This is a genomic window from Campylobacter portucalensis (assembly GCF_009690845.1).
Taxonomy (GTDB): Bacteria; Campylobacterota; Campylobacteria; order Campylobacterales; family Campylobacteraceae; genus Campylobacter_B; species Campylobacter_B portucalensis.
The window spans coordinates 1-57,671 of the sequence record NZ_VWSJ01000006.1 but is presented as its reverse complement, the minus strand read 5'-3'; the positions used below and the strand labels follow the sequence as shown (position 1 = coordinate 57,671).

The following is a 57,671-nucleotide window of genomic DNA, read 5'->3' as shown; positions in this document are numbered from 1 at the left end:
ATATCTAAATACTCTTTAAATGAGCCTTGATAAAAACTAAGCCAAAGTCCAAATCTATCGCTTAAAGACAATCTTTCATTAACACCATCCATCATATGAATTTCACCATTTTTAACAACTATATTTTCATTATCGCTAAAATTTTCTTTTACTAAATGCCTTCTATTTGATGTAACATATAAAAGCACGTTACTTGGAACTTTTTCAATACTTCCCTCCATCAATGGTTTTAAATATTTATAGCTATCATCGCCATTTTCAAAACTCAAATCATCAAGATAAATGATAAATTTATAAGATTTTTGATATCTAATTTCATCTAAAATTTGAACTAAATTTATCAAATCATCTTTTAAAAACTCTATAACTCTTAAATTTTGATCAAAAAATTTACAAAAAACAGCCTTGCAAAGACTGCTTTTACCACAACCTCTCTCACCCCATAATAAAGTATGAAATGCAAGCTTATCTTCTAAGAAATTTTTTGTATTTTCTAAAAGAGAGTTTTTTTGAAAATCAATTCCAATAAGAGAGTTGATATCCACAAAATCAATCTCATCAACACCTCTTAAACCGCCTAGATATGATCTATAAATGGCTGCTTTTGTAGTTTTAAAATCCATTTTTTGCCTTTGTTCTTAGATAACTTAAAATTTCATTTAAAATATCATCATCATCTTTACTTCTTGATTTTAGAGATATTTTTGAGTTATCATTTTTTATTAAAGTTATATTGTTTTCATAATTAGAAATGCTTTTAAAATCAAGATTTAAGGCTAAAATTTTTATTATCATCAATTCCAAAAACTGCTTAGTATAAATATCAATCTTGCCAAACCTATCCTCCATCTCTGATCTAATTTCATAAATTTCACTAATATATTTTGTTTTACTTAAGCGACGATACAACTCAAGTCTAAGCCTATCTTCTTTTATGTAATCACTATTTAAAAATGCTGTTATATTTAATTTTAAATCAATCTTATTCAAATCTTTTGATTTTTTATTTAAAAGTGCATTTATCTCATCTTCAAGCATTCTTAAATAAAGCGAATATCCAATCCCTTCAATATGCCCACTTTGTGCCTCTCCTATTAAATTTCCGCCTCCTCTAATCTCTAAATCATGATAAGCTAACACTCCACCACTTCCTAAAAACGAATTACTCTCCAAAGCAACTAACCTTTTTAAAGCATCTTCGCTTAATAAATTTTTATCTTGTATTAAAAAGTAGCAGTATCCTTGCTTATCACTTCTACCGACACGACCGCGAAGTTGATGGAGATCTGCAATACCAAATTTATTTGCATCATTTACTATTATTGTGTTTGCATTTGGCATATGAATACCACTTTCAACTATACTTGTGCAAAGCATTAAATCATACTCTTTGTTTAAAAATTTTATAATCTCATCCTCTGCTAATTTTTGCTCAATTTTAGAATGAAGAGTTAAAATTTTAAGATTTGGTAAAATTTCTAAAAGCTTAGTTTTTATACCATTTATGCTAGCTATGTGATTATGCACATAAAAAATTTGCCCTCCTCTTCTTAACTCTCTTAAAATCGCTTCTTTTATGATAATATCATCATTTTCTTTAACTATAGTTCTAATATCTTGTCTATCAAGTGGCGGTGTTTTTATAGATGAGTAGCTTTTTATTGAACTAAGTGCCATATTTAAACTTCTTGGAATGGGCGTTGCACTCATACTTAGAATATGAGAATTACTTGAAATCTCTTTTAATTTTTCTTTTTGCTTAACTCCAAATTTATGCTCCTCATCAATAATAATAAGACCCAAATTTTGACTCTCCAACCCTAAAAGCGCGTGAGTACCTACACAAACTAAAGGTGTTTTCTGAAAAAGAGCTTCTTTTAAGGCTTTTTTATTTGCTGCACTACTAAATCTATCATATCGAAAAATAGGTATATTAAATTCTTTAAATCTATCTTGTAGTGTTTTATAGTGCTGGGAGCTAAGAAGGGTTGTTGGCACAAAAAATAATACTTGATAACCTGCTTTAACCGCTAAAAATATAGCATTCATAGCAACTTCTGTTTTACCAAATCCAACATCGCCACTTATTAATCTATCCATAACTTTACCGCTTTTAAGATCATTTAAAATCTCATCAATAGCAATTTGTTGATCTTTTGTATAGTAAAAACCTGCACTGCTTATAAATTTAGCGTATTCATCGGTATTTGGCGATATAATCTTACCTTTTATCAACTCTCTTTTGGCTGCTAATTCTATAATTTTTGAAGCTATAACAAAAAGTTTTTGTCTTACTTTTTCTTTAAGTTTTGCAAAATTAGCCTTTCCTAAGCGATCAAGTATAGGCACTCCTAAACTTGCAATATATCTATCTATCATATTTAAATTTTCAACAGGAAGCAAGACTTTATCATCATTTTGATAAATAATAGTTACAAATTCCCTTAAAGCACCCATAATTTTTGCTTTTTGAAGCCCTATAAATTTACCAACACCATAATCACTATGAACAACATAATCACCAATTTTTAACTCATCAATAACAATACTGGCTTTTTTTGATCGTTTTTTTGAAATCGGTTTATTTAAAGAGATTATGGCTGAGTCTTTGCTTATTAAATTTACAATCAAAGGGCTGATTTTGAGAGATAAATTTACATCTTCTTTTAAATCAAAACTATCAAATAAAGCCTCATTTCTAGCTAAAATTGTGATTTTTTTATCCTTATGAAACTCTAAAAATTCTCCACTAAAACTAATATTTAAATCTTTAAAATTTTTAGCTTGTGGTAAGATTTCTAGCTTTTTATCTAAAATTAAATCATCAATTTCATGAAGTAAAATAGCACTAAAATTATCTAAATAATAAATAAAATCATCAATCGCCCAAAAACCAAGAGTTTTTATATCGTTGATTAGAGAATTTGATTTAAAATTATTTACTAAATTTTGAGTTTTATCGTATTCGTCTTTTTGCAAAAAAGCCATAAAAGGTGTTATTTCAACACTCAACAACTCATCTTTTTGACTAAGTTGCGTATCAACATCAAATTTTTTAATGCTCTCAACCTCATCAAGATCCAAAAGCACTCTAAAAGGATATCTAGCACCAACTGGAAAAATATCAATCACTTCTCCCCTGATACTTGCTTCTGCATTAGCTTCAACAATATCAACTAACTCATAGCCAAATCTAACCAACTCATCTTTTAGCTCATTTATATTAATCTTATCGCCTAAATTTATACTTTTATTTTGAAGATGTTTTTTTGATGGAAGCTTATTTAAAATAGTTTTAAAAGGGGTGATTATTAATTTTTTTAAGGCTTTGCTTTTATAAAATTTACTAAGTTCAAAACTTAAAGACATAATTTCATCATTAAAAGATCTTAAATCATCCCCATAAACTGCTCTAAAATCAGGCAAAACAAATGTTTCATACCCTATAAATTTAGCAACCTCACTACAAATCATAGCTTCTTTTGTATTTTCACAAATTAAAATATCTTTATGATTGTTTAAAAAATATTCATAAACTCTATCTTGCATTAAAACTCCATTATTTAGACACTAAATTTTTTAATATAGACTATAAATCTTCATATTTACTTCAACTCTTTATTTAAAAATTCCTCAACCAACATAAAAGAGCCAAACAAAAGATAATTTTCATCCTTAGATATTTGAGTAAAATTTGAGTATTTTAGACCTAAATTTTCACAAACTTTAGGCAAAAATTTAGTAGCGAGTTCTCTATTATTACTTTGATAATCATAAATACACACTTCTTTTACAATAGGCTTTAAAATTTCTAAAACGCTCTTATAATCTTTATCTAAAAATGAGTTGTAAATTAATTTAAATTTATTTGGATATAGTGATTGCAATATAGCTTTCGCACCTAAAGGATTGTGTCCGACATCAACTATTAAATTCGATAAAACTCTCTCTAAACGACCCTTTAAATTTAAAGCCCCTAAAATATTTAAATTTGGTTTTAATTTTAAAAACTTAGTCGCAGCAAAACTCAAACTTAAATTTGAAATTTGAAATTTTGCAAGTTTAAAATTATTGGCATATTTTAAAATCTCTCTCTTATCAAATTCATCTAAAATCTCGCTAGATAAATGGATTTTAGCATTTTTTTTGATAGCTATTTTCTTAGCAATATCAATAGAAATTTCACTCATATCATCATTTAAAATTGCAAATTTATCCATACTAATTAATTTTGTGTAACTAATTTTTTCTAAACTATCACCTAAAATTTCAGTATGATCTAACCCTATTGGAGTAAAAAGTGATAATCTTTTTTCAAACAGATTAGTAGCATCAAATTCACCACCCATCCCCGCTTCAAAAATGACAAAATCGCATTTTTCAAATAAAATTGCCGCTAAAAATGTGGCGTATTCAAAATAGCTTAATGTGTTTTTAAACTCATCATTTAATAAATTTTGTAAAATTTGATGAGCATTTTCCAACTCATCATCACTTATAATTTGACCATTTTTATAAAATCTCTCATTAAATTTAAAAATATGAGGGCTTGTATAATGACCAACCAAATAGCCCAAACTCTCACAAATTTGAGCTAAAAATCTTCCCGTTGAGCCTTTACCATTCGTGCCGACTATATGGATGATTGGTGGTAAATTTAAGCTATTTTTAATGCTTTTAAAAGCTCTTGGCATTCTATCATAATCAATTTTTTTATAAAAAATTGGTTTGTTTTTTAAATACTCATTTAAATTCACTAGATTTTAAACTCTCTATTCCAAGTACAGCTATAAATTCATCAAATGCTTGTGTGGATGCATTTTTTATAGCCTCATATCGCTCTTGATCGCTTATAATAGAGCTAGTGTCTCTGGCATTTTTCAAAAGTCTTGTAACTCTAAAATCATGATCGCCACTGCCACTAAATCTTACAACTCTACCATCTTTCAATCTAGCTTCAAAAGCTAAAACTAAATTTACTCTATAACTTGTAGCGTAGCCATATTGATCATAAGTCAAAGGAGAAAAACTAAGATGATTTATGCTTGCAATTATAAAATTATTAGCATTTTTTTTATCAGATAACTCTTTATGAAGCCTATAAATAATACCATCTTTTACAGCATCTTTTATAGCAACTGTATTTTGTGGATCTATTTTATTCATAAAAACATCCACAAAAATTTTATCTTCAAGGATGTTGTCGCTTATCCTTCCAATAGGAGCATATCCACAACCAACAATCAAAAAAGATAAAATTCCCAAAATAAACTTTTTCATCATACCTACTTTACAACTAAATTTACTAATTTTTCTTTAATGTAAATTTCTTTTATTATAGTTTTGTTTTCAATCCATTTTGCAACACTTTTTTTAGCTAAATTTAAAATCTCGCTATCATCTAAATTCGTTTGAATTTCAATCTCAGATCTTCTTTTACCATTTATAGTAACTGCTAAATTTAAGGTATCTTTTACAAAAACTTCGCTTCTAACATCAATTTTTCCAAAATTTTTTCTATTGAATAAATTATGGCTTAACTCATTTGCAAGGTGCGGAATAATTGGTTCTAATAGATTAAGTATAATCCAAAATCCCTCTGTCCAAACTTCTTGATTTTCTTGTAAATTTAATGCATTTAAAGACTCCATACAAGCAGCTATTAGGGTATTAAATGCAAAAGTTTTTGTATATACTTCATTTGCTTTTTGAAGAGCTTCATAAACTTTCAATCTTGCATATTTTTCTTCTTTATTTAAATTTTCATGTTTAATTAATGGAATAGTATCTGTTTTAATACAGCTTTTGCTTCTGTCATTTAATCTATTTAAAAATTTATACGCTCCTTCAACTGCACTATCATTCCATTCAAGCTCTTTTTGAGGTGGTGCAGCAAACAAAATAAAAAGTCTAGCCGTATCAGCACCGTATTTTTTTATAATCTCATCTGGATCAACGGTATTTCCTTTACTTTTACTCATTTTAGAGCCATCTTTTAATACCATTCCTTGAGTTAAAAGATTTGAAAATGGCTCATCATCTTTTAAATATCCTAAATCTCTTAAAGCTTTTTGAAAAAATCTTGCATATAAAAGATGTAAAATTGCGTGCTCGATACCACCAATATACTCATCAACACTCATCCAATAATCTACACTTTTTTCATCAAAAGCTCTATCTTGCCACGTCTTTTCATCGCTTGCAAATCTAGCAAAATACCAACTGCTTTCAAAAAAAGTGTCTAAAGTATCACTCTCTCTTTTTGCATGAGAACCACATTTTGGGCAGGTGCAGGTCTTCCAATCAAGATTTTTATCAAGAGGATTTCCCTCTCCTGTTATCTCAACATCATCAGGTAAAGTTACTGGTAAATTTTCAATTCTTTCTGGCACAAGACCGCATTTTTGACAATGAATCATAGGAATAGGTGCTCCCCAATATCTTTGACGACTAACGCCCCAATCTCGTAGTTTAAAATTCACAACTCTCTTACCAATACCATCTTTTTCAAATTTAGAAATTATATTATCTCTAGCTTCATAGCTTGAAATTTCACTAAAATCGCCAGAGTTGATTAAAATCCCATCATCAATAAAAGCTCCATTTTTAAAATCCCACTGAGAATTTTTTGGCTTAATTACTTGTTTAATATCAAGATTAAATTTACTTGCAAATTCAAAATCCCTCTCATCATGAGCAGGAACCGCCATAACAGCACCGCTTCCATACTCAGCTAATACAAAATTTGCCATCCAAACAGGAATTTTTTCATTTGTTAAAGGATGTATAACATAAAGTCCCAAAAATACGCCATCTTTTTCTTTGATTTGTCTCTCTCTTGGACTTTGATTGAGTATAAATTTTATTTTCTCTTCAACATCTTTGCTTAAAACGCCTTTTTCTATAAGTTTTTTAACTACATTATGTTCTGGTGCTAAAGCTGTATAACTAACTCCATAAATGGTATCAGGTCTAGTTGTAAAGACTTTAAAATGCGAAATTCCATCTAATAATTCTTTGCTCTTTTCATCAAATTTAAAACTAAACTCAAGACCACTGCTTTTACCAATCCAATTTTCTTGCATAGTCAAAACTTGAGATGGCCATTTACCTTTTAAATTTTCTAAATCTTTTAACAATTCATCGCCATAATGAGTGATTTTTAAATAATATCCTGGCATATCTCTTTGAACAACTTCATGACCACAACGCCAACACTTACCATCTTCAACCTGCTCATTTGCTAAAACAGTTTGATCATTTTCACACCAATTAACAATAGAATTTTTTCTATAGATCAAGCCTTTTTCATACATTTTTATAAAAAATTCTTGTTCCCATTTTGTATATAGTGGATCAGATGTAGCAAGTAGTCGTTTTTTAGAAAAACTAAGACCTAAGCTATCTAGCTCTTTTATCATATAATCAATATTTTCGTAAGTCCAAATTCTAGGATGAATTTTATGCTTTATTGCAGCATTTTCAGCTGGCATTCCAAAGCTATCAAATCCTATTGGATGCAAAACATTAAAACCTTGTTGCCTATAATATCTTGCAATTGCATCACCTATAGAGTAATTTCTAACATGCCCCATATGAATTCTACCACTTGGATATGGAAACATACTTAAAATATACTTTTTTGGTAAATTATAATTATCTTTAGGCTCAAATTCACCATTTTCTTGCCAAATTTTTTGCCACTTTTTTTCTATATTTTTAGCATCATAAGCCATAATATCTCCTAAAATTCATCTCTATCTTTAACTGCTTCAACAACTGTTATAATCATTGAAAAAAGATTTGCAAGTCCTGCACCTATCACTAAAGCATAAATTACTTCTTTATTATGCCCTACCACATAAAGTATAAAAGCTGGAATCAAGTGCAAATCAGCAACCAAAGAGCTAGCAAAAAGCTCTGCTGATAGTATATTTCTAACACCGATTTTAAGTAGTGTTGAGATTAAATTTACGCTAGCAGCCACAAAAAGTGCTATCCCACTGTGCATATATAAATATCCTGCAATAGTAGTTAAACTCATTAAAGTAAAAAAGATATGTACAACTCGTCCCCAATTCATAACTCTCCTTTAAACAATACCCTTTTCATACATTGCACGCATTTTTTCTTTATCTTTTTTTCTTTTTAATTTTTCAGCTAATAGTGCCCTATAATCAACCACATTAAATTTTAAAATAATAAGAGTTTGTGCTGCTATAAATACAGAGCTAAATGTCCCAACAATAACACCAACCATCATGATAAATGAAAAATCTTTTATCATATCTCCACCAAATAAATAAAGCACAACTACGCTTATTAAGGTTGTAAAAGATGTAAGTATGGTTCTTGAAAGTGTTTTTGAAACAGATTCATTAATGACTTTTGAAATTTCATTTTCCTTGCTCTCTTGCACGCCTTCTCTTATTCTATCAAATACAATAATTGTATCATTTAATGAGTATCCTATAACAGTTAAAATTGCAGCCAAAGTGTCTAAATTTACATTGATTCCAAGCAGTGCAATAATGCCAATTGTTATCAAAACGTCATGTATTTCAGAAATAATTGCAGCCAGTGCAAATCGCCACTCAAATCTAAAAGCTATATAGATTAAAATTAGCACAAAAGAAACAACAATAGCCATTAATCCACTCTGTCTTAGCTCATTCCCTACTTTTGGTCCTACAATATCAACTCTTCTTACCTCAAATTTACCAGTGCTTTGAAGCATTTTTGCTATATTAGCACCAGGATCTTGCCCTAAAGAATCACTACTGCCAGCGTATCTTATAGTTATCTCTTCATCGCTTCCAAATTCAGTAACACTCACACCTTTTAAATGCTCTACTTCTTCAAGCAAAGTTCTAATATTTTCAATAGGGGCTTTTTCTTCATATTTTATTTGTATTAAAGTGCCACCAGAAAAGTCAATGCCATATTTAACTCCATTTGTGCATAATAAAACAACAGAGGCGATCATTAAAAATATAGAAATACCTAAAAAAATATATCTAACGCCCATAAAATTATAAATTTTATCTTTATCAAATATCTGCATATCAACTCCTCTTTATCTTATAGCCAAACCAAAATAATATATTTTTGCTTTTTTCAATTCTATCAGCCAATGCATCAAACATACCATGTGTTCCTAATATGGCTGTTATCATAGACGCAATTATCCCTATACTCATCGTAACAGCAAAGCCTTTAACAGGACCAGTGCCATAAGCATAAAGTGCTGCTGATGTTATTAAAGTGGTTAAATTTGAGTCAATTATAGCACTCATAGCATTTTCATAGCCTTTTTGTATGCTAACTTTTACACTATTTCCAGCTCGCAGCATCTCTCTAATTCTCTCATTTATAATTACATTTGCATCAACGGCCATACCTACAGTTAAAACTATACCAGCCATTCCAGGAAGAGTAAGAGTTGCTCCAAAAAGTGCCATTATAGCAATCAAAAATAAAATATTTACAACTAAAGCTATATTTGCTAAAATTCCTGCCATACCATAATAAACAATCATAAACAACACTACAAGAACACTAGCACCGATTAAAGCAATACTGCTTTGCCTAATGCTTTCAGCTCCCAAACTTGGACCTATACTTCTTTTCTCCAAAAGCTTAACAGGTGCAAGCAAAGCGCCACTTCTCAAAGCAATAGCAACATCCCTTGCCTCTTCTAATGTAAATCCACCACTTATTTGACCACTTCCACCGCCTATTCTTTCATTAATTCTAGGAGCAGAATATACCTTATCATCCAAAACAATAGCCAATCTTTTTCCAACATTTTTACCAGTAAAATCTCCAAAAATAGCCGCACCTTCTGAATTTAGAGTAAAATTTATTATTGGTTGATTTGTGTGTTGATCAAAAGCAACCTTTGCATCAACTAACATAGATCCATCTAGGACAGGAATTTTTTTAACCAAATACTTTACACTAGAATTTTTTGCATCTTCTAATATCAAATCACCATATTTTTTAGCCTCTTCTTTACTCATAGAATTTACTCTATCTTGCCTTTCATCATCAAGAGCCATAAGCTCCAAATGTGCAGAAGTCGCTATCAAATCCATCGCCCTTTGTTCATCTGCTTTTGTCTTAACTCCAGGAATTTCAACTAAAATATCTTCTTTTCCTTGTCTCGCAACTGTTGGCTCACTTAAACCAAATTGATCAAGCCTATTTCTAATAGTTTCAACAGCTTGATCTATAGCATATTGTTTTGTAGAAATAATCTCGGCATCTGTTAAATAAACACTATATTTAAGACTGTTTTTTTCTATTTTTAAACCATCGATTTTACTCAAAATGGCATCAACTTTTTGTATCTCTTCAGGCACTAAAACTTCAAATTCAAAATAACTATCTTCAATTACAAATTTATCAATAAAAATTTCATCTTTATTTAAAGAATAACTAACACTTGAAGCAATTGATTTTATTTTTGATTTTATAGCCTCATCCACCTCTACGCCCAAAAGCATATGAAGCCCACCTTGCAAATCAAGACCTAAATTTACCTTATGCCCCTTTTCAAGTTGTAAAAAAGACGGAATAGAAAAAACTAAAGAAAATACAAAAGTTATAATTAAAATTATTAATTTATAGCCTATATTTGCGTTACGCATTTTCTATCTTTTCTAATTTTCTAGCTACATGATTTCTAGAAAGTTCAACAATTATATCATCATTAAGCTTAACTGTGATAAAATCATCTCCTGGTTTTATAACCGTGCATTTAAAACCGCCAGCTGTTAAAATTTTATCACCTTTTGCTAATTCATTTAGCATTTTGGCGTGTGCTTTTGCCTGTTTTTGTTGCGGTCTAATAACCAAAAAATAAAAAATAAGAAAAAAAATAACAAGAGGAAACAATGTCCCAAAAATACTGTTACTACCCATATACATCCTTTACAAAAAAAATAATAAGTCGTTATTCTACCATAAATGAGATTATAAAATGCTTTTTTATAGCAATTTTAATATCAAATTTTATATTTTTATCAATTTTTGATAATTTATGGTTAAATTTCATCTCACCGTTTTTAACGATATTTGGCTTTTTAAAGCTTTTTAAATTTAATAAAATTAAATTTTTCTATACTGGATTTTTTATTGGAATTTTATGGTTTTATTGGGTTAGTTTTAGCTTAAGGTTTTATGATTTAAGCTATTTAATTCCTATTGAAATTTTATTTTTTGGACTTATTTACGGACTTATTTTTTTAGTTTGCGGGTGGTTTAAAAATTTATATTTTAGGGCTTTTATGCTCTTATCTGTGAGCTATTTTTATCCTTTTAATTTTAATTGGTTAAATTTAGAAGCCACTTTGGTGATAGGAATTTTTGAGCCAAATTTAAGAGGGCTTGGCTTTATATTTGCATTCATAATAGCTTATTATTCATTAAATAAATTTAAATTTATATCGATATTTTTACTTATTTTTGCTCTTCAATTCAAACAAAATGTTCCAAATTTATTACCACTTAAAATTTATTTAGCAAATACAAACATTAATCAAGAAATTAAGTGGAAAAATGAGTATAGAAACGATCAAATAAAGCAAGTTTTAAATTTAATAAACAAAGCCATAATGGATGGTTATGAGTTTATAATCTTGCCCGAAAATGCTATCGTATCGTATGTAAATTTAGAATTAAATTTGATGCAGTATTTAAAAGAAAAATCTCATAATATAGGAATTTTAACAGGAGGTTTAGCTTATGAAAATGATTTTATTTATAATTCAGCTTTTTTGTTTAAAGATGGAGATATGAAGAGGTTTGATAAATTTATTCTAGTGCCTTTTGGTGAAGAAATTCCTCTGCCAACATTTATAAAAAATTTTGTAAATAAAATATTTTTTAAAGGAGCTAGCGATATTAAAAGTGCAAAAAATTTAAGTACATATGAAATCAATGGCTTTAAAATCACAAACGCTATTTGTTATGAAGTAACTAGGCCTGAAATTTATGCCAATAATCCTGATTTTGTAATAGCTATTTCAAATAATGGCTGGTTTATGCCATCAACTGAGCCAAATTTACAAAGACTTTTAATAAAATACTACGCCACAAAGCACGCCACGACAATTTATCACAGTGTAAATGGTAGCAAAAGCGAGATAATAACTCCTAAAAAAATGTGGATAAAGGAATTTATAATGCAGATTAAAAGCAAATCATAAATTTATTTATAATACATTAATCCTAAAGAAATACAATATAATAAATTTTTATGAATTTTATCTTGCAATTAAGGAGAAATAAAATGAGTTTTTTTACAAAAGGCAAAAAGGGATTTGCAACCAAGATTATTGTGGTTTTTATTATGACTCTACTTTTACAAATTCCAATTTTTTTCGTACGAGATATCATACAAGATAGAGGTAGAAATTATAGCGAAGCTTCAAGAAATATTGGAAATGACTGGGGTAAATATCAAGTCCTTACAGGTCCTTATTTAGCTGTATCAAAAGAAATTAAGATAAAAGATGAAGTAAAAAATGAAACTATTTTAATCTTGCCTGATCAATTAAATATAAATATAAATTTAAAAAGCGAAAATAAAAGTTATGGAATTTATAGCACTTTAGTTTATTTAGCAAATGGTAAATTAAAAGGTAGCTTTGATATCAATAAAATTCCAAAAGATTATAAAGATATCTATCTTGGCGTTGGACTTAGAGATACAAAAGCACTAGTTAGTATAAATAAATTAAAAATTAAAAATTTAGAAAGTATAAAAATCGAACCAGGAACAAAATCAAACGGAATAATACATAATGGCTTTTCAACTCAAAACCTAAAATCTATTTTTAGTGATAAAATAAACAATCAACAATTACTAGAAGATGATAAAATAGATTTTGATATAGAGCTAGATTTTAGAGGACATGGCGGTATACTTATCCATCCATTTGGCGAACAAAATGATATAAACATCAAATCTAACTGGTCTTCACCTTCATATAAAGGAATTTTACCTGTTAGTAAAAAAAATATTGATAATGGATTTGATGCAAATTGGAAAATTAGTAGCTTAGTTAGAAATTATCCTCAAGTTATTGAAACAAATAAAATGAGCGGAAATTTCGATAGTGCAGATGATTATTTTTATGATACAAATTACGACGAAAGAGCTGTTAATGTAAAGCTATTAGATAGCGTAAATTACTACACTCAAATTAATAGAGCAACAAATTATGGGATGCTTTTTATAATTCTTAGTTTAATGGTTGTTTATATATTTGATTTAGCTAAAAATAAAAAAACTCACTACTTGCAATACGGAATAATTGGCTTTTCGCTTGTGCTTTTTTATCTACTTTTACTATCTCTTTCAGAATATATAGGATTTACCAATGCTTACATAGTTTCAACTTTAGCAATCGCAATACCAAATGGGCTTTATATGTGGTCAATCTCCAATAGCAAAAAAATTGGAATTAGTATAGGGATATTTTTAGGTGCAATTTATGCAATGCTATTTTCTATACTAAAAATGGAAAAATATGCCCTACTTTGCGGCACCATTTTGATTATGTTTATACTTTATCTAACCATGTATTTAACTAAAAATGATAATAGATCAGAAGATGAAGTAAAAAATATAGATAACTCTTAAACTTATTTTAGAATTTAACTCTCGAAATTTAGAGAGTTAAATATGTAAATTACATAAATTTTTAGTCTAAATAGATTTGTCTTGTAGTAAATTTATATAAATTTTTGTCGTATTTATTGATATCTAAACTCACTATTTTTACTTATCTACTCTTTGAAAAATATCGATATTAATGTGGCATAAAATATCTTTTTACCTTAAATTTAACCTTTACTTATAATAATTAAAAATTTATAATTATTAGCGATTGAAGTTAAATTTAAAACCATCTAAAAATCTTGAGAAAATTTCAATTTAAGTGTAAATTTGCATCATATTTTAATCAAATTTACTAATAAATTGCAACAGATTAAGCAATATATCAAATTTAAATTTGCAGTGTAAATTTAAAAATAGATGTGCAAGATTAAGTTTTAATCTTGCAATTTTAATAATTTATTTATTACTAACTTCAGAAGCAACTGCTGTGTATAAAACATCAGCTGAGCTATTTATAGCAGTTTCAACAGAGTCTTGTATAACTCCTATTATAAAACCAACTGCGATAACTTCCATAGCTGTACTATTTGGTATATTAAATAAAGATGTTGCAAGAGGAATAAGCATCAAAGACCCACCTGCAACGCCCCCTGCTCCACACGCACCAAGAGCCGACACAAAACATAAAAGAAGTGCAGTTCCAAAACTTACCTCAATCCCAAGCGTAAATACAGCACACATTGTTAATATTGAGATCACAACAGCAGCTCCTGTCATATTTATAGTAGCTCCAAGAGGAATTGATATAGAATACAACTCTTCATCTAAATTTAATTTTCTACATAAATTTAAATTTACAGGTATATTTGCAGCCGAACTTCTCGTAAAAAATGCATATAAACCACTCTCTTTTAAACAAGTAAGAAGAAGCGGATAGGGATTTTTTCTCATAGCAATAGCAGCTATTAAAGGATTTGTTACAAAAGCTACAAAACCCATTGCAACAACCAAAACAATTATAAGCTTTAAATACCCCAAAAGAGCTTCGCCTCCAGCAGTTGCAACACTATTTGTAACAAGCCCCATAATCCCAAATGGAGCAAGTTGAATTATAAATTGCACTATTTTAGTTACTCCATTTGATAAATCATCAAATATATGTTTTGTTGCTTGATTTGAAAATCTAAGAGCTATACCAAAACCAATAGCCCAAGTTAAAATTCCAACATAATTTCCAGTAGCTAGTGCATTTATTGGATTATCTACCATTTTAAATAGCATACCATTTAAAACTTCAACCAAACTAGTAGGCACGGATTGATTTAAAGACGTTTCTTGCAAAATTAGAGTTAAAGGAAACATAAAACTAGCTATAACGCCTATTAAAGAAGCTAAAAGAGTACTTGTTATATATAATATAACGACAACTTTTAAACCACGAGTATTGCTAAATTGCTTTGTAATAAATGATCCAGATATTAAAATAAAGACTAAAATAGGAGCAACTGCCTTTAAAGCACCTACAAATAAATTTCCAATAGTCTCTATACCTCTTGCTAAAGTCTTGACAAATTCTATATCAAAATTTTTACTACAATACCCAAGAACTGCACCTAAAGCCACACCAATTAAAATTCTAATGATAAGATTTTTATCTTTATACATATTTACAAATTTTCCAAAAGACGCCATTTTTTTCCTTTAAAAATAATTAAAATTAGAGTTAATGCTATCTAAATTTATATAAAATTAACTTAAATTTATAGATATTTTTAAAATTTCGTATCAAAACTTAACAAATTTAACAAAATTTAATGATTAAAGAGTAAAATTCTATAATTTATTATTTTTAAGGAGATTTATGTATTTATTCACATCTGAAGTTGTAAGTCCAGGTCATCCTGATAAATGTGCTGATATTATCGCTGATAGTATAGTTGATGCAGTTTTGATGGCTGATAAAGATGCAAGACTTGCTTGTGAGGTTTTTGTGGCTGGAAAACATATCGTAGTAGGTGGCGAGGTTAAATCAAAAGTAGAATTTAGTTTTAGCGAGTATGAAAGTATAGTCAAAAATGCACTTATAGAAATTGGCTATAATGCAAATACACATTTTACAAAAGAGCAGTGTTTGCATCCAGATGATGTTGAAGTTCATGTTCTTTTAAATAAACAAAGTAGCGATATCAGTGCTGGAGTTGATCAAATTTCAGGCGAAATTGGTGCAGGTGATCAAGGGATAATGTTTGGCTTTGCAAGTTGCGAAACTTCAAATTTTATGCCAGCTGCTATAACTTATGCAAGAATTTTGTGTGATAAGGTCTATGAATACGCAAAATCTCATCCAAACGAACTTGGAGTTGATATAAAAACTCAAGTTACTCTTGATTATGGCACAAAAGATAATTTTGAAAATTGCAAACCACAAAAAATTCACACCATTGTTGTATCAGCACCTTGCGTTGATAGTATGAGTATAGAAAAAGTTAGGAAGCTAATACTAAATTTAATAAATGATGCAGGACTTCCATCAAATTTATATGATAAAAACGATACTATCATCTATATAAATCCAACAGGGCGTTATGTAAATCACTCAAGTCTTCATGATAGCGGGCTTACAGGCAGAAAACTTATAGTTGATAGCTTTGGCGGATACTCACCAATAGGCGGCGGGGCTCAATCAAGCAAAGATTACACTAAAGTCGATAGAAGCGGTCTTTATGCGGCAAGATATCTATCTAAAAATATAGTAGCAGCAGGTCTTGCTAAAAAATGTATTGTTCAGCTAAGTTATGCAATAGGTGTTGCAAAACCAGTTTCAGTAAGTGTTGATTGTATGGGGACTCATGTGGATAAAATCAATGATGAAATTTTATCAAATTTTGTTATAGAAAATTTTGCTCTAACTCCAAAATGGATTATAAATAAATTTAACCTCGATAAGCCAAGCAAAGATAGTTTTTTATACGCAAATGTCGCAGCAAATGGTCAAGTTGGAAATCAAAATTATCCGTGGGAAGCACTAGATAGCGTTGAAATTTTTAAATCGCTTTTAAAGTAAATTTACCCTAATTTTAGGGTAAATTTATAGCCTCAAAATCATAAATTAATAGACAAGTTGCTTATAAATTTTTAAATGATAGTTTGAAAATTTCATTTACTAAATTTAAATACAAGGCTTTAAAATTATCAAAATTGTTTAAATTTAATAGTTAAATTTAACTTGAAAATTAAAACTATGAATAAAAACCTAAAAATTAGTTTATGAAATTTTATTAAATACTTCTTAAACTCTACTAATTTTCAAAAAAACGCCATAAATTTTCAAAAATCTTCTATTTTTATGCTATTTGTAAGCCAACTTTAAGGGGGGGGGGGTAAAATTACAATTAAATTTTATTTCAAAAAGGAGAAAAAATGAAAAAATCTTTTAGATATTTTAAATTTATAGCTTTAGTTGCCACTTTTTGCTTTAGTTCGAATTTGTTGGCTGCTCCTAGCTCTACTAGTGATTCAAATAGCACAAGTGCTCCAAATTCTAGCTTGCCAAACGCTGGAGGGGTAGCTGCTGTTTCGCAAAAAGAAACAAACAACATAATGGTTTTTGTTCCAAAAAACGAAGGAGACTTGGATCCATATAGTGGTGATGTATATATACGAGTTTTTAATGAAGATGCAAATAAATCTGGATATAAAAAATTAGTTCCATACAAAGCTAATGAAAAAGGCGAAAAAGAAGATATTATATATGAAGGGAAGGAATTTCAAGACATTAACAAAAGTAGAATTAGAATTCAAGCTCAAAAAAACGCAAAAAAAGATAAAGTTGGAGCACAAAATACATTTATAATAAACAATTCATTAAAGATTAATGAAAATACAAAAAATATCAACAATCTAAGAGCTTCAACAGATCAAAAAATCAACGATCTCAAAAAAGATTCAAAAGCAGGTATTGCTTCAGCTGTAGCTCTTGGTATGCTTACTCAATCAACTGCTCCTGGTAAAGGATTAATAACTTTAGGTGTAGGTCATCACGCAGGAGAGAGTGCAGCAGCTCTTGGTGCTTCAGGTATGAGTAGCGATGGCAAATGGGTATTTAAAGGTGGTGTTAGCTACGATACTCAAAATCAAACCACATTTGGCGGCTCTGTTGGATTTTTCTTTAATTAATCATCAAAAAGTTGTGTCTAAATTTAGATGCAACTTTTGAATTAATAATCTTATTTAATTAAAATCAATATCTAAAATATGCAAATAAATTTATCAAACCAATCAAAAATTTAAAAATAGCTTTAAAATCAAATTTGATAATCTTCATTATATTAAAAACTTATAAAATTTAAGATTATGGATTTTAGTGGCTAATTTTTATCACAATACTGCTTATTTTGGTATGATGTATTGATTCTATCACGCTTTTGCTCTCTACATAAATAGACTAAAGATATGATTTACTTATCCTTTTTATTTAAATTTTCTAAAAACTTTCTATACTGCTTAATAAGGTTATTAACAATTTTATTCTTGAAATATTTTAATATTTTTTATTGAGTCTGCTAGTTATAAATTAAATTCCTATCCAAACCCTTTGCTATATTGATTTTAGCAGCTATAGCCATAAATTCTTTAGTTTCAATTACAAAATAGATAAAACAAATAATCAATCTATTTTGCCGCTAAATTTCGATATCCTTTTAAAGTCATTATTAAATTTTATGATTTTATATGCGTTAAGGATATCACAATTTTTTACTCCTTTTAGTAAAAATATATTAGCTTGATTTTATCTAAAAATTTACATACCGTTTATGATTTTTGATATTCATAAATTAATTTTTTAGTGTTTTATTATAAAATGCTAATTTTATCACCCCTACTCTTTGTCATCATAGTACAATTTATTTAAAATTTTACTTTAATTAGGTTTTTTAAGACTATATTAAAAATTTGTTTATTAAATTTAATGGTTAAATTTTAAAATTTTTTGCCAAATAAACATAAAATTATCTCACGTAAAATTTAGTTAAATCACCATTGCACGATACAATAATCTACCCTCTTTTTATCAAATCTTCTAAAATTTCTATACAATATGCCGTCAAATCTACACAAGTTGTTTCAAAAAGTTTGTGCTTTGTTATCTTTTCTAAACCATCTTTGGTTGTGTAATCAGCTTCTAAAATTTCCTTGCAGTCAAAATTTCTAAATTTACTTATAAATTCATCTTTAAATTCAGCTACCTTTTTATCAAATTCATCTTTATCTTTAAATTTTAATCCCAAAACTCCAATGCTTGCAGCATAACTCCCACAAAGTCCAGCCACGCCAAATCCACCACCATAACCTTTACTTAAAGCTAATAAGCTCTCATCATCAAAAAAATAGCTCATTATAATCTGAGCACAATTTTTACTCTTAAATCCATCTTTTACAAACTCTTTTGTATTCATATTTATCCTTTATTGATAGCACCAAAGCACCCTGAGCCTTCACCACTTACACAAGCAAGGCAGTGAGTATTTGTTTTAATGTCTCTATTTAAATTATTTAAATTTAAAATTTCATCTAAAGTGCCAATATTTAAATTTAAAGCAGCATTAAAATCACAATCATAAACAACCCCATCATATGCAATGTTTATTAAATTTCTACACATTACATTTTCTAAATTCTCTTCATTTAAATTCTCTCTTAAAAGCTCTATATAATCATCATACTCATCAAATCTTTTAAGCATCTTTTCAAAGCGTCCGATCGGAACATTACACATACATAAAAGCTTATCAAATTTAACGCCGTATTTTGCAAGCTCTTCTTTATAAACAAGCTCTAAGTCGCTTTCTTTTGGTGGTAAATAAGCTCCGTTTGGATTGTAAATTAAATTTATATTATAAATTCCAGCCTTATTTAAAAGCTTTAAGGCTTTAATTTCCTTTTCAAAACTTCCTTTTCCACGCATCGCATCATTAAAATTAGCTTCATAAAACGGCACAGAAGCGATAACCTTTATATCAAATTTCTTATAAATATCTATAAATTTAGAGTAGTTTTCATCTAATAAAATAGTTAAATTTGATCTTACGCTTATCTCATCAGTAATAGGACTAAATTTATTTAAAATATACTCTAAATTTTGGCTCATCTCAGGTGCTCCACCTGTTATATCAAGGGCTTTAAACTTGAATTTTTTAAATACCTCATAAGCTTTATCAACTATTTCTTTGCTTATATCTTCATTTCTTTTTGGGCCTGCTTCTACATGGCAATGGTAGCAAGCCATATTGCATTTTTTTGTGATATTTAACTGCATTATTTTAGGAGTATTAAATTTAATATTCACTATTTTTCCTTTTATAAAATTTCATTTTAAGTGAGTTTTTGACAAAATCTAGGCTAACTTCTTCATTTATCCCTAAAAACTCAGTTGTTAAATGCTTTATGTTTGTAACTCCACCTTTTTTAAAGCTCATAGCACAGGTTGCACAATACACATATAAATTTGGCTTATCTTTTGCTTTTAATTTTTTAGGGTAGTTTTTAGCTATTTTTTTATCTCCTCCACCAGCACCGCAACAATTGATATCTAAAAAACTCTCCTTTTTATTTGGTAAAAAATCCTTAAATTCATCAAACATATATCTAGTATTTCGTTCGCTACAGGGGAAAAATAGATGTGCTTCATCTTTAATTTCACGCATTAAATTTAACTCTTTTAATTTTGTGTAAATGCTTACAACTTCTATATCTTGGTTGTTTTTTAAAAAATGGTAGCAGTTTGGACAAGCAGTGATAATTCTCTTAACTTTTTTCTTATCAAAAAGTTTTTTAGCACTTTTTACGCTCTCATCTGCTAAATATCCACTCATTAAAAGCGGTTTTCCACAACACTCTACACTAAAATCAGTTCTTGTATCACATAAATTTTCACAAATATATTTAGTAGTTTTTGGATAAGCAGCTGGAAAATTACAGCCAAAAAATATTAAATCATCGCAAATTTTATCTGAGTTATTTCCATAAATATAGGGGGTTTTTTGAATTTTTATAAATGGATTTTTAAATTTAGCATTTTGTCTATGAGACAAGGCAATTTCTTGACCGCTAATATCTTTTGGGCAAACATTGTAGCACTGCTCGCATAAACAGCACTCATTTGCTATATTTGACATTTTTGAAAAATCTTTTAAATCTATATCATATTTTGTTAAAAAATCGCAACTTTTTGTGCATAAAGAGCAATCAATACAGATATTTGGGTTATTTTTATCAGTTTTAAATTTAAATTTTCTTATACGCATCTTCTATGCTTTTTATATCATATTTTTTTCTAAATTTAAACTGTAAAATTTGCATCTTAAAAATAGTTTTTAATGGCTTATTAAAGCGTTTTGAACTAGTTATGATAGAGCTATTTAGTTGATGAAATTTTACGCCTTTATTTTTAACTCTAATGCTAAAATCATAATCTTCCATTATAGGAATTTCTTTAAATCCATTCATCTCATTATAAAACTCTTTTGTCATAAAAATACCTTGATCTCCAAAAGCAATATTTCTAAATTTAACTCTTAAATTTGAGCAAATTTCTAAAATTTTCATAATCAAACTTTTTTTATCAAATTTAATTTTAAAACAGCCAATTTGTGAATTTTTTAAAGCATTTAGTATTAAATTTAATGAGTTTTTATCTATTAAACTATCAGAATGTAAAAACCAAAATTTATCAAATTTAGCCTCTTTTGCTCCTAAATTTAGTTGCAAACCTCTATTTTTAGGGGTATTTTCTATGAGTTTTATTTTGCCATCTAAATTTAAAGAATTTCCTGCATTGACAACTATAACTTCAAATTTGCCATCAAATTTAGAAATTTGTGAAAGTAGGATAGGTAAATTTGGATCATTTAGCGTGATAATGATGATTGAGAGTGCCATTTTTTAAGTCCTAGTGAGATAATGGTTAGTAAGAGTAGATAAAAAACTCCTAAATTAAACTCTTTTGAGCCAAAATTTAGTACATTCTTACCTAAATTTATCAAAATAATAGTTCCTGGAATAATTCCTACAAATGAAGCTAAAATATAGTTTTTAAGACCAATTTTTAAAAAACCACAGGCATAATTTAGGGCATTATAAGGAACAATTGGAATAAATCTTAAAATTAAAACCGCCATAAAGCTATCTTCAATTTTAATTTTTAGTTTTTCTAAACTAAGAAATTTACCGATATAATACATCAAAATTATATTTATCATAGCTCCAATCATAGTATAAATTGTGCCTAAAATAAGCCCAAACATCGCCCCACCAATAAAGGCTAAAATAGGCACTGGAAATAAGAATATAGGTAAAATCATCCAGCTTATTATATAAATAATTATGCTTAATTCTTGATTTTGCACTATAAAATTTTCAATTTTTTTAGTGTTTAAATAAACAAGAATTGAAACTAATATAATCAAAATTAAAGCTGTTATTTTAAACAGCTTCTCTTTTTTTATTGTTTTCATAGATATTTTTTAATATATATATTAAAATACTTAGTGCAAAAATAAGCATCAAAGTTATAAAAACAACTTTTCCAGTTCCATCTAAATTTTTACCAAAATAGCTATAAACTAGGGTAGCTGGAAGCTGTCCGATACCAGTTGCTATAAAAAATTTCCAAAATTTCATATTTGTAAGACCTGCTGCGTAGCTAATCAAATCAAAGCTAACAAAAGGTAAAAGCCTGCAAACTAAAATAGTATGAACTCCATAACTTTTAAAATATTCATTGCTTTTTTCTAAAGCTTGTTTGCTAACAATTTTTTCAACCGCGTCTCTACCTAAAATTCTAGCTATATAAAAGCACATCATTGCCCCTACCATAGCACTACTCCATGATAAAAAAGCACCGCCTAAAAAGCCAAAAACTGCGGCATTTGTTAAAGTTATAATAAATGCTGGAATAGGAGCTAAAATGCAACTTAGCACCATCAAACAAAAGCTTACTATCCAAGCTTTATAACCAAAACTTCTTAAATACTCAGCCATTTGACTTAAGTCAAGATTAACAGAGGCATTTTTTATCACAAGTAAAGACTCATTTACCCATGTATTTATAGGTGTTATAAAAAAGTATGCCGCTAAACATAAAACAAATATAATTAATAAAATTATTTTATTATTCATCTCATCTCCAAAAAATTATTTACTTTTTCTAAAAAACTATCTTTTAAAAATAGTTTTATTTTAGGATTTTGTGGTGCGTTTTTATTTTGGTGAGCAACACTTGCCATAGCACACCAGCTTATCCCCCTTAAACAGTTAAATTTGATATATTTTTTAACTAAATCTCTATTTATAGAGCTATTTTTTTCATATTCATCTAAAAAACTGTTAATCTTATCAAAACTTAAAATATCATCGCTTTTAAAATAAGTCGTAGTTGGTGCTAAAAAGTGTCCTAAATCTTGCTCTTTATCGCTTATAAGTGGCTTTTCCCAATCAATTAGATAGGAACTGTTTTTACCAATTATAAAATTTGAACTATTTAGTTCTGTATTTACAATAGCTTTATTTGAAATTTCATCATCAAGCCCTAAATTCTCACAAATTTCAAAAATAAAATTTAAAAAATCACAAACTTTTTTATCTTTAAATTTAGAGTTTAAATAAATACTGCTCATATTTTTGCACTCATTATATATCGCTAAAAACGGCTTTTTTGCTACAATTAAATGGCAGTTTTTAGGAATTTTTAAGGTGTGAATTTTAGATAAGATAAAGGCAACTTTATCTAAATCCTTTTTGTAGTCTAATGCCCTTCCTTTTAAAAACTCCATAACTAAAGCCCCATTTGGTAAAAAATAACTTTTTTTAAAAACTTCATAAGCTTTTGGTGTAACGCCTGAGCTTTCAAGGATCTTTAAGGCTTTAAATTCATAAATAATTTGATTATCTAAATTCATTTGCGAAGCGTGATTTACTCTAAAAATATACTCATTTTTACCTTTTTTAAATAGATAGTTTGAGTTATATTCTCCACTTGCTAAAAAAGAAATCTCATCACTTTTTGTAAATTTAGAGATGATATCAAATTTAGTATCTATATCATTTATTGTTTTACCAAGCTTATAGCTTAAGTTTTTGCTATCAAGAATTTTAAGTGTATTTATTAAAACATTTTCTGTGCTAAATTTAATATCAAAAATCTCATCAACCATTTTTTTAAGTCCAATAAGAGAATATCCACCATCTTTGCTAGGCGAAAAAACTAAATCAAATTTATCTAAATTTAAAAAAGCGTTTTTAATATCAACTTTTTCTAAATTATCTAAATCACTTCCTATTAAGATAACTTTTTCATATCCTAAATTTAAAGTTTCTAAAAGAGCATTTTTCATCTTTTCGCCAATATTTTTGCCAAACTGTTTTTTAAAAATATAACTATTTAAATTTAAAAAAGTATTTTGAAGCTCTTTTAAATCCCCGCTATAATAGATAAAAAATTCAAAATTTTTAACTACATTAAAATTTTTTTGAATTAGATAAATTTGTAAATCTCTTGCCTTTTTAAGGCTTAAAAAATCATTAAGCCTTGTTTTGCATTTACCTAATTCTGGCGATTTAGTAAAAAAAATTAAACAACTTTTTGACACTTTTTTACTTAACTAATTTAAAATCATACTCTTTTGTGCCATCAAGCAAATTATTTACATTTTTAAAACCTTGTTTTGATAGTTTATCGGCTAAACTTGCACTTCTGTTTCCAGTGTAGCAATGTGTTACAATTTTTTTATTTTTATTTGCTTCTAATATATCTTTATAGTTTTCTAAAGACTCGCCATGTGGTATATTTATCGCTCCTTTAATATGACCTTTTTCAAAATCTTTTGCCTCTCTAACATCGATAATCAAGATATCGTCGTGATTAAGTTTTAAAAACTCCTGTGCTGCTATACTTCCAAATGTATAAAGATCATAATTATACTCTTTTACTCCATCGGCATTTGTTAAACTTTTAAAACCTTTATCTTTTAGTAAATCTACAGCTTTACCGCTTTGATTTCCAGTATTACAATAAAAAACTATATCTTTATTTTTATATGGTTCTAGCTCATCCATTCTTGATTCAAGTTCAGCAAAAGGGATATTTATAGCGTGTTTTAAGTGACCTGCATCGTACTCTTCTTTACTTCTAACATCAATGAGTAAAATTTTTTCTTTTTCTTTATTATCAGCTTGAATTTTAGATAAAGTTTCGCCATCCATCTTCTTGCTTGTATCAATAGAATCTCCACAACCAGCAATTACTAAAGCCGCAATGGCAACAAAAAATGTAAATCTTATATTCTTAAAAAATTTCATCCGAATTTCCTTAAATTTGTCTTATAACAACCTGTTATCTAAAGTGAAATTATACTTAAGTTTCTTTAAACTTATATTAAAGTTTTGTTTGATAAAATTAATCGTTTTAGATTTCAGGTTGAAATAAAACAAATTTTTTAAGGAAAAATATGTCACTTTTTAGTATAGCTTTTTGGGGATTTTTGTTCGTTTATGGTGGGATTTTATGGTTTTTAAGTCCTAAAGTTAAAAGCTTTGATGGATTTTTTAAAGCTAGTGATGAAAAAGGCAGAGAAGTTAATGTATGGCTTTTATCAACTAGTATTTTTATAAGTTGGATATTTGCAAAGTCAGTTACAAATGCTGCAAATTTAGGTGAAAAATACGGTATAGTTGGAGGCGTTGCTTACGCAGCTTACTGGCTTTGTATCCCTGTGGCTGGAATTATTTTGTATAGACTTAGAACTAAATATAATGCTACAGGATTAGTAAGTTTTTTAAATTCAAATTATGGCAAATTTGCAAGTTTTTGTTTTAGTATAGCGATTTTAATTAGATTATTTAATGAAGTTTGGTCAAATACTTCAGTTGTTGGTGGATACTATGGAGAAAGTGGAAGTATGAGTTTTATAATAGCAGCTTTGCTTTTTACATTTATCACTCTTATTTACTCATTAAAAGGTGGGCTTAGAGGTAGCGTTATAACAGATATTGTTCAAGCAGTTATTTTTGTTATAGGGGTTGGTTTTGTTTTAACTTTTGTATTGCCAAAATATTCAGTTGGCGAGATTGTTTCTACTGGGGAGTGGAGTTTGGTTGGCGGAGTCGATCTTCTTTTAGTGGCATTATTACAAATTTTTAGTTATCCATTTCACGATCCTGTTTTAACTGATAGAGGATTTTTATGCTCTCCAAAAAGAATGCTAATAAGTTTTATTATAGCTGGACTTACAGGCTTTATGGCTATTTTTATATTTAGCTTTATAGGTGTTTATGCAGGATTTGAAGGAATTAATGGCTCAAACATACCAGCAAGTGTGGCTGGAAGTATGGGCTTAGCAGCGTTATTTTTAATGAATATAGTTATGATAAGTGCAGCTGGATCAACTCTTGATAGCACATTTGCAAGTGTTTCAAAACTAATTGCACATGATTGGATTAAAATCATAAATCCAAATTTACTTTCAAAATCAGTTATAATTGGAATGATTTCTATGGTTATTATTGCAGTAGTTGGAAATTTTCCTATGTTTTTTGGAATAGATATCTTAAAAGCTACTACAATAAGTGGAACGATGGTTATAGGAATGGCACCGATATTTTTACTTCACGGAGTTGTAAAAATAAATAAACTAAGCTTTTATTTAAGCTTTTTCTTTGGGCTATTTTGTGGTTTTATAGAAGTTTTTGGGCTTTTTCCAAAAGCACTTTATATAGGCTCAGGCGATAGTGCTGGACTTTTAGGTGTAAATTTATATGGGCTTATTGGGTGTTTTATTTTATATTTTTTAGGAGCATATATTGCAAAACTGCGATCTTAGCTATAAGGTAGTTTTTGCTAAAAATCCAGAGCTTATAACTGATGAGCTCTGGATAGCTGGTGGAGTATATGGAAACATCTATGCTATTGAAAAATTAAATGAGATCGCAAATGATAAGGATATAGTTTATAATGGAGATTTACACTGGTTTGATGCTAATGAAAACTGTTTTTTTGAAGTTGAAAATTTAACTAAAAACTCAATTAAATTAAATGGAAATGTTGAACTTGAATTAGCTAGAAAAGATGATGAATTTGGGTGTGGATGTAATTATCCAGAGTGGGAAGAAGAAATAATTGTAAAAAATGCTGAAATTATACATCAAAGATTAAAAAATATTAAAGCTGATTTTTCAATATTTAATAAAAGAAAAACTACGCTTTTTGCTAATGTTTGTGGGCTTAATGTAGCTATAACTCACGGCGATGAAAAAACTTTAAATGGCTGGGGCTTTGATCATGAAGTTTTAGCTAAAGATGAGAGAATTTTAGAGATAAAAAACTGGTTTAGTAAAACTAAATTTGACGTTATTGCTACAACTCACACTTGTAAAGCAGTTGTAATGAATTTAGGTCAAAATGTATTTATAAATAATGGCTCAACTGGAATGCCAAATTTTAGTGAGTTTATAACAGGACTTGCAACTAGAATTTCTACTACAAAACACGATAAAGCTCTTTATAGAACTAAGTTAAAAGATGTTTATATAGAGCTAGTTATGATTAAATATAATAGAAAAAAATTTCTAAGTTATTTTGATGAGTTATGGGAAGAAGGCTCAGCCGCTGCTATTTCATATAAAGAGAGAATTTTAGGATATGGTTGTCCTCTTAGTTATAAAGATATAAATTTAGGTGGATTTGAAGAAGTCTTTTAAATACAGCTAAATTTAATAAATTCCAAAGTAATGTTTATAAAATTTATTTTTAATATATTTAAAAATTGTAAATTTATTAATTAATTATTTATTAATAAAATTGTAAAATACGAAAATTTTACACAAAAGGATTTACATGAAAACAGATCAAATAAAAATTGGGGGGGGGTACGACAAATTTAGTTAAATTCTCTCTCATCTCTTCACTCACGCTAACCTTTACATATGCTGGAGAAAATATAACTTATAGCGATAACAATCAAACAAATTTACTTAGAACAATAGATAGTATAGATAAATCCCTTGCCCCAAAAGATGGAAACAACAATGATAATAATATAACTATTAATGCCGACTCAAAAAAGAATCCAATAAGTGGTAACGTTTATGGTGCTTTTAACAATGACGGCAATGTATCAAATAATAAAATTGAATTTTTAAAAGGCAAGGTTGAATCAAATATTTACGGTGGTTATACTCAAAAAGGCAATGCTAAAAGAAATTCTATTAAAATAAATAATATTAAGGATGAAAACTTTAGTAGTAAAATTTATGGAGGTTATACGAAAAACAGTGGTGCTGCAAATAATAATAGTGTTATTATAAATAATTCTGGTCCTATAAATGAAATTTATGGTGGATATAATGAGGATATTTCTGCCTCAAACAATCAAGTATCTTTATCAAAATCAATAGCAAATAAAATATACGGCGGATATGCAAATGGTGATCCAGGAATTGCAACTGGAAATAAAATTATTATAGACAATAACAGCAAAATTGCTAATTCTGTTTATGGAGGGTGGGTTAGCAATGGAACTGCCACTAACAATACTGTCTCTATATCTGGTGATTCTAATATTTCACAAAATGTTTATGGTGGGTATATAAATTTTAAGGGTAATGCAAATAATAATAATGTTATCATAAAAAATTCAATTATTTTTGAAAATGTGTATGGTGGATATTCAAACAATGAAGGTAATGCACAAGGTAATAAAATTACCATAGTAGATTCTAAAATAATTACTAGTATTATTGGTGGATATACTAAAAATGGTAATGATGCTATAAATAATACAATAAACTTAGAAGGAAAAACTTTAACTGGAATTCTTTATGGTGGATATGGATTAAGTAGTCAAGGAGATAAAATTAGTGGCAACACCTTAAATATAAAAACTAAAAATGCAAGAGTAGGAAACTTGATAAATTTTGAAAAATATAATTTTTATATTCCAAAAGATTTTGATATAAAAACTGATAAAATGATAGAGATAGCAAACGGTGATGATACAAATGTAACTGGTGCTAAATTTGGTTTAGCTTTGCAAGAAGGAAATAATTTAAAAAATAAGGATGAAATAATACTTATACACAATACAAAAAAGAAGATAATATCTGATATTGAAATCAAAAAAGGAAAAATTGCAACGCTGATGGGCTACACCACGCCCGTAAAATTTAGAGTTGAAAATAAAGATGACAATAAAATAATAGCAATTTTGGATGAAATAGCTACTAAGCAAACTCTAGAAGAATCTCAAGCAGATGATGACAACATGAAAAATTCATCAACTAAAAACCAAAATCAACTACAAAATGAAATTTCATCAAACCCATCAATTCAAAATTTAGCCCAAACTCAAAAAGATTTAGAAACAACAATAGCAAGTGCTAGATTGATAATGAATGACTCAATAAATCAAATAGGATCTTCTATAGTAGATATCTCAAGAGATTTAAATCATCAAATAAACTCAAATATAAGTAAAAATTTATATGTAGCAAATAGCCATCAAGCAAGTGATGTTTTGTCGTCGATGTATTTTGCAGATGAACTTTTTATAACAGGATTTACCTCTATTGAAGGCTTTTATTCTAAGCATAATGCAAGTAAATCTAAGCTAAAAGGTTATAACATTGTAGTTGGAACTGCATTTAAAAAAGAAAATTTAATGCTTGGAGGATTTTTTGAACACAGCAAATCTAATTTTGACTCAAAAATAAACATTTTAAAAGCACAAGGTGATGCTTATATAGCGGGTGTTGGAGTATTGAGTAGATATGATATTAGCTTAAATTTATATATTGATGGATATGCAAGATTTGGTAAAGCTAATACAAAATACAACAACGATAATATATTAAACAACCACGTAAAATACGATCTAAAATCATCATATTATGGCTTAGGGTTGGGTCTTGGATATATAGCAAATTTAAAAGATATCACCATAGACACAAGACTTGGCTATAGTCATACAAAAATAGATGGCAAAAACGCGGATGGTTATATAAATAAAAATAAAGTTCCTCTTAGATTTGATGATGCAATATCTAAAAAAACAGAACTTGATTCTAAATTCATTTATAATTTAGATAAAATCAAGCCATATTTAAATCTAAATTTAGAATACGAGTTTGATAGGAGCACTACTGTCATACAGCCAACTAACAAATACAAAATAAAATCTAACGGACTTAGTGGCGGTGTTGGACTTGGATTAATTTATATTCCAACAAATAAATTTTTCCTAGAACTAGCAGCAAAACAAAAATTTGGAGATTTAAAACAAACAAATATAAAAACCTCTTTGGGATTTAAATTCTAAAATACCAGCTTAGGCTGGTAAATAGCTATTTAATTAAAAAATTTAATGAATATTGCGGTTTTTATAAATATCATCTAAAATCAATCATCAAAAAGATTTTTTTCATATTTTTTTAGATTTAACATATCTAAAATTTCTTTTTTATCGCCTAAAATAAGCATATACCTAAAATCATCTTTTATTTTTATATCACTTAGATTTTCATACTTCAAGTCGCTTTTTATGTCTAAATTTTTTGGAGATATGCTTATAATGCCATTTTTAAATTTATGCCTTAAAAATTCATTGGCTCTTAAAAATAACTCAATATCGCTTTCAATTATTAAAGCTCTAAAACTTTGTTGTTTTACATTATAAGCATTATCTATAAAAATTTCTTCAAAATGGTTAAAATCTTTTAAATCTTTTAATTTTATATCCAATCCATTTTGATCTAAAAATTCAAAAATAGAATAAATTTCTTTCAAAAAAATTTGAGGAAATTTAATAGAATAGAATTTCTCTTTAAAACTAAAATTTAAGTAAAAAATAGAACTATCAAAATCTGGATAAATTTCAGGATTTATGAGTAAATTTTCATAAGATATGTTAATTTGATTTAGCATATATATATTTTTAGATATAAAAATGGTATTATTTTTAGAATTATATATATCTAAAAATGCATTTTTAAGATCATCATCTAAAATTTTTAACCTACTATCTAATTTTAAAATCCTAAAAATATCAAATTCTAGTTGATTTATCTTTATAAATTTAATATCTTTTAAAGTTGATATAAATTTTATCAACTTTAAAATACTTTGCTTTAAATTTTCAACACAAATATAAGCAATCTCATCATTTACAATCTCAATACTGCCTTCAAAAATCACAGCATAAGCACCATTTTGTATCGCTAAGCCAATCTCGCTTTTATCAAAAGTTATAAAAGCACTAGCTTGTTTTATATTTTGTGCATCAAAAGAAAAATCAACTACACTACTAATACAAGGCTGATTTAAAAGCTTTGCATTTAAAATTCTAACTAAAGTTTGGATTTTCATCCAACAATTGCTCCATTTTTCACGCCATTCATAACGCTAAGCAAGGTTAAAGACCCATCCTCAGCACTCAAAATCATACCCTCACTTAAATGCCCAAAAATCTTAGCTGGTTTTAAATTTACCAACACGCAAATTTGCTTACCAATTAAATCATTAGGATTATAGTATTTTGCAATACCTGATATGATTTGTCTAGGCTTTTCTTCCCCTAAATCTACTTTAAATTTAAGAAGTTTGCTACTTCCTTCTACATTTTCACACTCTAGAATTTCGCCAACTTTTATAATTATATTTTTAAAATCATCTATACTTATATTATTTGTAATTTTCTCTTCTTTTATATTTGTTGCTACTGGATTTGACATAAGTGGTTCTTCAATTTTTTTAAATAATAATTCACAATCACTTGCCTTAAAGTCAATAATCTTACCATTTTGCACTAAATTTTCATAACTTTTCTCATCTATATTAAAATTTAGTGCGTTTGCGATTTTTTGAGCTGTTTTGGGCATAACTGGACTAAGTAAAATAGTAGCTCTTGCAAGTAAATTTGTAACCATCGCAACAAGAGCTAAAGCCTTATCTTCTTGATTGTTTTTTATCAAATTCCAAGGCTCGTATTTTGCTATACTAAAATTTGCTAAATTTAAAATTTTCCAGATTTCTTCCAAATAGCGATTTGTGGCCATTTCATCAATAACATCTAAAGCATTTTTGATCAATACCTTGCTTTCATTCATCTCATCGCTAAAAAATTTCATCACATTTTTAGATTCAATCTCATAATTTGAATACTTTTTACTCATTCCAATTATTCTATTTAACAAATTCCCTAAATCATCACTCAAATCACCATTGATTCTACTTATTAAAGCTCTTTGAGAAAAATCTCCATCTTGACCAAAAGAGACCTCTCTAAGCAAAAAATATCTAAATTCTTCCAATCCATAAGTATTGGCTACTTCTTTTGGATCAATTACATTTCCAAGACTCTTGCTCATTTTTTTTCCATCTCTAGTCCACCAGCCGTGTGCTGCAATATTCTTAGGCAATGAAAGATCCAAACTCATCAAAAAAGCAGGCCAATAAATTGCGTGAAATCTCAAAATATCTTTACCAACCAAATGTATGGTATTTTCCCAATAAGCCATATTTTCTTCATCTCTCAATAGTCCTAAAGTGGATGGATAAATAAGCAATGCATCTAACCAAACATACATAATATGCTTTGTTTCATTTAAACTTTTAGGAAGTTTTATCCCCCAATCAAAACCAGTTCTTGTGATAGATAGATCTTTTAATCCACTTTTTACAAAATTGATAACTTCATTTTTTTTACTTTTTGGTAAAATGCAATTGTCATCACTTTCATACCATTTCAAAAGCTTATCTTGATATCTTGATAGCTTAAAAAAGTAACTCTCTTCTTTTAAAATTCTAGTCGGCTTCCCACAATCAGGACAAAATTCACCATCAACCAACTGAGTTTCAGGAAAAAAGCTTTCACAACTTACACAATAATTCCCCTCATACTCTCCCTTATAAATATCGCCTTTAGCATACATTATCTCAAAAGCTTTTTGGACTGTTTTTATATGCTCATCGCTTGTAGTTCTACTATAAGCATCATAGCTAATATCAAACTCATCCCATAAATTTCTAAATTTATCACTTACCTCATCTGCATATTTTTTAGGCGAGTATCCACGAGATTTTGCAGCTTCTTCTATCTTTTGACCATGCTCATCAGTGCCTGTCATAAAAAATACATCATATCCTTGAAGTCTATAAAGCCTAGCCAAGCAATCAGCTATTATAGTCGTGTAAGCATGCCCTATATGTGGTACATCATTTACATAATAAATCGGTGTAGTTATAAATTTTTTTTCTTTCATAGTTCTTCCTTTATTAAAATTCAAATCCGCCTTTTTTGCCTTTACTCATACTCTCATAAACTGCTTTTACATAATCATTTCTAGTCTCACAATCTATAAATTTTTCACAATTCAAGCAAGATTGTTGAGATAAATTTTCTTGACAATCCTTTAGTCTAAAAAGCATTTCATCGAGTTTTAAATCAAATTTATCTTTAATTTGATTCATTTATTTCCCCTAGATAAAACTTACGAACCTTTTGGATCTCAAATTTAGAACCAAAAAAACAAGGGCTTGTTTGATGTATGGAGCTTATCTCTAAATTAAACAAAGTATCTAAAAATCCATCACTTGTAAAACCTCCAGCTTTTTCAAAAATATAAGCAAATGGTAAAATTTCAAAAACAACCCTAAGCTTGCCATTTGGTGCGTTAGTTGTGGATGGATAGCTAAATAATCCACCACCTTTTAATAAAATTTGATGCAAATCAGCAACCATTGCTCCACTATATCTAAGGCGGTATTTTTCATTAAATAAATTTTGTATTAAGCTTTTATGTGTATCACTCCATTCCCATTGCGAGCCACCAGTTGCATTGATTTTGCCTTTTTGAGTAAGTTTTAGCTCTTTTATTTTTATAAATTCACTATTTTCATCCAATCTAAAAAGATACGGTTTATCTAAACAAAACACCATTTCAAGGCGAGGTCCATAAACAAAATACAAAGATGCTACCAAATTTTTAGGTGAAATTTTACTATCGTATATACCAAAAATAGATCCAACGCTAAAATTTACATCAACCAAACTAGAACCATCCAAAGGATCGTAAGCTACGATAAACTTTGCATTTTCGTTTAAATTTAAAATCTCATCCTTTTCTTCGCTTATTAAAGCTTTTATATTATCTAATTTACTCAATTTTTTACTAATAATTTCATCACTTAAAACATCTAATTTTAACTGAGTATCTCCTGTTTTGTTTATGGTATTTGAGTATCCAAAATCACAATATTTCAACATCTGACTAATCTCTTTTGCACACTCTTTTATAGCGTTTAATATATTATCCATCATCAACCCTTTAAACTTTTTTTGCATTTTTCAAAATCCACCCGCACACGCCCAAATAATCATTTACATCAAAATGTTTTAAATTCCCATCAAAATTTAATCCATTAGTTGCAACTGCATTTGATACACTCAAATATCTTTCATCAATCTCATCTCTAAAAACAGAAATTCTAGGAAGAGGTAGGGTTTTAAGCCCCTCAACTATCAAAATATCAAACTCACCCAACATTGTTATAATTTCACCCAAATTCTTGTTTTTTTTACAAAAATATGTAGTTTTAGTTGGACTTGCCACTACAACATCAGCACCAATTTGACTAAATTTATAGCTATCTTTTCCCTTCACATCAAATCTAGCTTTATCACTCGGATCGTGCTTTATAATAACAACCTTTAAGCCATCTTCTATAAATTTCTTAGCCACTTTTAATATAAGAGTTGTTTTGCCTGAGTTAGATGGTCCAGAAAATGCAACAGCTAATCTTTTCATTAAATTTTCCTTTTAAATTTGTAATTATATCTTTTTTAAACTGCAAAAATAATAAATTTTTAAAATTTAATTTAAATTTGAATAAATTAACTGTATAATACCAAAAAGTAAAGGTAAAATATGAAAAAAAATTTATCGATTCTAGCAATAGTGGCTTTATTTTTTGGTTGTACAAATAAAACTAAAACTCACCAACCGCTACAAAATGAACTATTAGCATACACTTATAAATTTGAAAAAATTCAAAACAATCAACGATATTTAGCCATAGCAACTTATCTAAATCCAATCCTAAAAGATCAAAATCAAAACGAAATTTTTATACTATCTTCATATCCAAAAGAAGAGGAAATTTTAATCAACTCTATAAAAGTTAATGGCGATTCTAATGTAGACGTTTCAAAACTAAAAAATGATGATGAAATTTTAAATTTTATAAACATAAAACTTCCTTGGAGCAATCATTATAAAATAACAGCTCCACAAAAAAATAGTGATTATTTAGAAATCACCTATAAAACGAATCTCTCAACTCTGGCGAAATTAAAGTTTCAAAAAGTTTCAAAATCGATGCATTGGAGTCCGAAGATAAAATTTGAGAGTAAATAACATAATTAGCTAGCACGTGTTTGCCGTATTGCCTGCTCTCATCATATGTAATTAACTCTAATGATAAAAATGGCTCGTATTTACCATCATTAAATAAATGCCCTTTTTTTAATAACTTGCTTATAAAATTTATCCCTCCATTGTAAGCATATGCAACAAGAATTGGATGATGGAGGTATTTTTGAAGCCAATCAATATGTATATTTGCCATCCTATAAGCAACCACTGGATCAAACATATCATCTTGATCAAAATCTTTCAATCCCTCTTTTTTTGCCCAATCATTTGCTACAAAAGGCATAAATTGCATCATTCCAAGAGCATAAGATGTAGATATTGCACTTTGGATAAATCTGCTTTCTTGTCTTGCTATAGCTAAGATTAAAGCCATTTTATCTACATCATCTGTTCCTATATGCTCCATAAATGGTGTAGGAAAAAAATTATCTTTATATCCTGAAATTATATTAGAAATATAAATGAACTCACCAAGAGTGGATTTTGTATAAAATTTATTAGCCATTTTTTTCAAAGTATTTTCATCTGCATTTTTGACTTTATTTTTAAATTTAACCCAAGCAAATGGATCTTGTGGATTATAAGATTTTACTGAATTTTTAGTCGGCTTTGGCACAAAAATTTCAACTTGATTAAAACCAGTCTTCTCTTTAGCATATAAAGAATATATATTTATACTCCCATTTTGTGCTAAATTTTTTAAAATTTTCTCATCTTTTGTAATCAAATACTGCCAAAACATAGCCTGATCCCTATCAATTTTTGATTTAGATGTTAAAAAAGCTTGATTGAAAAATTTTAAAGCTTTTATATCTTCATTAAATTTAATAGCATTAATTCCTAAATAAAAAGCACCTTGTGAGCTAAATTTAGAAGCATTTATATCAATAAGAGATCTCTTTAAATTTGGATATTTATCTAAAATAACAATATTTTTAATAAAATCATTAAAATAACTATCATCGCCTAAATTTGAAGCAAAATCGCTACTTAAAGCAAAATCAAACTTAGAATTTTGTGAGTTTTTATCTAAAGATCTATAGTATAAAAAGAAATTTTTCACATCCTTTGTTTGTGCAAAATACATAGCTGGATTTTCTTGATTAAAGCCTTTTAATAAATTTACGATATCTCTATTTTTAAATTCTAAAATCAATTTCTGTCTATCTTCTAAAGAGATTGATTTGATAAATTTAGGATACATTTTAGAGATTTTACAACTCAAATTAGCATCAACTATATTTTTAGCATCAACCCCTTTGCAAATATCAAACGATGGCTCTTTTATGATTTGATCTAATTTTTGTTTTAATTTACCACTATTTCTAAAAACGTCTTTTTTTAATGTCTCAACCTCATCTAGATTATATTTCGTTTCAGTGATAAGTCTATAAATATAGTAATCTTTTGCTAAAGATTTTGGTTCATTTTTTATCTCATCAAAACTCTTCACTTCGGCATTTAAAAGGCTAAAAAAAGTACAACCAAAAATTAAAATTTTAAAAAGAAAGTGCATATCTACTAAGTATCTCCACAAAAAATTTATCTATAAATTGTAAAACTAAAATCACTATCAAAGGAGCAAAATCAAGACCACCAAAAGAGGTTGGAATTTTTCTTCTTATAAGATCATAAACTGGCTCAGTTAGCCTATAAACTACTTGGACTAATTTATTGTATGGATCTGGATTTGCAAAACTAAGCACAGCTGCTATTATGATAACAAAAATATATACTGATATTACTAAGTGCAAAATATATGCTAATGCTGATAAAAATGTGCTAAAAATCATATACTAACTATCTCCTTTAAATAAGTTTTTATTAGTGGATAAAGCTCGCAAAGCTCTGGACCGTGAGTTGTATTTGTGAGTAAAATTCTCAAACTCATAAAAAACATCTTACCTTTTAAATTTGAATTTTTCATCAATGTAGATTTAAAATCATCAAAATCTGCAAAATTTTGCATTTTTAAAATTTCATTCCTTAAAATTTCAACGCTCTTTTTAAACTCATCAGGGATATTTTTTTTGCCAAAAATGGCTAAAATTTTAGCCTTAATTTCTGGTATCAAACTTGCTTCTTGCGTATAAAATTTAATTAAATCACTAAATTTTTCATCAATATCAAAAATTTCACTAAGTCTTTGACTATCTGCTAGGCGAATATGTTCTCTATTTATTTGATTTAACTTATCTATATCAAATTTAGCTGGGCTTTTAGAAATATTTTTTATATCAAACCATTTAATCGCTTCTTTTATTGTAAAAATTTCAACCGGTGCTTTATTTCCGAGTAAAACTAAATAATTTAAAATCGCTTCAGGCAAATAACCAATATCAAGTAAATTTTTAACAGATGAGTCTTTCTCTCTTTTGCTCATTTTTTTACCATCTTTATTTAATATAATAGGTAAATGTGCATATTTAATGCTCTTTTCATAACCCAAACACTCTCTTATCCAATCTTGTTTTGGAGTATTACTCACGTGATCTTCACCCCTAACTACAAAACTTATATCCATAAGCATATCATCAATAGCACAAGCAAAATTATAAGTTGGAGTTTTATCACTTCTCATTATCACAAAACTATCTACATCATCTAAATCAAAATTTAAATCTCCTTTTATAACATCTGTAAATTTCATCGTGTGATTTGGCTTTTTCATCCTAACTACAAATTCTCTAGTCTCATTTAAAACCTCTAAATCACTAAGTTTTTCGCAAGTTCCATCATACCTATAAGCTCTATTTTGCTCTTTTGCTAGATCTTTTTTTGCACTTAAATCATCTTGAGTACAAAAGCAACAAAATGCCTTTTTATCTATCAAAAGCTTATTTGCAAATTCTCTATGAAATTTTAAATTCTTGCTTTGATAATAAAGAGCATCCCATTTTATGCCAAATTTAGTTAAAATCTCTTGAATTTCGCTATCAGTTCCAGATATATTTCTATCTTGATCCGTATCTTCTATCCTTAATATAAATTTTTTGCCACTCTGTTTAGCAAGTATATAGTTAAAAATAGCAGCCCTTAAATTTCCTATGTGCATATCACCTGTTGGAGATGGTGCAAAACGATACATTCTTATCCTTTTTAAAAATTTTCACTAATTATACATTTAGTTGGCTAAAAAAAAGCAAAATTAAGAAGAAATTTGATAAAATTGCCCTCACATTTAGGAGTTTGTGTGAGTTTCATAAAAGAATTTAAAAAATTTGCTATGCGTGGAAATGTTATAGATATGGCAGTTGGAGTCGTGATAGGTACGGCTTAAAAGATAAAAAATAAATTTATAGAGGTATTAAATGAGAAAAATTATTTCAAAATGTTTTGGATTGGTTGCGGATATTAAATTTCCAAATTTTATGCAAAATTTCATAAATCAAAAATATATTAATTTTTTTAAAATCGATATGAGTGAATTTGATGATTTTAAAAACTACAAAAGTTTAAATGCACTTTTTACAAGAGAGCTAAAAATTCCTAGAAATTTATCAAAAAGTGAGTTTATAAGCCCAAGTGATGGGGTTGTTTTTGAATGTGGTAAAAGTAGTGAATTTAAAGCTTTTAGTATAAAAGATAGAATTTATGATTTAAATGAACTATTAGATTGTAAATTAGAAAACGAGCAAAACTACCTAAATATCTACCTCTCGCCAAAAGATTATCATCACTATCACTCGCCTTGTGATTTAGAAATTTTAAGTGCTAAATACATCCCTGCAAAGCTCTATAGTGTGGCAAAAAAGCCTCTTTTAAAAATTCAAAATCTATATGCAAAAAATGAAAGAGTTATCCTAAAAACTAAATTAAAAAATGATAAAATTTTGTGGATTGTGTTTGTTGGTGCTTTAAATGTAGGAAAGATGAAATTTGATTTTGATGAAAACATACAAAAAAATTGCACTAAAATCACAACCTACAACTATCAAAATTTAAATTTCAAAAAAGGCGATCATTTAGGAAATTTCGAGCTTGGCTCTACTATAGTTTTATTGAGTGATGGTGTAAAATTTAACACCTCTAGCAACAAAACTCTGAAATTTGGTGATGATTTAGGTGAAATTTTAATTTAAATTAATTTTTGTAAAACTTTGTGGTATAATTCGGCACACATTAAAATATTAAAGGATTAATTATGAAAAAAGCTTTTACGATGATTGAGCTTATATTTGTTATAGTCATACTTGGAATTTTAGCTGGCATTGGCATACCAAAACTTGCTGTTACTAGAGATGATGCTATGATAGCAAAACTAAGAGCAGATATAGCCTCTATAAGAAGCGGTATAGCACACGAAAAAGGAAGACATATGATAGAGGCCAATATGACTGGATGGAATACTAAATTTAAATTAGAAGATAATTTTAGCAACGTTTTAGAAATGAAAATATTATTAAAAAAACCAGGAGAAACTGGCTGGAGCAAATCATCAACTAATGAATGGAAGGCCTGCTATAGAAAAAATAATTGTGCAACTTTTGAATTTGATAGTGATAAAAATTTTGTATGCAAAGATAATTGCAAATATTTCGAATAGATGTTTTTTTACCAAGTCGCTATTTTAGGGCAAAATTTAAAACCTTTAACATATTTTTCTAAGACTAAACTTGAAATTTATAGTTTAGTTTTAGTTACGCTTTCTAATAAACAAAAAACTGCAATCATCCTAGAAGAGACAAAAAAGCCTGAGTTTGAAACTCTTGAAATTTTAGAAGTTTTTAAAAAAAAGTTTTCAAATTTACAAATAAAATTGGCAAAATTTATAAGCTATTATTATGTATGTGAAATAGGTATTGCTTTTAGTATTTTTACCCCATTTGAAAGTTTAAATTTTACTCCTTTTAAATTTAATGAATCTCCAAATTTAAGCCCAAATCAGCAAAAAGCAAAAAATTTTGCTCTAAATAATAAATCATCTTTGATATTTGGAGATACAGGAAGCGGGAAAAGTGAAATTTATATCTCGCTTATTATAGATACATTAAATTCAAATAAACAAGCGCTTTTTTTGATGCCTGAAATTTCCCTAACACCACAAATGGAAATAAGACTAAAAAAATATTTTGGTGATTTTGTTGGAGTTTGGCACTCAAAAATTTCTCCTCAAAAAAAAGAAATTTTACTTCAAAAATTTGAAAAAGGCGAGATAAAATTAATAGCCGGAGCAAGATCGGCACTGTTTTTACCATTTACAAATTTAGGTTTAATAATCGTAGATGAAGAGCATGATGATAGTTATAAATCAAATCAAAAACCACGCTATAACGCAAGAGATTTAGCGCTATACCTTTTAGATGATACAAAAGTAGTCTTAGGTTCTGCCACACCTTGTTTAAGCACATTTAAAAAACAGCCCGTATTTAGACTAAAAGGGACGTTTTTTGAAAGCAAAAAAGAGATAATTTATGATGAAAACGAAACTTTTCTATCTCCATTGATAATTTCAAATTTAAAACAGTGTTTAGAAAACTCAAATCAAGCAATACTGTTTTTACCAACTAGAGCAAATTTTAAATTTATGCAATGTACTAATTGCAAAAACATAATCAAATGCCCTTTTTGTAGCGTTGCAATGAGCCTTCATAAAGATAAAAATGCTCTCATTTGCCACTACTGTGGTCATTCGTTTTTTTATAAATCAACTTGTAAAATTTGCAACTCAAAAGTATTTGAACCAAGAAGAATGGGTACTAGTGAAGTGGTTGATGAGTTAAAATCTATTTTTAAAGATAAGGTGATTGATAAATTTGACAAGGATAAAATAACCACTCAAAAAAAACTGATAAATTTACTAAAAGATTTTAATGATGCCAAAATTGACATTTTAGTTGGAACTCAGATGTTAAGCAAAGGTCATGACTACCACAATGTAAAACTGGCTGTAATTATGGGAATTGATTCTAGTCTTGGATACGCTGATTTTAGAGCAAGAGAAAAAACGCTAAGCCTTGCTATGCAACTTGCTGGAAGGGTTGGAAGAAATGGCGATGGAAAAGTAATCATCCAAACTTTGCAAAGAGAATTTTTTAATGATTTCATACAAAATTATGATGATTTTTTAGAAGAAGAGGAATTTTTAAGAAAGCCACTATATCCGCCATTTACTAGGCTTTTAAGGATTTTAATCTCACATAAAAATCAAAAAACAGCCAAAATTTTAATGCAAAAGTGTCTAGACAATCTAAAAAATATTCAAAATATTGAAATTATAGGATATGGAAGAGCAAATATTGAAGTCATCGCTTCAAAATTTAGATATGAAATTTTAATGAGATCAAAAAATCATAAAGCTCTCATAAATGCTGCTAAAACTTGTGATAGTTTAGATGGCGTAGAGATCGATATGGACGCCATAAATTTTAGTTGATTGATATTTTAAATTATGAGTGTTTAAGAAACACAGTGTAATTTTTATAAATTTAGAGCTTTTTAGACTCTAAATTTAATCATTATTTTGCAAGCCCTAAATAAACACTTTTTATAAGTTTTATTTTGTCATTTTTTTGGATAAATTTCTAGCCTTAAATTTAATCTTGATTATCAAATAGATATTTTAAATCTCTAAATTTTAAAGATAAGAAATTTTATCTTTAAAACCAGCTTTTTTAAAGCCTTTTAGTCTCAATCTGCAACTATCACAAACGCCACAAGCTTTATCATTGTTTTCATAACAACTCCAAGTTTTTTCTAAAGGCACGCCTAAATTTAAGGCTTTTTGCACGATTTGAGATTTATTTAAATGCACAAGCGGCATTTTAATATCACATTTTTTAACTCTTCCTAAATTTATAGAGTTTTGCATACTTTTTATAAACTCATCTTTGCAGTCAGGATAGCCGCTGCTATCTTCTTCAACAACACCGATAAAAATCGCCTCGCAATCCTCTTTTTCTGCTAAGGCTGCAGCTATACTTAGAAAAATTCCATTCCTAAAAGGCACATATGTTATTGGAATTTCATTTGACGAGCTGTTTTTTGGAATCTCTAAATTTATATCAGTTAAGGCATTTGCTCCTATTTGAGATATAAATCCTACATCTAAAATTTCACGTTTCAATACTCTTAAATCATCGCAAATTTTATTAAAACACTCTCTTTCTTTTTCCATTGTGCGTTGATTATAATCAAAATGAAGCCCTATTATCTCATATCCTTCATTTTTAGCTAAATAAGCACAAAGTGTGCTGTCCATACCGCCACTTATAATACAAACTGCTTTTTTCATAAATTAGTCCTTTTTTGGGTATAATTTTATCAAAATTTATTTAAAGGCTTTTTAAGTTGATAATTTGTGAAGAAAAATATCCAAAAATTTTAGATGAAATTATAGAATTTCTAAACAGTGGCGATGTGGAGCTTGTTTTTGTTAATTCAGTGCAGATGTATGAGATAAATAAAGCACAAAGAAATTTAGATAAAACAACAGATGTGCTTAGCTTTCCTTACCAAAAAATACCTAATTTTCCAATTGGTTCGATTGTTATAAATTTAGATTTAGCAAAAGATATGGCTATAAATTTTGGTCACAATATCGAAGATGAGATTGCTTTACTTTTTATACATGGAATTTTACATATTTTAGGCTTTGATCACGAAACAGATAGTGGTCAAATGAGGGATATGGAGGAAAAAATTATACTAAATTTTAATCTTCCAAAAAGTTTAATTTTAAGAAATGATGATGAGTAAAGAGCTATTTTTAGGAATTTTATCTTTTGTTTTGTGGGGGCTTTTTCCTATTTATTTTAAAAGCATTTCTGCAGATAGTATAGAAATTTTAGCGTATAGAGTTATTTTTGCTTCTATTTTTGGCTTTATGTTTATTGTACTTTTTAAAAAAAATTCTAGTTTAAAAAGGATTTTTTATAATAAGACAATTTTTTTGAAGTTAAGTCTTGCTGGTTTTTTTGTAACGCTAAATTGGGGGATTTATATCTATGCAGTTACAAATAACCAAATTTTAGAAGCTAGCATTGGTCAGATTATTAATCCGCTATTTTTTATGCTTTTTGGTGCTATTTTTTTAAAAGAAAAGATATCAAATTTAGCCAAATTTAGTATATTTTTAATCTTTATAGCTATTGGGATTGAAATATTTGCAAATAGATCTTTTTCTGTTGTTTCGATTGCTTTACCAGCAGCGTTTGCGATATATGGATTAATAAAGAAAAAAATTCAAACTCCTATCTTAGAAAGCCTATTTTGTGAAACAATTTGCCTTGTGCCTATTTGCGTTTTATATCTATTTTTTATAGAATTTAAAGGTATGGGAAATTTTGAATTAAATTTAAATGGTATTTTATTAATCGGTGCAGGACTTGCTACTTTAGTGCCTTTAATTACATTCAATGCTGCAACTAGAACTTTAAATTTAGCAACAATTGGATTCTTGCAATACATTACTCCAACCATTACTATTTGTTTTGGAATTTTTATTTATGAAGAGAGAGTGGATTTAGTAAAAATCATAAGCTTTTTAATAATTTGGATAGCTGTTTTAATAAATACATTTGATAGCATAAAAACTAAGCCTAAATTTTAATCTATTTGGTGGAATTTAAATCAATATAACCCATCTCTACAAGTTTTTCAAATATAGATTTTAATATCGGCGAACCAGTACTGCTTCCGCCTCCTCCGTGTTCCACCAAAACAGTTACAGCGTATTTTGGATCATCATATGGAGCAAAACCAGTTATCCAAGAGTGAGATCTATGAAAATACTCCATATCGCTTTCTTTCATTCTAACTAATTCGCTTTGAGGAATTCCAACAACTTGTGCTGTGCCCGTTTTAGCGGCTATTTTTACAATACTATCTTTTAAATAGTTATAAGATGTACCTTTTGGATGATTTGCTACTTCATACATCGCTTTTTTAATACTTGGTAAATTTAACTTCTCAAATGGAGTAAAAATTTCATAAGTATCAAATTTAACATCTTTGCCATTAATGCTTTTTAAAAAATGAGGCGTTAGTCCTTTACCGCTAGCAATTTCAGCTGTATGCTTTGCAATCTGCATCGGCGTTACTAAAAAATTTCCTTGACCTATAGATGTAATTACAGTCTCTCCCGTATACCATGGACGCCTAAATTTCTCCATTTTCCAAGCTTTATTTGGAACAGTTCCTATAAATTCGTTAGGAAGATCAATATTCGTTTTTTTACCAAAACCATATCTTTCTAAATTTGTAGCTATAAAGTCTATCCCAACTTCTAAACTTCCCTCATAAAAATAAACATCACAACTCTCCCTGATAGCCTTATTTAAATCAACGCTTCCATGACCCCAAGTTTTCCAACATCTAAATTTACGCTTACCAAGTACTATATAACCACTGCATTTATAGCTTTTATCTTTTGTTATTTTTCCACTATTTAAAAAACTCATCCCAACACCCATTTTTATAACAGAACCTGGTGGATAAAGACCATTTATAAGTTTATTTGTAAAAGGGTGATTTAAATCATTTATTATCTCATTCCATCTACTCGTAGAAATTCCTGTAACAAATGGATTTAAATTATATTCTGGATAACTCCCCGCTCCAATAATCGCCCCATCTTTTACATCCATTATCACAACTGCACCTGCTTTGTTTTTAAAAAGATCTTGTAGAAATTTCTGAAGTTTTATATCTATATGAAGGGCTATATCATTACTATTTGGCTTTTTATATTCTAATTCTTCTACAACTTTATTTAACGCCGTAACTTTTGTAATCTTTTTGCCTACTTCTCCTGCTAAAATTTCATTATAAAAAGCTTCAACCCCACTTCTTCCAACATAATTAGTATATTTTGCAATAGGAAATTTTTCTATATCTTTACTATTTGCAATCCCAACATAGCCAATTATATGAGATGATAGCTCATTAAAAGGATAGTGTCTTTTTGAAGCTGGTTCTATTAAGATATTATTAAATAAATTTATCTTAGAAAAACGAGGTATCATATCATCATAATCTATAAAATCAACAACTTTAATATAGTCTTGATTGTAAGCAGAATTTTGTTTTTTATACTCTTTTTTAAGAATGCTGGCGTTAAAATCTTTAAAAATTTCAGTTATTTTAGAAATCTCTTCGTCTAAAAATTTATCTTTTAAATGCGGTTTTAAAAGTATTGAATACCCAAGACGGTTTATTGCTAAAGGATGATTATTTTTATCTAAAATTTGACCTCTTGTTGGAGAGATGATTTCTGTTTTAACGGCATTTGAAAGTGCCATTTTAGCGTAATAATCACTTGATTTTATGCTTAAAAAATAAACTCTTGCTATTAAAATTATCCAAACTAAGAATATGAAAATGGCTAAAATTTTAACTCTACGGCCCATAAATTCGCCCTCTTAAAAAGATAAAAGCTAAAAACGACTCAATAACAATATAAATTAAATATTCATAGCTAAATTCTAAAAAATCTTCATTTTTTATATAACAAAGTAAATTGCTTACTAAAAAAATCCCCAAATATCCAAAAAAAACTAGCAAAATTAAAAATAAATTTTTAATTTTAATCCAAGAAAATAAATATCCAAAGCAAAAATTCCAAAAAAATCCAAAAAATATAGCTACAGAAAAAAGCTCAAATCCATGAATTTGCTCAGCAAAAAAAAGAAAAAATATAACATAATACCACTTATGATTATAGTCTTGATGACTTTTTTCCTTTTCATATCTAAGGATAACACAATATGAAAAAAACAGTCCAATCAAAGGTGCAAGCCCCTGAAAAACAGAGCTTAAAATTTGATATAAGATTATAAATATTATAAAAACAGCAGTTCTTAAAAAATAGATATCTTTGCTTTTTGCATACATAAATTTATCTTTTATAAAATAAAATTATCATACCCCAAAAACCTTGGACACGATAATCTCTCTTGCTTTATCGATGCCCGTATTTTTTAAAGTAGAAATAAATTTAGCATTTTTATCAAATTTAAGCACAGCTGCCTTATTGCTTTGATTTAATTTATCAGATTTAGTATAGAAATTTAAAATTTCTTGATCGCTTCTTAAAAAGCTTTTTAGATAAAAATCAACTTCATTGTCAATATCTAAATTAAACTGTCTTGAGTCCCTAAGATGGATAAAAAGCCTTATGCTGGTTCTAAATTTTAAAAACTCATCAAGCGAGCTTTGCCAAATTTGATGCATTTTTTTAGATACTTTTGCATAACCAAAACCCGGTAAATCAACAAAAATAAAGTTAAATTTATTTTTGTCATCATCTACAAAATTTGCTTCAAAAAAATTTATAAGCCTCGTTTTTCCTGGAGTGGAACTGCTTTTTGCTAAATTTTGATTTATTAAAGCATTTATAAAACTGCTTTTTCCAACATTTGATCTACCTAAAAATGCAATCTCACTAAGTCCAAAATTTTTACAACTCTCTAAATTTGGAGATGAGATTATAAATTTTGCACTACTTGGCTTAATCATTCTTTGACCTTGAATATAAATTTTACTGGCTTTTTGCTTTGCGTTTTGTTGGATTCTAAACTTTTAACTTCATATTTTCCTTCTAACTGATTAATTGTGATTTCATCTCCAAAAACTTCTCTTTTTGTTTTGATATCGCTAATCCACGCACTCCCTTCTAAAATATATTTTTTATTTGCTGAAATATAAGTTAGTTTATCTCCATGACCGTTATATTTATTATTATCGATTAAAATTTCAAATTTAACATTTCCTGTAGCAATATATCTTAAAGGCTGTTTATTATCATCAAAATATATAGTAATTTTATCACTTTTTAAAGTATCGAGGTTGCTTTTTTTAACAAAAACATTTCCGCTTAGGATGCTTTGTTTTTTAATCTCATCAGCAAAAAAATTATCAGCAACTATTTCTATTTCTTGTGCAAAAAGCCCTGAAAATATAAATAAAATCGATATTAATGCTATTTTATGTGATACCATGCTTTAACCTCCTTAGCAAAACTCTGCTTTTTATTTAAATCATAAACTAAATTTTTTCCTGTTATGTTGTTTTCACCTTTTAGCATTAAAAATTGATTTTGGCTTTTTACTATTTTTGTTTTTGTGTTATAAATAATTTCATCACTAAGATAGTTTAAACCATCGCTATTGCTATACTTTACATCGTCAAATAGCGTAATGGTATTATTTTTATATAAAGCTTTTTTTGATGACAAGGTATGATTAAAGTCACCTAAAATTTGACCTCTAAAATCATAGAATTCATCTCTATCTTTAAATTTAACGCCCTTTTTTGCTGTATATTTTGAATTAACTATATCAGGCGTAATCCCATAATCAACAATATCTATCATCTCCATAGATGCTATTTCTAAATTTGATTTAAAAAAATCTCTAAAATAAGGCGTTTGAAGACTTAAAAAAACCATAGCAACGCTAAAAATAGATATTGCAATATAAAAAATTCTTATAGCCATCCTTGCAACCAAACGTCCCTTAAATTCTCTTTTTCTACAATCGTTTCAATCATCTCTCTAACAGCACCATCTCCACCTTTTTTTGACAATTTAAAATCGCTTTTTATCAAGGCATCTAGCGGAGCAAAGCTCATTTTAACTGCATTTAAAAGCTTTATATCATTATAGTCATCTCCAATTGCTGCAGCATTTTCAAAACTTAAATTCTCTTTTTTTAAAATATCTTGCGCTATAGAAAATTTATCATTTGCACCTTGATAGACGTATTTGATGCCTAACTCTTCTGCCCTATTTTCAACTATTTTAGATTTTCTACCTGTAATTATGGCTGAAATTTTACCAATTTTATGCCAATTCATAATCCCAAAACCATCTTTTGCATTAAATTTTTTTAATTCATCGCCTAAATTTGAGTAATAAATCCCTCCATCACTCAAACATCCATCAACATCTAAAAAAATTATTTCAATCATAAAACACCCTTTGTACTAGGAATTCCAACTCTTTTATTTTTTTCTAAAGCCCTTCTTAAAGCTATAGCAAATGCCTTAAATGTAGCTTCTGCTATATGATGTTTGTTTGTGCCTCGTTTCTTTATTAAATGCAAAGTAAATCCAGCATTAAAAGCAACCGCTCTAAAAAATTCCTCCAAAAGCTCAGCATCAAATTTGCCAATAAATCCACTTTTTAAGCTCTCATAAACTAAAAAAGCTCTATTTGACAAATCCAAATCACACTCAACAGCCGTCTCATCCATAACAACTACCGAATTTGCATATCTCTCTACATTCTCTATAGGATAAATTTGCTCCCTTAAAGCCATTCCTAAAACTATACCTACATCTTCAACGCTATGATGATCATCGACTTCTAAATCGCCACTGCATTTGATTTTTAAATCAATTAAAGAGTGTTTAGAAAAAGCCTCTAACATATGATCAAAAAATCCAATACCAGTTGAAATTTCGCTTTTACCATTGCCATAAATTTTTAACTCTAACTCGATATTTGTCTCTTTTGTAATTCTTTTCATTTTATTTCCAAACTATTCTCTAACTATAAAAGCACCATTAATATTTGTAAATTTAATAAAATCTCTTGCTTCATCCTCACTCTTAAAACCAGTCAAAAATACTCTATGTAATGGAATTTCATCTTTTTGATATGTTTTTATTATAGTTTTATAGCCACCTTCACCATTATGTGATTTTTGATAAAATTTAGCACCATTTAAATTTCTAAACGCTCCTATTTGCACCATAAAATTTCCACCTACAAAAATTCGTTTTTCTTTTGGTGCATCTTTGCTAATTTTATCTCCATTAAAGCCCAAAACTTCAACCTTAACAGGTGCTGTGCCGGTAGAAATTATATCTAATTTGGCGGCTGCTTGTTTTGATAAATCAATAATTCTTCCTTTTACAAAAGGTCCTCTGTCGTTGATTCTAACGATTGCTGATTTTGAATTATTTAAATTTGTAACTTTTACGATTGTATTCATCGGAAAAGTTTTATGAGCAGCTGTCATAGCGTGCATATCGTATATCTCACCACTTGAAGTTCTTTTACCGTGAAATTTTGGACCATACCAACTAGCTAATCCATTTTCTATTTCACCTACTTTAACCGTTTGCGGATAATATGTTTTTCCATGTATAGTATAAGGTCTCATTGTTGAAACTAATGAATTTTGCTTTTGAGTGCTGCTTGATCTACTAAAATCAACTTTTTGCTTAGAAACACACCCATAAAATAAAAAAGAGGATAAAATCACAATAATCAATCTATGGAATAACAATTGCATCTCCTGCTATTAATTTTTTATTTTTTAAATCATTTAAGGCTAAATTTTCTTTAATATCTTTATCTAATTTTTTTGAAATTTTTGATAAAGTATCTTTGCTTTTGACTTTATATTCTTTATTTTTCGTTGCTTCTATAACTTTGTTTAGAGGTATTTTAAGTTCTTTTCCATCTAAAGATTCATCAATCTTTAAATTATTTTTTTTAACTATTAAATTCACATCAACACCCCATTTTTTGGCTATTTCATCTAAAGTCTCTCCATTTGCAACTTTATGGATATTATACTCTTTTTCTAAAGTTCGTTCTCCTTTTATGAGATCTGACACATAACTAAGTGCGTATAAATTTAATTTATTAGCTGGTATATAAAAATGATAACTATCTTTACTATTAGGAACAAATCCTTTTGTTACGTGCATATTATACTCTTTAAGTTCATTTGTGCTAAGACCTATACTTTTTGCTATATTTGAAAGCTTAGTTCCACCACTTACTTTAATTTTTTCCAAGCCAAATTTTGGCTCTAAATTTGTCAAGAATTCTTTAACTTCTTCATTTTTTGAAATCATTGTTAATTTTATAATTCTTTTTATAAAATTTCTAGTTTCTATTGGGGTTTTTGAACTACTTAAAAGAGTATAAAAATCATCACTTTTATACCTTTTCATCAACTTTTGCATACGAGCATCGCCGCAGTTATAAGCCATTAGCGAAATATACCATTTATCAAATTTAGAATTCAAGAATTTTAAATACTTAAAAGCTATATCAGTTGAAAGATATGGATCTCTTCTTTCGTCAATATATTTATTTACCTCTAAACCAAAAGCACGAGCAGTTTTAGGCATAAACTGCCACATTCCGCCTGCTTTCATATGAGACGTTGCTTTATTTAAAAATCTTGATTCTGTCATTGCAAGATATAATAAAAATTTAGGGGCTTCTATCTCATTTAGTTCATTTTTTATAATAAATACATTTTCTGTTTTCTTAGATATTGTATCTTTGAAGTATTTTACATCCAAATTATCTATTTTTTTATAAATATCTTCCAAAATAGCTCTATTTTTTTTTGTATCGGCTATATTAAATTCATTTAAAATCTCATTTATTATGTTGTTTGCATTTACGCTTAAAGCCAAAAACATTAATAAAATAAATTTAATCAATATTTTCAATTCATCTCCTTAAATTTTAAAAAGTTGCTTTGCATTTTTAGTTGTTATATCTTCAACTTCTTCTTTTGTTAAATTTAAAATCTCACAAATTTTTTCTACTACTAAATTTGTGTATAGGGGTTCATTTCTTCTTCCTCTGTGAGGCGTTGGGGCAAGATATGGAGCATCTGTTTCTATAAGCAATTTATCAAGTGGAATTTTTGGTAAAATTTCTACTAAATTTTTGGCATTTTTAAAAGTTAAAACACCACCAATTCCAAAATAAAATCCAAAATCCTTTAAATCAAGCAAAAGCTCGCTTGCATTATAGCAGTGCAAAACACCGCCAACTAAATCTTTTGCATTAGATTTTAAAATTTCAAAACTATCACTATTTGCATCCCTAATATGAACTATTAAAGGTTTTTTTAACTCTTTTGCAAGAAAAATTTGATCTAAAAAAACTCTTTTTTGCAAATTTTTGTTTTTCAATACAAGCTCATCATCTAAAAATTTCTCTTTTATTTTAAAATAATCAAGCCCACACTCACCAACCGCCACACATTTTTCATCTTTTGCAAACTCTCTTAAAGAGGTCAAATCAAAATCATCAGCATAATATGGATGAACCCCAACAGAAAAATAAATTCCATCAAATTTATGAGAAATTTCTTTTGCTTTTTCTAAATCACTCATATTTGCACCTGGAATTATAATCTTTTCAACCCCATTTTGCTTTGCTTTTTTGATAACCTCACTCAAATCAATGTCAAAACTCTGATCATCTAAATGACAATGCGTATCAACTATCATACCTTTTAACACCCTTAATTATAAATCGACTTTTAAGTCTATCAAAATTTATTAAATTCTTAGCTTAAACTAAAAAAATTTATCCATTTTTTAATTTTTTTGCAAAATTTAATGCCTCTTGAGAAATTTTTTCTCCACTTATCATCCTTGCAAGTTCAATAATTTTTTCATCTTCATTTAATTTTTTAACATTTGAAAATCCGCCATTTTTGCTAACTAAAAAGTGAGAATTTGCTCTGGAACTAAGTTGTGGCAAATGAGAAATAGCAAAAATTTGATAGAATTTTGAAATTTTCACAATCACATTTGCTATACTCATCGCCTCTTTTCCACTTAAATTTGCATCAATTTCATCTAAAATTATCACCCCATTTGCACTGCCTTTTATATCTAAAGTACTAGCTATAAAAGCAAGTCTTAAGCGATTAAACTCACCTGAGCTTAAATTTTTTAAATTTGTATTTGATACTTCAAAATTTATCTCATCACTACCTAATTCATCTATATTTTTTTCCAAAAAAATAATTTTTAAATCGCTCATATATAAATCTTTAAGATATAAATTTAAAGAATTCTCTAATATCTTTTTGCTCTTTTTTCTTTCTAGGCTTACCAAATTTGAAATAAATTTCAAATCTTTTTCTAAACTTATAAATTCTTTTTCTAGCTCGTGTTTTGTAAATTCTATATTTTCATAATTAGCCAACTCTATTTTTTTATTTTCAAGCACTTTTAAAGCCTCTTCTATCCCGCCATATCTTCTTTGTAGCCCACTTAAAGCCTCTATTCTATCAAGAGTTTTTTCCATATCGATATTTTCTAAATCATCCATATTTAAACTCTCTTTTTTTGCTCTTAAATCATTCATTGTATCTTCAAAAAAAGTACTATCAATTTCACTAACTCTTAAAGCTTCAATCACGGCACTTTCTTTTTGAAAAACAATCTCAGCTTTTTGCCACGCTTGATTTATTTTATCTATCTTGCTAAGTCGTTTTTTAAGGCTCATCAATTCTTCAAATTCACCAATTTTAGGGTTTATATTTTCTATTTTAGAAATTTCAAATTTAGCAAATTCTTTTAACTCTTCAAGTTTCATCTCTTCATTTTTTATCTTTAAAAGTTCGTTTTTTACGCGACTAAATTTCAAAAAACACTCTTTTAAATTTTTTAAATTTTTAATATGATTTTGGCTATTTTTAGATGAAATTTCATCTAGTAAATTTAATAAATTGCCATTATCAAACTCATCGCTATTTCTAAGGCTTAAATACTTTATATGTTCATTTGAAATTTTAATTAAATTTTTTTTAGATATAAACTCGCTATTTATAAAATATCTAACGCTTTTTTCTCTAACCATTTTAAAGCTATTAATTTCTAAATTTTCTATACCAAACTCACTCATATCAAAATCAAATTTTACATCACCTTCTATTAATCTAGCCTCGCTTTCACTAAGTCCAAAAAGTGCCTTAATAGCATCCATTAAAATACTTTTTCCAGCCCCGCTTACACCCGTAAAAACACTAAGTCCTTTATCAAATTTAAGCTCAGCTTGTTCAAAACTCAAATGATTTTTTATATAAATTCTCTCTATCAAAATTTACCTCCATTATGTCCCCAGTGAAGTTTATTTTTTAGAATTTCAAAATAATCTCTATTAAAATGCCTAATTAAATTTACATGCGAATTCAATCTCACCTCCACATTATCAAACTTACTCATCTCAAAACTCTCTTGTCCGTCTATTATTACACACATCAAACTATCTCCGCTATTTTTAAAACTTAATTTATACTCACTTGGTAAAACTATTGGTCTTTGTGTTAAACTATGAGAACAAATCGGCGTAATACAAAAAACTTTGCTTAATGGATAGATGATTGGGCCATTTGCACTCATATTATAAGCAGTAGAGCCAACAGGAGAACTTACAATAACTCCATCTCCGTGATAGGTATTAAAATATTTTTCATTTAAATAAGCATCAACCCTACTCATTGAAAGAACAGAATTTCTTGAAACAACAACATCATTAAATGCAAATTTAATTAAATCTTTAGATCCTTGTTTTTTAAATTTAATCTCAAGAATTAAAGGTCTTTCTATTTCATATTTTCCATCAAAAAATTCATCCAAAAATTTCTCTGTATCATTTAAATCAACATCGGTTAAAAATCCTAATCTTCCATCATAAACGCCTAAAACATAAACATCTTTATTTACAACTTTTCTACAAACCCCAATTAGCGTTCCATCGCCTCCTAAACTAATTATAAGGTCTGTTTTTTTGCAAATTTCATTCAAAGTGTAGCCCTTTTTATCTATCTGTTTTGCATTTTTTTCTTCTATTAAAATTATAATATCTCTTTTTTTTAGAATTTTTTCTATGATTGCAATATTTTTGACATTTTTAGCCACAATTCCTACAAATTTTAATTTTTTTTCTAAATTAATATCTTTCATAGATGATATTTTAATAAAAATTAGCTTTGTAAAAGCAAAATTTTAATATAATATGCCTTAAATTTCTAAAAATTAAAAAAGGAGATAAATTTGAGAACTCATTATTGTAGTGATTTATCAAAAGACAATGTAGAAGAGATTGTAAGGGTTTGTGGATGGGTAAATTCTTACAGAGATCACGGTGGCGTGATTTTTATAGATTTAAGAGATAAAAGCGGCATTGTGCAATTAGTTTGCGATCCAGCCGATAACAAAAAAGCTTATGAATTAGCCAATATAGTTAGAAATGAGTATGTTTTAAAAGCAAGCGGAAAAGTTAGATTAAGAGGCGAAGGGCTTACAAATTCTAAATTAAAAACTGGCGAGATAGAGATTGTGGTTGATGAGTTAAATATCGAAAATTCCAGTAAAGCTTTGCCGTTTATGATTGGAGATAAAAATGTTGGCGAAGAAACTAGATTAAAATATAGATTTTTAGATTTAAGAAACAGTGAAAGTTTTGAAAAATTTCAAATGCGATCAAAAGCTGCCATTGCATGTAGAAATACTCTTGATAAACTTGGCTTTATAGAGGTTGAAACTCCGATGCTAACAAGAGCAACACCAGAAGGAGCAAGGGATTATTTGGTTCCAAGTAGAGTTTATCCAGGTGAATTTTATGCACTTCCACAAAGCCCTCAACTTTTTAAACAACTTTTGATGTGTAGCGGATTTGACAAATATTTTCAAATTGCGAAATGTTTTAGAGATGAAGATTTAAGAGCAGATAGGCAGCCAGAATTTACACAAATAGATATAGAGATGAGTTTCAACACTCAAGATGATGTTATAAAAGTAGGCGAAGAGGTTTTAAAAGATATTTTTAAAGTTTGCGGATACGAAATTTCAACTCCTTTTCCAAGAATGGCTTATAAAGATGCAATGGAAAATTATGGAAGTGATAAGCCTGATTTAAGATTTGATATGCCTCTTGTTGATGTGAGTGAAATTTTTGAGAGATCTAATAATGAAATTTTTAGCTCTATTGCAAAAGATAAGAAAAAAAACCGCGTAAAAGCCATCAAAGTTGAAAATGGCGACAATATATTTTCTAAAAGAGAGATGAAAGGATTTGAAGATTTTGTTAGAAAATTTGGTGCAAATGGTTTAGCTTTTTTTCAAGTAAAAGAAGATGGTTTAAAAGGGCCTTTGATTAAATTTTTTGACGAAAAAGATCTTGATGAAATTATAAAAAAATGCGATTTAAAAATAGGCGATGTTGTATTTTTTGGTGCAGGTAAGAAAAAAACAGTTCTTGACTATATGGGGAGATTTAGATTATTTTTAGCCGAAAAACTAAATTTAATCGATGAAAATAAGATGGAATTTTTATGGGTTGTAGATTTTCCAATGTTTGAAGAAAACGATGATGGCTCGTATTCAGCAATGCATCACCCTTTTACGATGCCAAATAACATTGATGATGATATAGAAGATATAACCTCAATCGCTTATGATGTTGTATTAAATGGGGTAGAACTTGGTGGCGGAAGTATAAGAATTCACAAAAGCGATATCCAACAAAAAGTATTTCAAAAACTAAGCATTGATGAAGATGAGCAAAAAGAGAAATTTGGTTTCTTACTTGATGCTTTAAGTTTTGGAGCACCACCACACGGAGGAATTGCAATAGGTTTTGATAGGCTTATAATGTTAACTACAAAATCATCAAGCATAAGGGATGTTATAGCATTTCCAAAAACACAAAGAGCTAGTTGCCCACTTACAAAAGCACCAAGCAGGGCAAACGATGAACAATTAAAAGAACTAGGTTTAAGAATAAGAAATTTAGAAAAAAGAGGATGATATGAAAAAATTATTTTTAATAATCGGTGCACCAGGAAGTGGTAAAACAACAGATGCTAGTATGGTTGCTAAAATAAATCAAAGCATAGCACACTATTCAACAGGCGATATGTTAAGAGATGAAGTTTCAAAAAAAAGCGAACTTGGAAAAGAGATTGAAAGTTATATCTCACAAGGAAATTTAGTACCTCTTGATATTGTTATAAATACTATAATCAGTGCTATAAAAAATTCAACCCACGATTTTATCTTAATAGATGGTTTTCCAAGAAGCGTAGAACAAATGCAAAAATTAGATGAAGTTTTAAGCGATGAAAAAGAGATAGATTTATTAAATGTAATTGAAGTTGATGTAAGTGAAGAAACAGCTAAACAAAGAGTTTTGGGAAGAAATAGAGGAAGTGATGATAATGAAGAAGTATTTTATAATAGAATGAAGGTATTCCTAGAACCGATTAAAGAAATTCGTAAATTTTATACCGATAAAGGAATTTATAAAAATATTAGTGGCGAAAGAAGTATCGATGAGATTGTTTCAGAAATGAACGAAATAATTGGAAAAGAAATTTTAAATACAATAGAAAATTTTTAATAAAGGATAAATATGAATATTTCAAAAATACAACCAGGTTTAAACCCTGATAAGGTAAATGCAGTTATAGAGATTCCATATGGATCAAATATTAAATACGAAATAGATAAAGATAGCGGTGCAGTGGTCGTTGATCGAGTGCTTTACTCTGCTATGTTTTATCCAGCAAATTATGGTTTTGTGCCAAATACGCTAGCCGATGATGGCGATCCAGCCGATATTTTAGTTTTAAATGAATATCCACTTCAAGCAGGCTCAGTTATTCCGTGCAGATTAATAGGCGTTTTGATAATGGAGGATGAGTCAGGGCTAGATGAAAAACTTCTAGCAGTACCAATTAGTAAAATAGATCCTAGATATGAAGATATAAAAAGTATAGATGATTTACCAAAAATAACTCTTGATAAAATCAAAAATTTCTTTGAAACCTACAAACTTTTAGAGCCAGGAAAATGGGTAAAGGTTAAAGACTTTGCAGATACAAATAAAGCTAGAGAAATTTTAGAAAACGCTATCAAAAATTTTAAAGCCTAAAAATATACAAACTATAAAGAAAATTTATTTCTTTATAGTTTTAGTTTAATTAAGTGATTAAAATATTTTAAATTTAAGCATATTTACAAAAAATTTTGTCATTTTTTGAACTCAATTCTAAACAAATTAAAAGTATTAAATAAACAAATCTGATTATAAATTAAATCAATATTATTAAATTAAACTCAAAATCTCCTCTCATTTTTATTTTTTATGTTTTATATAAATTTTATTAATTTTTTTGATGCACTCACTCTTTTTAATCCTTACGTTTAACCATTAAGCTAGTATATTTTATAACCACAAAACAAAAATATTACTTTTAATTACTAAATTTACCTAACAACTTTCAGCCTCTAATCATTTATATGTAAAAATATTTACAAATTTATCTAGCTTTACTCTTGTGATTTTAGATAATTATCAAGATAGATAAATTAGTAACTTAAGTATAATTATTTTAAAACTAAAGCCACTTTTTATATATTTAAAATATTTTGCCACTAAATTTAGATATCTCTTTAAACTTTTTATCATAAAGATTTCTTAAACTTAATAACTTTAATATCACAAACATATCTGGAATTTTTTTAATCAATTTATGCTATATTTTTAACTAAATTGAGCTATAAATTTTTTAAGCCATTAAGACTTTAACTCATCAAAATTAATTTTAAAACCAATTATATCATTAGCAGTTTTTAAACAAGATGCAAAAAAAGGTTTAAAAGCTTGATAAATTTAGGCTATAAGATTGTTTATTTATCGGTGTTTTTTAAATTTTAAAACACTTAATTTAGCAAAGCTTATTAATTAAAACTATCTTTTAACTCCAAAATCATCAATTTGCATTAGGTTATTTTTTGTTTATATTAGTTAATACGGCTTATTTATCTTAGTTTGTTTATT

Annotated in this window: 55 protein-coding genes and 1 pseudogene (1 of these 56 running past the window's edge); 17 read left to right on the top strand and 39 right to left on the bottom strand. The window is 28.1% G+C overall.

The genetic code is table 11. From position 1 onward, the window contains the following. The 9 genes in view from F1B92_RS02450 to yajC are tightly spaced (at most 56 nt apart) and all read right to left on the bottom strand, a layout consistent with a single transcriptional unit that may run on beyond the window. On the bottom strand, window positions 1-623 hold the 5' portion of the coding sequence (locus F1B92_RS02450) for an ATP-binding protein (RefSeq protein ID WP_154570326.1). 139 nt of this gene lie to the left of the window's left edge; 623 of the gene's 762 nt are visible here — the first part of the coding sequence; its start codon is at window positions 621-623; the stop codon falls past the left edge of the window. Further along, a complete protein-coding gene (locus F1B92_RS02445) occupies window positions 613-3,549 on the bottom strand; it encodes a DEAD/DEAH box helicase (RefSeq protein WP_154570325.1) in 2,937 nt (978 codons plus the stop codon). The genes F1B92_RS02450 and F1B92_RS02445 overlap by 11 nt, the downstream gene beginning before the upstream one ends. 56 nt (window positions 3,550-3,605) lie before the next feature. Then, on the bottom strand, window positions 3,606-4,757 hold the full coding sequence (locus F1B92_RS02440; protein ID WP_326833071.1) for a Mur ligase family protein: 1,152 nt from the start codon (window positions 4,755-4,757) through the stop codon (window positions 3,606-3,608). Next, the gene (gene lptE / locus F1B92_RS02435) at window positions 4,744-5,280 is read right to left on the bottom strand and encodes an LPS assembly lipoprotein LptE (RefSeq protein ID WP_154570324.1); all 537 of its coding nucleotides are present in this window, start codon (window positions 5,278-5,280) and stop codon (window positions 4,744-4,746) included. The genes F1B92_RS02440 and lptE overlap by 14 nt, the downstream gene beginning before the upstream one ends. 5 nt (window positions 5,281-5,285) lie before the next feature. Next, the gene (gene leuS / locus F1B92_RS02430; protein WP_154570323.1) at window positions 5,286-7,736 is read right to left on the bottom strand and encodes a leucine--tRNA ligase; all 2,451 of its coding nucleotides are present in this window, start codon (window positions 7,734-7,736) and stop codon (window positions 5,286-5,288) included. A gap of 8 nt (window positions 7,737-7,744) precedes the next feature. Continuing rightward, window positions 7,745-8,083 carry a DUF6394 family protein gene (locus tag F1B92_RS02425; RefSeq protein ID WP_154570322.1) on the bottom strand — a complete coding sequence of 113 codons (339 nt, stop codon included), beginning with the start codon at window positions 8,081-8,083 and terminating at the stop codon, window positions 7,745-7,747. A 9-nt stretch (window positions 8,084-8,092) separates the two neighbouring features. After that, window positions 8,093-9,064: a protein translocase subunit SecF gene (secF, locus tag F1B92_RS02420; protein WP_154570321.1), complete on the bottom strand. Its 972-nt coding sequence runs from the start codon at window positions 9,062-9,064 to the stop codon at window positions 8,093-8,095. A 1-nt stretch (window position 9,065) separates the two neighbouring features. After that, window positions 9,066-10,652 carry a protein translocase subunit SecD gene (gene secD / locus F1B92_RS02415; RefSeq protein ID WP_154570320.1) on the bottom strand — a complete coding sequence of 529 codons (1,587 nt, stop codon included), beginning with the start codon at window positions 10,650-10,652 and terminating at the stop codon, window positions 9,066-9,068. After that, window positions 10,645-10,926, bottom strand: coding sequence for a preprotein translocase subunit YajC (gene yajC, locus F1B92_RS02410; RefSeq protein WP_154570319.1), 282 nt, complete (start codon window positions 10,924-10,926; stop codon window positions 10,645-10,647). The genes secD and yajC overlap by 8 nt, the downstream gene beginning before the upstream one ends. Between yajC and F1B92_RS02405 the strand changes: the two genes are divergently transcribed. Beyond that, window positions 10,899-12,212, top strand: a complete 1,314-nt coding sequence (locus tag F1B92_RS02405) for an apolipoprotein N-acyltransferase (protein ID WP_154570318.1) — start codon at window positions 10,899-10,901, stop codon at window positions 12,210-12,212. The two genes, yajC and F1B92_RS02405, sit on opposite strands and share 28 nt — an antisense overlap. An 83-nt stretch (window positions 12,213-12,295) precedes the next feature. Further along, window positions 12,296-13,651 (top strand): cell envelope integrity protein CreD, encoded by a 1,356-nt coding sequence (gene creD, locus F1B92_RS02400; RefSeq protein ID WP_154570317.1) that lies wholly within the window; start codon window positions 12,296-12,298, stop codon window positions 13,649-13,651. 435 nt (window positions 13,652-14,086) lie between these two features. On the opposite strand, the gene sstT is transcribed toward creD, so the two are convergent. Beyond that, a complete protein-coding gene (gene sstT, locus F1B92_RS02395) occupies window positions 14,087-15,322 on the bottom strand; it encodes a serine/threonine transporter SstT (protein WP_154570316.1) in 1,236 nt (411 codons plus the stop codon). A 169-nt stretch (window positions 15,323-15,491) separates the two neighbouring features. Between sstT and metK the strand changes: the two genes are divergently transcribed. Next, window positions 15,492-16,694 (top strand): methionine adenosyltransferase, encoded by a 1,203-nt coding sequence (gene metK / locus F1B92_RS02390; RefSeq protein ID WP_154570315.1) that lies wholly within the window; start codon window positions 15,492-15,494, stop codon window positions 16,692-16,694. Between the two features lie 356 nt (window positions 16,695-17,050). After that, window positions 17,051-17,806, top strand: a complete 756-nt coding sequence (locus F1B92_RS02385; protein ID WP_154570314.1) for a YadA C-terminal domain-containing protein — start codon at window positions 17,051-17,053, stop codon at window positions 17,804-17,806. Between the two features lie 881 nt (window positions 17,807-18,687). On the opposite strand, the gene F1B92_RS02380 is transcribed toward F1B92_RS02385, so the two are convergent. The 8 genes from F1B92_RS02380 to F1B92_RS02345 are packed head-to-tail and all read right to left on the bottom strand — an operon-like array spanning window position 18,688 to window position 24,985. Continuing rightward, window positions 18,688-19,086: a C-GCAxxG-C-C family protein gene (locus tag F1B92_RS02380; protein ID WP_154570313.1), complete on the bottom strand. Its 399-nt coding sequence runs from the start codon at window positions 19,084-19,086 to the stop codon at window positions 18,688-18,690. A gap of 2 nt (window positions 19,087-19,088) precedes the next feature. Beyond that, window positions 19,089-19,976 (bottom strand): arsenosugar biosynthesis radical SAM (seleno)protein ArsS, encoded by an 888-nt coding sequence (gene arsS / locus F1B92_RS02375; RefSeq protein WP_154570312.1) that lies wholly within the window; start codon window positions 19,974-19,976, stop codon window positions 19,089-19,091. Further along, window positions 19,966-20,934 (bottom strand): heterodisulfide reductase-related iron-sulfur binding cluster, encoded by a 969-nt coding sequence (locus tag F1B92_RS02370; protein ID WP_154570311.1) that lies wholly within the window; start codon window positions 20,932-20,934, stop codon window positions 19,966-19,968. Before F1B92_RS02370 ends, arsS begins: the two co-directional genes overlap by 11 nt. Then, window positions 20,915-21,568 carry a TIGR04283 family arsenosugar biosynthesis glycosyltransferase gene (locus F1B92_RS02365; protein ID WP_154570310.1) on the bottom strand — a complete coding sequence of 218 codons (654 nt, stop codon included), beginning with the start codon at window positions 21,566-21,568 and terminating at the stop codon, window positions 20,915-20,917. The genes F1B92_RS02370 and F1B92_RS02365 overlap by 20 nt, the downstream gene beginning before the upstream one ends. Continuing rightward, complete coding sequence (locus tag F1B92_RS02360; protein ID WP_229770886.1) at window positions 21,538-22,095, bottom strand: TVP38/TMEM64 family protein; 558 nt, start codon at window positions 22,093-22,095, stop codon at window positions 21,538-21,540. The genes F1B92_RS02365 and F1B92_RS02360 overlap by 31 nt, the downstream gene beginning before the upstream one ends. A 16-nt stretch (window positions 22,096-22,111) precedes the next feature. Beyond that, entirely contained in the window at window positions 22,112-22,807 is a 696-nt protein-coding gene (locus F1B92_RS02355; protein ID WP_154570308.1) for a TVP38/TMEM64 family protein, read from the bottom strand. Continuing rightward, window positions 22,804-24,276, bottom strand: coding sequence for a TIGR04282 family arsenosugar biosynthesis glycosyltransferase (locus tag F1B92_RS02350; RefSeq protein WP_154570307.1), 1,473 nt, complete (start codon window positions 24,274-24,276; stop codon window positions 22,804-22,806). Before F1B92_RS02350 ends, F1B92_RS02355 begins: the two co-directional genes overlap by 4 nt. A gap of 4 nt (window positions 24,277-24,280) precedes the next feature. Next, on the bottom strand, window positions 24,281-24,985 hold the full coding sequence (locus F1B92_RS02345) for a rhodanese-like domain-containing protein (protein WP_154570306.1): 705 nt from the start codon (window positions 24,983-24,985) through the stop codon (window positions 24,281-24,283). Window positions 24,986-25,134: 149 nt separating this feature from the next. On the opposite strand from F1B92_RS02345, the gene F1B92_RS02340 reads away from it, so the two are divergent. The 3 genes from F1B92_RS02340 to F1B92_RS02330 all read left to right on the top strand — a co-directional run bounded on the left by F1B92_RS02340 (window position 25,135) and on the right by F1B92_RS02330 (window position 29,997). Next, a complete protein-coding gene (locus F1B92_RS02340) occupies window positions 25,135-26,505 on the top strand; it encodes a sodium:solute symporter family transporter (RefSeq protein ID WP_154570305.1) in 1,371 nt (456 codons plus the stop codon). Beyond that, window positions 26,486-27,382 (top strand): calcineurin phosphoesterase, encoded by an 897-nt coding sequence (locus F1B92_RS02335; protein WP_154570304.1) that lies wholly within the window; start codon window positions 26,486-26,488, stop codon window positions 27,380-27,382. The genes F1B92_RS02340 and F1B92_RS02335 overlap by 20 nt, the downstream gene beginning before the upstream one ends. A gap of 158 nt (window positions 27,383-27,540) precedes the next feature. Continuing rightward, complete coding sequence (locus F1B92_RS02330; RefSeq protein ID WP_154570303.1) at window positions 27,541-29,997, top strand: autotransporter outer membrane beta-barrel domain-containing protein; 2,457 nt, start codon at window positions 27,541-27,543, stop codon at window positions 29,995-29,997. Between the two features lie 80 nt (window positions 29,998-30,077). On the opposite strand, the gene F1B92_RS02325 is transcribed toward F1B92_RS02330, so the two are convergent. Genes F1B92_RS02325 through mobB form a run of 5 tightly spaced genes read right to left on the bottom strand, consistent with a single transcriptional unit; the run spans window position 30,078 to window position 34,483 of the window. Beyond that, window positions 30,078-31,043, bottom strand: a complete 966-nt coding sequence (locus F1B92_RS02325) for a hypothetical protein (RefSeq protein ID WP_154570302.1) — start codon at window positions 31,041-31,043, stop codon at window positions 30,078-30,080. Then, window positions 31,040-32,938, bottom strand: coding sequence for a methionine--tRNA ligase (gene metG, locus F1B92_RS02320; RefSeq protein ID WP_154570301.1), 1,899 nt, complete (start codon window positions 32,936-32,938; stop codon window positions 31,040-31,042). The genes F1B92_RS02325 and metG overlap by 4 nt, the downstream gene beginning before the upstream one ends. A 13-nt stretch (window positions 32,939-32,951) precedes the next feature. Continuing rightward, the gene (locus tag F1B92_RS02315; protein WP_154570300.1) at window positions 32,952-33,146 is read right to left on the bottom strand and encodes a hypothetical protein; all 195 of its coding nucleotides are present in this window, start codon (window positions 33,144-33,146) and stop codon (window positions 32,952-32,954) included. Next, a complete protein-coding gene (locus tag F1B92_RS02310) occupies window positions 33,133-33,993 on the bottom strand; it encodes a class 1 fructose-bisphosphatase (protein ID WP_154570299.1) in 861 nt (286 codons plus the stop codon). The genes F1B92_RS02315 and F1B92_RS02310 overlap by 14 nt, the downstream gene beginning before the upstream one ends. Before the next feature lie 10 nt (window positions 33,994-34,003). Beyond that, window positions 34,004-34,483 (bottom strand): molybdopterin-guanine dinucleotide biosynthesis protein B, encoded by a 480-nt coding sequence (gene mobB / locus F1B92_RS02305; RefSeq protein WP_154570298.1) that lies wholly within the window; start codon window positions 34,481-34,483, stop codon window positions 34,004-34,006. Window positions 34,484-34,603: 120 nt separating this feature from the next. Here mobB and F1B92_RS02300 point away from each other — a divergent pair, with 120 nt between their 5' ends. Beyond that, window positions 34,604-35,092: a hypothetical protein gene (locus tag F1B92_RS02300; RefSeq protein WP_154570297.1), complete on the top strand. Its 489-nt coding sequence runs from the start codon at window positions 34,604-34,606 to the stop codon at window positions 35,090-35,092. Here F1B92_RS02300 and F1B92_RS02295 read toward each other — a convergent pair. From F1B92_RS02295 to gltX, 3 genes are read right to left on the bottom strand one after another with little or no spacing between them, the layout of a single operon-like run. Then, window positions 34,992-36,626, bottom strand: a complete 1,635-nt coding sequence (locus tag F1B92_RS02295; RefSeq protein WP_154570296.1) for a lytic transglycosylase domain-containing protein — start codon at window positions 36,624-36,626, stop codon at window positions 34,992-34,994. The two genes, F1B92_RS02300 and F1B92_RS02295, sit on opposite strands and share 101 nt — an antisense overlap. Then, window positions 36,610-36,903, bottom strand: a complete 294-nt coding sequence (locus F1B92_RS02290; protein WP_154570295.1) for a YggT family protein — start codon at window positions 36,901-36,903, stop codon at window positions 36,610-36,612. Before F1B92_RS02290 ends, F1B92_RS02295 begins: the two co-directional genes overlap by 17 nt. Next, the gene (gene gltX, locus F1B92_RS02285) at window positions 36,900-38,198 is read right to left on the bottom strand and encodes a glutamate--tRNA ligase (RefSeq protein ID WP_154570294.1); all 1,299 of its coding nucleotides are present in this window, start codon (window positions 38,196-38,198) and stop codon (window positions 36,900-36,902) included. Before gltX ends, F1B92_RS02290 begins: the two co-directional genes overlap by 4 nt. Before the next feature lie 105 nt (window positions 38,199-38,303). On the opposite strand from gltX, the pseudogene F1B92_RS02280 reads away from it, so the two are divergent. The 4 genes and pseudogenes from F1B92_RS02280 to F1B92_RS02265 form a co-directional block, all read left to right on the top strand. After that, window positions 38,304-38,387, top strand: a pseudogene (locus F1B92_RS02280) (MscL family protein); the annotation flags it as partial. Between the two features lie 34 nt (window positions 38,388-38,421). Then, window positions 38,422-39,192 (top strand): phosphatidylserine decarboxylase, encoded by a 771-nt coding sequence (locus F1B92_RS02275; RefSeq protein ID WP_154570293.1) that lies wholly within the window; start codon window positions 38,422-38,424, stop codon window positions 39,190-39,192. Between the two features lie 62 nt (window positions 39,193-39,254). Next, the gene (locus tag F1B92_RS02270) at window positions 39,255-39,656 is read left to right on the top strand and encodes a type II secretion system protein (RefSeq protein WP_154570292.1); all 402 of its coding nucleotides are present in this window, start codon (window positions 39,255-39,257) and stop codon (window positions 39,654-39,656) included. Further along, window positions 39,657-41,486 (top strand): primosomal protein N', encoded by a 1,830-nt coding sequence (locus F1B92_RS02265; RefSeq protein ID WP_154570291.1) that lies wholly within the window; start codon window positions 39,657-39,659, stop codon window positions 41,484-41,486. Between the two features lie 201 nt (window positions 41,487-41,687). On the opposite strand, the gene queC is transcribed toward F1B92_RS02265, so the two are convergent. Then, window positions 41,688-42,344 carry a 7-cyano-7-deazaguanine synthase QueC gene (gene queC, locus F1B92_RS02260; RefSeq protein WP_154570290.1) on the bottom strand — a complete coding sequence of 219 codons (657 nt, stop codon included), beginning with the start codon at window positions 42,342-42,344 and terminating at the stop codon, window positions 41,688-41,690. Window positions 42,345-42,400: 56 nt separating this feature from the next. Between queC and ybeY the strand changes: the two genes are divergently transcribed. Next, a complete protein-coding gene (gene ybeY / locus F1B92_RS02255) occupies window positions 42,401-42,808 on the top strand; it encodes an rRNA maturation RNase YbeY (protein ID WP_154570289.1) in 408 nt (135 codons plus the stop codon). Then, window positions 42,801-43,661, top strand: a complete 861-nt coding sequence (rarD, locus tag F1B92_RS02250) for an EamA family transporter RarD (RefSeq protein ID WP_195836269.1) — start codon at window positions 42,801-42,803, stop codon at window positions 43,659-43,661. The genes ybeY and rarD overlap by 8 nt, the downstream gene beginning before the upstream one ends. A gap of 1 nt (window position 43,662) precedes the next feature. On the opposite strand, the gene mrdA is transcribed toward rarD, so the two are convergent. The 12 genes from mrdA to F1B92_RS02190 all read right to left on the bottom strand — a co-directional run bounded on the left by mrdA (window position 43,663) and on the right by F1B92_RS02190 (window position 53,791). Next, window positions 43,663-45,459, bottom strand: coding sequence for a penicillin-binding protein 2 (gene mrdA / locus F1B92_RS02245; protein ID WP_154570287.1), 1,797 nt, complete (start codon window positions 45,457-45,459; stop codon window positions 43,663-43,665). Further along, window positions 45,449-45,943 (bottom strand): hypothetical protein, encoded by a 495-nt coding sequence (locus F1B92_RS02240; RefSeq protein WP_229770885.1) that lies wholly within the window; start codon window positions 45,941-45,943, stop codon window positions 45,449-45,451. The genes mrdA and F1B92_RS02240 overlap by 11 nt, the downstream gene beginning before the upstream one ends. Before the next feature lie 27 nt (window positions 45,944-45,970). Further along, window positions 45,971-46,567, bottom strand: coding sequence for a ribosome biogenesis GTP-binding protein YihA/YsxC (gene yihA, locus F1B92_RS02235; protein ID WP_154570286.1), 597 nt, complete (start codon window positions 46,565-46,567; stop codon window positions 45,971-45,973). Next, a complete protein-coding gene (gene lptA / locus F1B92_RS02230) occupies window positions 46,564-47,049 on the bottom strand; it encodes a lipopolysaccharide transport periplasmic protein LptA (RefSeq protein WP_154570285.1) in 486 nt (161 codons plus the stop codon). The genes yihA and lptA overlap by 4 nt, the downstream gene beginning before the upstream one ends. Continuing rightward, window positions 47,031-47,558: an LPS export ABC transporter periplasmic protein LptC gene (gene lptC, locus F1B92_RS02225; RefSeq protein ID WP_229770884.1), complete on the bottom strand. Its 528-nt coding sequence runs from the start codon at window positions 47,556-47,558 to the stop codon at window positions 47,031-47,033. The genes lptA and lptC overlap by 19 nt, the downstream gene beginning before the upstream one ends. Beyond that, on the bottom strand, window positions 47,537-48,019 hold the full coding sequence (locus tag F1B92_RS02220; protein WP_154570284.1) for a KdsC family phosphatase: 483 nt from the start codon (window positions 48,017-48,019) through the stop codon (window positions 47,537-47,539). Before F1B92_RS02220 ends, lptC begins: the two co-directional genes overlap by 22 nt. Then, complete coding sequence (hisB, locus tag F1B92_RS02215) at window positions 48,016-48,579, bottom strand: imidazoleglycerol-phosphate dehydratase HisB (RefSeq protein WP_154570283.1); 564 nt, start codon at window positions 48,577-48,579, stop codon at window positions 48,016-48,018. Before hisB ends, F1B92_RS02220 begins: the two co-directional genes overlap by 4 nt. 12 nt (window positions 48,580-48,591) lie before the next feature. Beyond that, a complete protein-coding gene (locus tag F1B92_RS02210; protein ID WP_407643621.1) occupies window positions 48,592-49,350 on the bottom strand; it encodes a septal ring lytic transglycosylase RlpA family protein in 759 nt (252 codons plus the stop codon). Then, the gene (locus F1B92_RS02205) at window positions 49,331-50,530 is read right to left on the bottom strand and encodes a lytic transglycosylase domain-containing protein (protein ID WP_195836268.1); all 1,200 of its coding nucleotides are present in this window, start codon (window positions 50,528-50,530) and stop codon (window positions 49,331-49,333) included. Before F1B92_RS02205 ends, F1B92_RS02210 begins: the two co-directional genes overlap by 20 nt. 9 nt (window positions 50,531-50,539) lie before the next feature. Beyond that, the gene (locus F1B92_RS02200) at window positions 50,540-51,322 is read right to left on the bottom strand and encodes a TatD family hydrolase (protein ID WP_154570282.1); all 783 of its coding nucleotides are present in this window, start codon (window positions 51,320-51,322) and stop codon (window positions 50,540-50,542) included. Between the two features lie 79 nt (window positions 51,323-51,401). After that, the gene (locus F1B92_RS02195; RefSeq protein ID WP_154570281.1) at window positions 51,402-52,925 is read right to left on the bottom strand and encodes an AAA family ATPase; all 1,524 of its coding nucleotides are present in this window, start codon (window positions 52,923-52,925) and stop codon (window positions 51,402-51,404) included. After that, window positions 52,922-53,791 (bottom strand): NAD(+) kinase, encoded by an 870-nt coding sequence (locus F1B92_RS02190; protein WP_154570280.1) that lies wholly within the window; start codon window positions 53,789-53,791, stop codon window positions 52,922-52,924. The genes F1B92_RS02195 and F1B92_RS02190 overlap by 4 nt, the downstream gene beginning before the upstream one ends. Window positions 53,792-53,881: 90 nt before the next feature. Here F1B92_RS02190 and aspS point away from each other — a divergent pair, with 90 nt between their 5' ends. From aspS to ppa, 3 genes are read left to right on the top strand one after another with little or no spacing between them, the layout of a single operon-like run. After that, the gene (gene aspS, locus F1B92_RS02185) at window positions 53,882-55,636 is read left to right on the top strand and encodes an aspartate--tRNA ligase (RefSeq protein ID WP_154570279.1); all 1,755 of its coding nucleotides are present in this window, start codon (window positions 53,882-53,884) and stop codon (window positions 55,634-55,636) included. 1 nt (window position 55,637) lies between these two features. Further along, complete coding sequence (locus F1B92_RS02180; RefSeq protein WP_154570278.1) at window positions 55,638-56,228, top strand: adenylate kinase; 591 nt, start codon at window positions 55,638-55,640, stop codon at window positions 56,226-56,228. 12 nt (window positions 56,229-56,240) lie between these two features. Continuing rightward, window positions 56,241-56,762, top strand: a complete 522-nt coding sequence (gene ppa / locus F1B92_RS02175; RefSeq protein WP_154570277.1) for an inorganic diphosphatase — start codon at window positions 56,241-56,243, stop codon at window positions 56,760-56,762. The last annotated feature ends 909 nt before the right edge of the window (window positions 56,763-57,671 follow it).

Excerpts from the sequence above, each read along its gene's own strand:
- F1B92_RS02190 (WP_154570280.1), bottom strand. The coding sequence starts at position 53,791 with ATGAAAGATATTAATTTAGAAAAAAAATTAAAATTTGTAGGAATTGTG.
- F1B92_RS02295 (WP_154570296.1), bottom strand. The coding sequence starts at position 36,626 with ATGCACTTTCTTTTTAAAATTTTAATTTTTGGTTGTACTTTTTTTAGC.
- F1B92_RS02370 (WP_154570311.1), bottom strand. The coding sequence starts at position 20,934 with ATGCGTATAAGAAAATTTAAATTTAAAACTGATAAAAATAACCCAAAT.
- F1B92_RS02325 (WP_154570302.1), bottom strand. The coding sequence starts at position 31,043 with ATGAAAATCCAAACTTTAGTTAGAATTTTAAATGCAAAGCTTTTAAAT.
- F1B92_RS02425 (WP_154570322.1), bottom strand. The coding sequence starts at position 8,083 with ATGAATTGGGGACGAGTTGTACATATCTTTTTTACTTTAATGAGTTTA.
- rarD (WP_195836269.1), top strand. The coding sequence starts at position 42,801 with ATGAGTAAAGAGCTATTTTTAGGAATTTTATCTTTTGTTTTGTGGGGG.
- yajC (WP_154570319.1), bottom strand. The coding sequence starts at position 10,926 with ATGGGTAGTAACAGTATTTTTGGGACATTGTTTCCTCTTGTTATTTTT.
- queC (WP_154570290.1), bottom strand. The coding sequence starts at position 42,344 with ATGAAAAAAGCAGTTTGTATTATAAGTGGCGGTATGGACAGCACACTT.
- leuS (WP_154570323.1), bottom strand. The coding sequence starts at position 7,736 with ATGGCTTATGATGCTAAAAATATAGAAAAAAAGTGGCAAAAAATTTGG.
- F1B92_RS02380 (WP_154570313.1), bottom strand. The coding sequence starts at position 19,086 with ATGAATACAAAAGAGTTTGTAAAAGATGGATTTAAGAGTAAAAATTGT.
- F1B92_RS02270 (WP_154570292.1), top strand. The coding sequence starts at position 39,255 with ATGAAAAAAGCTTTTACGATGATTGAGCTTATATTTGTTATAGTCATA.
- F1B92_RS02355 (WP_154570308.1), bottom strand. The coding sequence starts at position 22,807 with ATGAATAATAAAATAATTTTATTAATTATATTTGTTTTATGTTTAGCG.
- F1B92_RS02310 (WP_154570299.1), bottom strand. The coding sequence starts at position 33,993 with ATGGATAATATATTAAACGCTATAAAAGAGTGTGCAAAAGAGATTAGT.
- F1B92_RS02180 (WP_154570278.1), top strand. The coding sequence starts at position 55,638 with ATGAAAAAATTATTTTTAATAATCGGTGCACCAGGAAGTGGTAAAACA.
- F1B92_RS02385 (WP_154570314.1), top strand. The coding sequence starts at position 17,051 with ATGAAAAAATCTTTTAGATATTTTAAATTTATAGCTTTAGTTGCCACT.
- gltX (WP_154570294.1), bottom strand. The coding sequence starts at position 38,198 with ATGTATCGTTTTGCACCATCTCCAACAGGTGATATGCACATAGGAAAT.
- F1B92_RS02265 (WP_154570291.1), top strand. The coding sequence starts at position 39,657 with ATGTTTTTTTACCAAGTCGCTATTTTAGGGCAAAATTTAAAACCTTTA.
- F1B92_RS02200 (WP_154570282.1), bottom strand. The coding sequence starts at position 51,322 with ATGATAGTTGATACGCATTGTCATTTAGATGATCAGAGTTTTGACATT.
- F1B92_RS02445 (WP_154570325.1), bottom strand. The coding sequence starts at position 3,549 with ATGCAAGATAGAGTTTATGAATATTTTTTAAACAATCATAAAGATATT.
- F1B92_RS02240 (WP_229770885.1), bottom strand. The coding sequence starts at position 45,943 with ATGTATGCAAAAAGCAAAGATATCTATTTTTTAAGAACTGCTGTTTTT.
- metG (WP_154570301.1), bottom strand. The coding sequence starts at position 32,938 with ATGAAAGAAAAAAAATTTATAACTACACCGATTTATTATGTAAATGAT.
- F1B92_RS02290 (WP_154570295.1), bottom strand. The coding sequence starts at position 36,903 with ATGATTTTTAGCACATTTTTATCAGCATTAGCATATATTTTGCACTTA.
- F1B92_RS02220 (WP_154570284.1), bottom strand. The coding sequence starts at position 48,019 with ATGATTGAAATAATTTTTTTAGATGTTGATGGATGTTTGAGTGATGGA.
- ppa (WP_154570277.1), top strand. The coding sequence starts at position 56,241 with ATGAATATTTCAAAAATACAACCAGGTTTAAACCCTGATAAGGTAAAT.
- mrdA (WP_154570287.1), bottom strand. The coding sequence starts at position 45,459 with ATGGGCCGTAGAGTTAAAATTTTAGCCATTTTCATATTCTTAGTTTGG.
- lptA (WP_154570285.1), bottom strand. The coding sequence starts at position 47,049 with ATGGTATCACATAAAATAGCATTAATATCGATTTTATTTATATTTTCA.
- F1B92_RS02300 (WP_154570297.1), top strand. The coding sequence starts at position 34,604 with ATGAAAAAAAATTTATCGATTCTAGCAATAGTGGCTTTATTTTTTGGT.
- hisB (WP_154570283.1), bottom strand. The coding sequence starts at position 48,579 with ATGAAAAGAATTACAAAAGAGACAAATATCGAGTTAGAGTTAAAAATT.
- secD (WP_154570320.1), bottom strand. The coding sequence starts at position 10,652 with ATGCGTAACGCAAATATAGGCTATAAATTAATAATTTTAATTATAACT.
- metK (WP_154570315.1), top strand. The coding sequence starts at position 15,492 with ATGTATTTATTCACATCTGAAGTTGTAAGTCCAGGTCATCCTGATAAA.
- F1B92_RS02315 (WP_154570300.1), bottom strand. The coding sequence starts at position 33,146 with ATGAATCAAATTAAAGATAAATTTGATTTAAAACTCGATGAAATGCTT.
- secF (WP_154570321.1), bottom strand. The coding sequence starts at position 9,064 with ATGCAGATATTTGATAAAGATAAAATTTATAATTTTATGGGCGTTAGA.
- sstT (WP_154570316.1), bottom strand. The coding sequence starts at position 15,322 with ATGGCGTCTTTTGGAAAATTTGTAAATATGTATAAAGATAAAAATCTT.
- F1B92_RS02365 (WP_154570310.1), bottom strand. The coding sequence starts at position 21,568 with ATGGCACTCTCAATCATCATTATCACGCTAAATGATCCAAATTTACCT.
- F1B92_RS02405 (WP_154570318.1), top strand. The coding sequence starts at position 10,899 with ATGTCCCAAAAATACTGTTACTACCCATATACATCCTTTACAAAAAAA.
- F1B92_RS02345 (WP_154570306.1), bottom strand. The coding sequence starts at position 24,985 with ATGAAATTTTTTAAGAATATAAGATTTACATTTTTTGTTGCCATTGCG.
- yihA (WP_154570286.1), bottom strand. The coding sequence starts at position 46,567 with ATGATTAAGCCAAGTAGTGCAAAATTTATAATCTCATCTCCAAATTTA.
- mobB (WP_154570298.1), bottom strand. The coding sequence starts at position 34,483 with ATGAAAAGATTAGCTGTTGCATTTTCTGGACCATCTAACTCAGGCAAA.
- F1B92_RS02210 (WP_407643621.1), bottom strand. The coding sequence starts at position 49,350 with ATGCAATTGTTATTCCATAGATTGATTATTGTGATTTTATCCTCTTTT.
- F1B92_RS02340 (WP_154570305.1), top strand. The coding sequence starts at position 25,135 with ATGTCACTTTTTAGTATAGCTTTTTGGGGATTTTTGTTCGTTTATGGT.
- lptE (WP_154570324.1), bottom strand. The coding sequence starts at position 5,280 with ATGAAAAAGTTTATTTTGGGAATTTTATCTTTTTTGATTGTTGGTTGT.
- creD (WP_154570317.1), top strand. The coding sequence starts at position 12,296 with ATGAGTTTTTTTACAAAAGGCAAAAAGGGATTTGCAACCAAGATTATT.
- F1B92_RS02275 (WP_154570293.1), top strand. The coding sequence starts at position 38,422 with ATGAGAAAAATTATTTCAAAATGTTTTGGATTGGTTGCGGATATTAAA.